Genomic DNA, 57671 nt, shown 5'->3' on the forward strand with positions numbered 1-57671 from the left:
ATAGATACTGAACCAAGAGAAATAATCGATGACGATGTCGAGCTTCTTCAAGAGTTAGCCTCGCTTGTAGAGCAAGAGTTCAAAGCAACGGCACTGAGTACCATTGACGAGCTTACTAATATCAGTAATCGACGCGGCTTCTTACAGTTAGCCCAACAGGCGCTGTCTCATTGTCGACGCGAGCAGCAAAACGCATGCTTACTGTATTTTGATTTAGATGGCTTTAAAGAGATCAATGACAATTTAGGGCACTCGTTTGGTGATAAGGTACTTAAAGCGTTTGCCCAAATACTTAGTCAGTCATTTAGAACTTCTGACGTTTTCGCTCGCCTTGGTGGTGATGAATTTGTGGTGCTATTAACCAACACGACAACGCAAGAAATGGACAGTGTTATTGCACGCTTGAAACACAATGTTGACGAATACAATGTTCAACATGACCACGCAATCAATTACAGCTGCGGCTCTACCACCTTCGCAGGTGAAGACTCTATCGAAGCTCTGCTGCATAAAGCGGATCAAGAAATGTATATTCACAAAGCCAACAAGCGCGAAAGTAGTAATAAGCTGGAAACATAACGCATTGTCTCTAGTTGGCGTCTCGGCATTGTTCGTTGGGGTATTCAACTTCTAAGGTTGTATGGGCAATATCGAAATCAGCTAATCGCTGAGCTAGCCGAGATTTTAATGCCATGACTTCATTCGCGTTCAGTTCCTTCAATAAACATAAATGCGCGCTAAGCACATGATGTTCGCCATCCAGTGACCAAAAGTGAACATGATGTACGCTACTCACTTCATCGGGTTCGAGTAATAATGAGGTTAATTTCTGCTGGGTATGACTATCAGGGGCTGCCTGCAAAAACAAACGCACAGTTTGGCTAAGATTACGCAGCACGTTGACGAGAATAAACAAAGTGAATGCAATAGAAAGAATAGGGTCAAGGATGGGCCAATCTACAAACATCAATACAATGGCTACCACGAGTACAGCAACCCAACCAAGCACATCTTCAAGTAGGTGCCAATTGAGTACTCGCTCATTCAAGGTTTTACCCTGACTGAGTTTTAGCGCCGCGTAGCCATTCACTGCAACACCCAAAATAGCAAGAAAAACCATCCCCTCAACTACCGGCATCACGGGTGCAAACAACCTCGGAACGGATATCACCAACACCCAAACAGAGCCGACCACCAGCACAATGGAGTTGATCAACGCGCCCAATAAACTTAAACGCTTATAGCCGTAGGTAAACGCTTGTGTAGCATCACGATTTCCTAACTTGTTTAACAGCCACGCACTGCCGATAGCGAGACTATCACCCAAATCATGTACCGCATCCGCCATAATCGCGGTGCTGTTCGTCAGCCAGCCACCAATAAACTCAATAATGGTGAAGCCAAGATTAAGGAAAAATGCCCAACCGATGCGCTCGGAGGCTATATCATGATGATGGTGATGATGATGGTTATGCCCCACAATGCAATTCTCGTGTAGTTGCCCCTCTAATGAACTGTGAATAATTGCGTAATAAAATGCAAATTAAGTGGCCTCTTCCGACGCAATAATTGATTCTTTTTTATCTATGTCGGTATGTTGGCAACAAATTCGCTGCGACTTGTTAGTACCAACACACTTTATGATTAGAGTTATTTTCAGTTTCATCTTGCTTAGCGTGATTGCGATTCAATCACTTACTAGCTCTGTGGCTGCACAACCTAATCATCAAGTTGATAGTCAGCACTTACTTTCTGAGCACTCACACCAACAGGATGCTCAGTTAGAATCAGATAATCTCACTGATGATGTCCACGATATTTCTGATTGCCATCATTGCGGCCACTGTGCCGGCTCGCATCTTACTTGGCTGATGAACCCAGTTACGGGTATCAACCTCGAGCAGGCCGCGAATAATCAATGGCAGGTCATGACACCGCCAGAGCAAAAACACCCCGAACCCAATTATCGCCCTCCGATAGCCTAACTTCACTTTCATTTCTACACAGCTACATCTGCATCACGCCTTCAATTCAGGCTGTGTGCGGTAGTTTCATACAAATTTGAAGTTAGGAACTAACCATGAATGTTCTACACCCAAATTCTGCGTCTCGAGCGCCGAAAGACTCGCCTATGGGCAACGCAAAAAATACAAAATTACAATGCATGACCTCTGTGTCACTACACCAAACATTATTGGCATGTGTACTGGCAATCGCGTCATTATCAAGTTTAGCGTCTGAGGAACATGACCACTCAGAAGAAACGGCTGTCACTGAACAGGCCAGCGTCCACCTAAGTGATACAAGCTTACAATTAGCGGGCGTGGAGGTGACACAACTGGTACCACAGCAACATAACTACGAGCTTGTTGCACCCGCGGAAATCAAAGCCAATGGCTACAACAGTTATGTTGTTTCTGTGCGCACTGAATCGGTGGTTATTGCTCGCCATGTGACACTCGGTGAGCATGTCAACGAGCAACAGCCCTTAGTGACACTGTTTAGTGAGCAAATGGCACAAGCTCAAGGTGATTATCTTGTCGCTGCAAGCGAATGGCAACGACTAAGCAAACTGGACTCATCAAGTATTAGTGCTGCCAATCGCGTCAAAGCGCAGAGCAATTACAACGCCAGCTATGGTCGTTTGTTGGCTATGGGTTTAACGGATGCAGCCATCGCTCAAATTAGCCAAGAGAATCGCGCTCGCTTTGGTCAATATCAACTCGTGGCACAGATCTCCGGGAGTGTTTTAAGTGATGACTTCATTCAAGGACAGCGAGTCCAACCCGGAGATACATTACTCACAATCGCCGATGAGCAAACCTTATGGGTTGAAGCCAAGTTATCTCCACAGTTAAGTAGCGAAATAACCCAAACTACGCCTGTGCATGTAACCACCGCGAATGGCACTTTCCCTGCTCGGGTTATTCAAGAAGCACATGTAATAGACCCACAAACACGCACGCGCATCATTCGCTTAGAAGTGCAAAATATCGGCCACGTACTGCATGCGGGTATGTTCGTTAGCGCCCAATTTACGCAAACGAGCAAACAAAGTATGTATGCGGTTCCTCAAGAAGCACTGACGCGTAACGCACAGGGGCAGTGGCAAATCTTCGTACAAGCGAATAACAACAAGTTTTTATCACGCGAAGTGCAGCTAGGCGCTCAATTTGGGGAGTTGCAGCAAATCTTGGGGGTGCATGAAAGCCTTCCAGTAGTCACCAAAAATGCGTTCTTTGTCGCATCAGAACTCGCCAAAAGCGGTTTTGATCCACATAACCATTAAGGGGCATACACGATGTTTGATTTTTTAATCGGCTGGGCCCTGAAACAACGCTCGGTCATTATCCTCCTGTTTGTGTGTCTGGTTAGTGGCGCCGTTTTGATGACGAGTAAACTGAATCTTGATGCTTTTCCTGATGTCACCAATGTACAAGTCAGTATAAACACCCCCGCGCCCGGACTCGGCGCGCAAGAGGTTGAGCAGTTAATCACTTACCCTATCGAAGCGGTCATGTACGCCTTGCCCAATGTCACTCAAGTGCGCTCAATCTCAAAAACAGGGCTCTCTGGTGTCACCGTGGTATTCAAAGAAAGCACTGACATCTATTTCGCCAGACAATTGGTGTTCGAGCGCTTACAAACAGCGAAAGAACTTATTCCTCAAAACGTTGGCACACCAGAAATGGGGCCGAATACGTCAGGGCTTGGACAGGTATACCAATACTTGCTATTGGCCGATGCCGATTCTGGTTACGACACCATGGCGCTGCGTTCACTGAATGATTGGCTTATCAAATTGCTGATTATGCCCATTGATGGTGTGACAGAAGTGCTCTCATTTGGTGGTTCAGTGAAACAATACCAAGTGGGCCTGAATCCCGACAAATTACTGGCTTATTCACTGTCTCAGCAAGACGTCATCAAAGCGTTAGAAGCCAGTAACGACAACGTAGGCGGTTGGTATTTAAACCGCGCCCAAGAACAACTGGTCGTAAGGGGCGTTGGTTGGTTTAGTGCTGGAACTGAAGGCATAAAGCAACTTAAGCAAGTGGCCATTAAAACGGTTGCTGGCACTGTGGTGACCGTTGGCGATGTCGCCACCGTTCAATTAGGCAGCGAAATACGTCAAGGAGCCGTAACATTTTCTCGCAAAGCACATAACGGTGAAATAAAAACCCATGGTGAAGTGGTAACAGGTGTCGTGCTTAAACGCATGGGCGCAAATACGAAACAAACCATCGATGGTATCAAAGACCGCATAGCGCTCATCGAACAAGCGCTGCCTGATGGCATCACCTTTGAGCCATTTTATGATCAAGCTGACCTTATCACTCAAGCAGTGAACACGGTGGTTACTGCATTGGCGCTTGCCTTTGTACTGATCATCGTCGTACTAGCGTTATTTTTAATGAATTTGCGCGCCACTGTTTTAGTGCTCATTTCCATTCCGATCGCCATCGTGATTGCTCTCGGTGTTATGGCTGGATTTGGCATGTCCGCAAATTTAATGTCCCTTGGCGGCATAGCCGTGGCAATAGGGATGTTGGTTGACGGTTCAGTGGTCATGGTAGAAAACATCGTTAAAAAGTTGCAACAGCACAGCAGTGCCCCCTCCTCTAACCTTGCGACGCTAGTTCAAAGCGCCGCTCAAGAAGTCGCTCGTCCTATCTTCTTTGCAACCTTAATGATTATTGTGGTGTTCGCGCCCTTGTTTAGCTTTGAAGGGGTCGAAGCAAAGCTCTTTGAACCCATGGCAATCAGCATTATATTAGCACTGTTCAGTGCCCTTTTTGTTGCCTTAATCTTGGTACCCGCGCTGGCGGTGATACTCTTTCGACAAGGGGTATCCACAGGGCGAAATCATATGTTAGAAGCGCTAAGTGGCCGCTACGCACAAACCCTTAGTACACTGATGCAGTTCAAAAAAACGGTGATTTTCTCAACCCTTAGTATGATTTTCCTAAGTGCGGGTATATTCACACAGCTTGGCAACGAGTTTGTACCGGAACTCGAAGAAGGCACCATTAATCTGCGCGTGACGCTCGCACCTTCAGCGAGTTTAGACACCGCACTCAGTGTCGCCCCCAAACTCGAGCAAACGTTACTCACCTTCCCTGAAGTAACTTATGCACTCAGCCGCATCGGTCGGGCAGAAATTGGCGGCGACCCAGAGCCGGTAAATAATATCGAAATCTACATTGGCCTAAAGCCCATTACTCAATGGCAAAGTGCCAATAATCGCCAAGAACTCCAACACTTAATGGAAGAGGAGCTAAGTCAATTTCCAGGTTTGCTGCTGAACTTCTCACAACCCATCGCTACGCGAGTAGACGAACTGCTTTCAGGCGTAAAAGCACAATTAGCTATAAAGTTATTTGGGCCCGATTCTTGATGTTCTCGCACGCAAGGGGGAAGAAATTGAAGAGCTAGTAAAAACCATCTCTGGCACGCAAGATGTCGCACTTGAGCAAATAACCGGTGAAGCGCAACTCATAGTCACACCTAAGCGCCAAGCGTTAGCACGCTATGGGCTGAAAGTTGCAGATGTGATGGCGCTTGTCAGTGAGGGGATTGGTGGTATCGAAGCAGGACAAATCATTAACGGCAATGAGCGCTATGATATTTATGTTCGTTTACAACAGTCCTATCGGGATAACATGGCCGCCATTAAAAACCTGTTATTACGTTCTCAATCGGGTGCGTGGGTTCGTCTTGAGGACGTTGCTACTGTGGCGATAGACTCTGGCCCGCCACAAATACGCCGTGACGATGTACAACGGCGCGTTGTTATCCAAGCCAATATACAAGGCCAAGATATGGGCAGTGTGGTGGCGCAAATTCAGCAGCAAATTGCCCAACAAGTATCACTACCCAGTGGCTACTCGGTGCAAATTGGCGGGCAATTTGAGAGCCAACAACGGGCGCAACAGCGCTTATCCTTGGTGATTCCACTGTCCTTGTGTGCTATCACCCTACTCCTTTATTTTACCTTTAATTCTCTGCGGCAAGCGGTGCTGATCCTCATCAATATTCCACTCGCTGTGGTCGGTGGGGTATGGGCGTTATACCTCAGTGATCAATATATTTCCGTCCCCGCATCAGTGGGCTTTATTACCCTATTTGGTGTTGCGGTACTCAATGGTGTGGTCATGGTTGAGCGCATTAATCAAAACCTCACCTCGGGGATGGATTTAACGATGGCAATACATACGGGAGCCGTTTCGCGATTGCGACCGGTTTTGATGACGGCACTCACCTCCGCGCTTGGACTTATTCCCATGCTGCTCTCCTCTGGTGTCGGCAGTGAAATTCAACGCCCTTTGGCGACCGTGATAGTGGGTGGATTAGTCAGCTCTACTTTGTTAACACTGATTGTTATTCCCACACTTTACAGCCGTTTTACTAAGCTTAGGGTCTGTTGACCAAATAGTGTAATAGCAGCAAGTCATTACGGGGAAACGGCTAAGGTGTATCGTTTCCCTGTCATAAAACAGGCTGTTAACCCAGCCCAATAAATCCGTTATAATGTTGGGCTATTTTAAAAAGTCCCGTTTATTTTGAGAGACATCATGAGCCAAGTTCGTGGTAATTTGTTTATTCTTTCCGCCCCTTCAGGTGCAGGAAAATCAAGCCTAATCAATGCATTGCTGCAAAAGCACGACAATATGCAAGTGTCGGTATCACACACCACGCGTGCGCCTCGTCCTGGTGAAGAAAATGGTGTGCATTATCACTTTGTTGACCAAGCAACTTTTAAAGAGCTGATTGCGAATGATGATTTCTTTGAGTGGGCACAAGTGTTCGACAATTACTACGGCACCTCTAAAGCGGCCATTGAGCAGCAGTTAGCGAATGGCATTGATGTGTTCCTTGATATTGACTGGCAAGGTGCGCGTCAAGTGCGTGAACTCGCACCTGAAGTCACCACCATTTTTATCTTGCCACCTTCGAAAGAAGAGCTGCAAAGTCGCCTTACTAATCGCGGCCAAGACTCCGAAGAAGTGATTGCTTCACGCATGGAAAAGGCGCAGTCGGAAAGCTCGCACTACGACGAATATGACTATGTGGTTGTGAACGATGATTTCGACACAGCGCTGGGTGAAATCGCCACGATTGTTGAAGCGACTCGTTTAAGCTTGCACACGCAAAAGCACAAACACAATGAATTAATCACTGAACTATTGAAATAAACCCCTCAAGGCTATTGGCCTTAAGCTGGTGTTGAAGTAAACTACGCGTTTACAGAATTAAATTTTGGAGTGAAGCATGGCTCGCGTAACTGTTGAAGATGCAGTAGATAAAATTGGCAACCGTTTTGACCTGATCCTTGTCGCGGCACGTCGTGCACGCCAGATCGCAGTAGGCGGTAAAGACCCTATGGTTGAGGCGGAAAACGATAAGCCAACGGTTATCGCTTTACGTGAAATCGAGCAAGGCCACATCACCGTTGATACATTAGACGCAATTGAGCGCCAAGAGCAGCAAAACCAAGAAGCTGCAGAAATGGCAGCTGTTGCGGCTATCGTAGGCGGTAACCAATAAGCGTATTTTAACGCTCTCTAAACGGCTGCTATTTCTCTGCAGCCGTTGGCTTTCCTCTCTTTTCATCGTATATTCATTTTAATTATTAAATATCGCCTCGTTGTGTTTGGAGCGTGAATGTACCTATTTGAAGGACTCAAGAAAAAAATCTCTGAATACCTAGCCCCCGATGACGTGGCGCTGGTTCAAAAAGCCTATGTAGTGGCCAGAGAAGCCCATGAGGGGCAGTTTCGCTCAAGTGGCGAACCTTATATCACCCATCCCGTTGAAGTAACGCAAATTCTCGCAAACATGAAGCTGGACCATGAAACCCTCATGGCTGCTCTCATGCATGATGTTATTGAAGACACAGACTTTTCCCAACAAGACTTGGCGGAAATTTTCGGTGAAACAGTCGCCGACTTAGTGGAAGGTGTCAGTAAACTCGACAAGCTCAGTTTTAAAGATAAAAAAGAATTCCAAGCGGAAAACTACCGCAAAATGATCATGGCGATGACGCAAGATATTCGTGTCATCCTCATCAAGCTTGCCGACAGAACACATAACATGCGTACGTTGGGTTCATTACGCCCTGAAAAACGCCGACGTATAGCCCGTGAAACTCTTGAGATCTTTGCCCCTATCGCCAACCGACTCGGTATTCATGACATCAAGAATGAGTTGGAAGATCTTGGTTTCCAAGCCCTTTACCCAATGCGTTATCGCGCGCTGAAATCAGAAGTAGCTAAAGCACGCGGTAACCGTAAAGAGGTGATCAGTAACATCCAAGGCGAAATTGAATCTCGCCTAAGAGAATCCGGTATTCAAGCGCAAGTGTCTGGTCGCGAAAAGCACTTGTACAGCATCTACCGTAAGATGCTAAATAAAGAGCTTATGTTCAATGAAGTGATGGACATCTACGCATTTCGCATTGTCGTCGACAGCATGGACACCTGCTACCGAGTACTCGGGGTGGCTCATAACCTCTACAAACCAATTGAAACGCGATTTAAAGATTACATAGCCGTACCAAAAACCAACGGCTATCAGTCGCTGCACACGTCACTCGTTGGCCCGCACGGTATCCCTGTTGAGATTCAAATCAGAACGCTCGATATGGATCACATGGCCGACAAAGGGGTTGCAGCGCACTGGATGTATAAGAAAGCCGGAGAGAATTCAGGTCATACTGCGCAGCAGCGTGCCCGCCAATGGATGCAATCGCTGCTTGAGTTACAACAAAGCGCTGGTTCTTCGTTTGAGTTCGTTGAGAACGTAAAAACTGACCTCTTCCCAGAAGAGATTTATGTCTTCACCCCGGATGGACGCATCATTGAATTACCTATGGGGGCAACGGCCGTTGACTTTGCCTATGCAGTTCACACCGACGTTGGTAACACCTGCGTGGGCGCGAGAGTAAACCGTAAACCACACCCATTGAGCAAAGCCTTAGACACAGGGCAAACAGTTGAAGTTATTACCAGCTCAGGGGCCCATCCAAATGCGACTTGGTTAAACTTCATCGTGACTGCCAAAGCGCGTTTGTGTGTGCGCAATTACCTTAAGAGCCAGCGCCATGAAGAGGCCTTGCAACTGGGGCGTCGTTTGTTAGATTCGTCACTTGGCGAGCACAAACTCGACGACATCAGCGATGAAAGCATTAGCCGCGTACTCGAAGAGCATCAAGTTAATACTGTGCTCGAATTACTTGTGGAAATCGGCTGTGGCAATATTATGAGCGTGTTAGTTGCAAAACGCCTGTTACAAGGTGATGCCGCCGATCTCGATAAGCTAACACAATCGACTAAAGCCGCTATCATCGGTACCGAAGGCATGTTGGTAAACTACTCTAAGTGCTGCCGACCTGTGCCTGGTGATGACATCGTCGCCTATGTAAGCCAAGGCAAAGGCCTAACCGTCCACCGTCATGAATGTAAAAACATTCGCGGTTGGCAAAACGAGTCATCAAAATACTTCGTCGTGAAGTGGGAAGATAACTCAGAGAAAGAATACATAGCTGCACTGCGTGTGGAAATTATTAACCACCAAGGTGCTCTTGCAAAACTAACGAGTTTAGTTGCCTCAACAGGGGCCAACATCGTTGAATTACAAACTGACGAAAAAGAAAGTAACCTTTACGTAATTGACCTGGGTATCACCGTGAAAGACAGAATTCACGTCGCTAATATTATGCGCCGCATACGAGTCATGCAGGATGTACAAAAGGTCTATCGTAAAAAATAAAGGAAGATCATGAACAAAATTATTATCTCTACCGATCAGGCTCCTTCAGCTATCGGTACGTATAACCAAGCTGTAAAAGTAGGTACTGCGGTATACCTTTCTGGCCAAATTCCACTCGTGCCGAGCACCATGGAAATGGTATCAGACGATTTTGCCGAGCAAACACATCAGGTATTCAAAAACCTCATTGCTGTTTGTGAAGCAGCCGGTGGTGAATTACAAGACATGGTAAAGGTAAATATTTTCCTTACTGACTTAAGTAATTTTACAACCGTAAATGAAATTATGAGCCAATACTTCAAAACCCCCTATCCAGCTCGCGCTGCTATCGGAGTAAAAGAACTACCAAAAGGCTCTCAAGTTGAGATTGACGGCATCATGGAATTGCCTTCAACCAACTAGCGTACCCAATAGGGGTAGTTTTAGCTACCCCACTCCCAAACACTTCCAATCTTCTTACAAATCTCATACAGTATTGCAACGCATATCTAAGTCGTGTGCTTGCAAGGAATTATTAGTGTTTAGATTAGCCCATAACGGCAACATACTGTTCAACATCACTCAAGACTCACCCGCTCCCCCAACAAAGGCGTTACTCTTAGAGGCTCTTCAAAACTCTGAGTTTGCAGGTTGCAAAGTCGATGACGAACAAATTGATAAATACTACAGTGGCAAGGAAACTGGCCCGACAATTGTTGTGGCTAAGAAAGTAGATGCAATTCTTGAAGTGACGGTGGCTGATGACAACATGTCAGCAGTCGGACGTTTAACCACAGCACAAGGCGGTAAAATGCTGAGCCTTCAAGATGGTAAAAAAGCCATCGTGGTTGCAGGTGTGCGTCGTGGATACCAGCAAGCACTCTTAGAAAAGTTACTCAAGCAGCAGCTTGAACTCCCACCTGGAAGTACAGTAAAAGGCACGCTCGCCAAAGGGCGATTACCAGTCGATGGCAAACCCAGCGAGCTGATTAAAGAAACACAGACGTTGCGAGACCGTGTAAACAAACCAACGCGTCGGGAAGACGGCACCGTCGATATGCGCGACTTTGGTAAGATGGCCAGCGTAAAACCCGGCGCTCTGCTAATGACGCAAAAACCCGCTACGCCTGGCATTGAAGGCTTTACCGTGACAGGCGATGTGCTCGAACCTAAAGCGGGTGAGCAAATAACATTGACCGCGGGTGAAGGCACGCAAATTAATCCTGAGAATCCATTGCAGCTCATAGCAACCGTAGTCGGTGTGCCAGTCGAAACAGGCAATGGCATGCGTGTTGACGATATTTTTACTATCGCCGAAGTGACCGTTAAAAGCGGACATATCGATTTCGATGGCTCAGTACTTATCACTCAAGGCGTCGCGCCCAACATGCGTGTGACAGCCAAAGGTGACATTAGCGTAATGGGCACGGTTGAATCAGCCATTTTGAACGCATCTGGCGATGTGGTCATTAAACAAGGGGCATTTGGTCACCCCAACCACCAAAATGAAAACCAAGATCTAACCTGTCAAATTACTGCAGGCGGGAACATTCATATTAGCCATGCGCAATACGCTTACCTTGAGGCGACCAATGTTTATGTTGACCGACAAGCAAGTCATTGCCAAATTAAAGCTATCGACAGTGTGATTGTCGGGCCACCCGATAAACCAAATGGCATTCTTTTCGGCGGAGAAATTGTTGATGCACTGCGTTTAGAAGCTGGCGAAATTGGCAGTGAATCGGGTGCCAAAATGAAAGTAAATCTTGTTTCTCGCGGTGCGGATATTACTGCCGACAATGACGAATGTGTCGCGCAACTATCGTATACCGATGAAAAACTACTGTCATTACAAGAAGCTCTCGAAAAAGCAGAAGCTGTGAAAGATGCTGAAAAGAAGAAACAGCTGATCGATAAAATCGGCCAGACGCAGCTAAGCCTCATTCAGCAAGCCGACGAATTGGAAACCAAACTCAGTTCATTGGAAAACACACTGAATAACCTTCTCTCTGGTGCAAATTTAGTTGCCCATAAGAAACTGAATCCTGGTGTTGAGATTAAAATCTTCGATAAATTACTGAAAACTGCTCGCCAATATCCACCTTGCACTGTGAAGTTAGAAAAGAGCAAGATTGAAGTGGAATTTAAAACCAGTTAACGCGTCTAAATAACCACAAAAAACGGCACCTTATCGGGTGCCGTTTGTGTTTAGGGAGTTTATAACAAGGCTTCTCGTTGTTTCACTTCGTGGGGCCACACTCCCACTTGTACCTGACCAATGTGCTTTTTCTGTAACAACAACATCGCTAATCGTGACTGCCCGATACCGCCACCGATGGTTTGTGGCAGCTCTTTGGCGAGCAATGCCTGATGCCATGGCATCTGTGCTTTGTGACTCTGGCTACTTAATTCTAATTGAGTCATAAGCGACTCAGGGCAGACTCTTATGCCCATTGATGAGATCTCAAACGCATCATCAAGTACCGAGTTCCATACTAAAATATCGCCATTCAAACCAGGCAAACCATCCTCACCTGTTGTCGACCAATCATCATAGTCTGGCGCACGCACATCATGACGTTGCCCATCAGCAAGTGCACCACCTATGCCGATTAAGAACACCGCCCCCAAACGTTTGCACACTTCGCGCTCTCGCTCTTTTGCACTTAACTCAGGATACGCTTGGCGCAACTTTTCAGCATGAATAAAGTGAATTTCTTGTGCAAGCCTTGGTTCAATACCAAATTGCTCACTCACGTAGGCTTCGGTGGCTTTAATTGCTCCATAAATTTGGCGAACCGTGTCTTTAAGCGATGCAAGGCTACGTTCGCTGCGCTCACAAATCACTTTTTCCCAATCCCACTGGTCAACATACACAGAGTGAATGGGGCTTAATCTGTCTTCATCTGGACGTAATGCTTTCATATTGGTGAATAAACCGCTGCCCACTTCAAAACCGTATTGCGCCAGTGTCTTACGTTTCCACTTCGCTAGTGAATGCACCACTTCATAGCGTTGATCTGGGATTGTTTTCACTTGCACTGAAACTGCTTTTTCATGGCCACTCAATTCATCCTGAGTACCGTCACCCACTTGTGCCAGTATCGGTGCTTGCACTTCAATTAAGTTCAATGCCTGTGACAATTGCTGTGAAAAAACCTGCTTAACGGCGCTTATCTGTCGCTGACTCTCAATATATTCTCTGCTCATGGCCCTCATTCCCATTGCTGCATTTGTTTTGTTGATAAAACAATACCTCACACGAGAAAACATTCAATACCATCTAACAGAAATAGCTTTACATAAAAATAAAAATCAATTTAACTTTAAAATATTAAATAAAATCTAATTTAATAAGGTTTTTGCCGTGACAAATTATCGATTCGACAATCTGGATAAATCCATACTTGGCGCCTTAATGGACAATGCCCGCACACCGTATGCGGAATTAGCAAAACAATTTGCTGTGAGTGCGGGAACGATTCATGTGCGCATTGAAAAAATGCGCCAAGCCGGTGTGATCACCGGCACCAAAGTCAGCGTAGACGCCAAGCGTTTGGGCTATGACGTCTGTTGTTTTATTGGGATAAACCTCAACAATGCGCGCGACTATCCACAAACATTGGAGTTACTGCGCGAATTAGATGAAGTCGTCGAGGCTTATTACACCACGGGCAACTACAGCATATTTATCAAGGTAATGGCACGCTCAATCGAGCACTTACAAGATGTACTTATCAATAAAATTCAGGCAATTGAAGCGATTCAGTCGACAGAAACACTGATCTCCTTACAAAACCCGATTAATCGGAGTGTGACCCCATAACAACATTCGCGTATAATCGCGGCACTTTTTTATTGCACTTTCCCATGGCCATGACTCAAAAGCGTTATCACCGAGTAAAACAGGTATTAGACAGACGACAGACAGATCTCACTGTGTGTCTTGATGAAGTACACAAGCACCATAATCTTTCCGCCATTGTGCGCACTGCTGATGCGGTGGGTTGTCATCATGTTCATGCTGTGTGGCCTAAAGAGCAGCGCCGTCTAACCAACAACACCTCGGGTGGCAGTAAAAACTGGGTTGATACGCATATGCATGATGACATCGACATTGCCGTCGCTGCAATCCGAGAGCAAATTCCTGGTGTGCAATTACTGGCAACCAATTTGTCTGATGAGGCCGTTGATTACCGCGACATCGACTACACCTTGCCAACGGCCTTTATCGTTGGTCAGGAACGTGAAGGGATCTCAGACAAAGCATTGGCACACGCAGATAAGCACATCGTTATTCCAATGCAGGGCATGGTTCAATCACTGAATGTATCCGTTGCAGCGGCTTTGATATTGTACGAAGCACAACGCCAACGTGAAGCCAAGGGCCTGTATGAGCGCAACATGCTAGATGAAGATGTTAAGCACACCCTCCTTTTTGAAGGGTGCCACCCAATTATTGCGCATCAATGCAAAGAAAAGGGCCTCGCTTACCCCGCACTCGATGACGAAGGTGAAATCATTGCTGATGAAGCATTTTGGGATGTATTGCGCTACAAACGCAAAAAGTAACCGTAACCGGTGAGTGCTGAGCAGGCAAACACACCCTAAACACTTGAAAGCAAACCCCTTCAATCAGTACACTTGAGTTAACACTGATTGAAGGATGCCACTGTTGCCGAGCCTGAACACATACCCTATCACCGACCTTAAAGGCGTTGGCCCGAAAATGGCTGAACGCTTGGCAAAGATTGGCATTAACACCGTTCAAGATATGCTGTTTCACCTACCTCTTCGCTACGAAGACAGAACGCGTATCGTCCCTATCAATGAATTGCTGCCCCACACCCACGTGTGTGTACAAGCAACCATAGAAAACGCTTCAATCACTTTCGGCCGCAAGCGCATGCTAATTTGTCAGCTCAATGACGGCAGTGGCAGAATTACCCTGCGCTTTTTCAACTTCTCTGCAGCACAAAAAAATGCCATGCAAACGGGCAAGATAATGCGCTGCTTTGGTGAAGTTCGCCGTGGCAAAGTCGGCTATGAAATGGCGCACCCTGAATACAGCATCAGTGATAGCTATGAAGAGCTGCCCGAGCAAAGTCATTTAAGTGCAATTTACCCAACCACCGAAGGGCTTAAGCAGCTCTCTATTCGTAATTTAGTGACCCAAGCGCTTGCCATTCTTAATCGCGCCCCTATAGAAGAACTCGTTCCCGATACTTACCGCCCCGCTGGTTGGGCACTCAATGACGCGATTCGCTTTATTCATGAGCCGCCTATTGACGCTGATATGGCCACACTTGAACTAGGTGAACATCCAGCCCAGCAACGTTTAGCTTTTGAGGAATTGTTAGCACATAACCTTAGCCTGTTAGCGCTGCGACAACGCGCACAGGATCACAACGCGGTGGCACTTGCCCCAACGCATGACATAGAGAGCGTTTTTCTTAACTCTTTAGGATTTAGCCCTACAAATGCCCAGCAACGCGTGGTCGCTGAGATTAAAACGGATATGCAGCAACCTTTGCCAATGATGCGCCTAGTGCAAGGCGATGTTGGCTCGGGTAAAACACTCGTCGCTGCGCTAAGTGCGCTGTGCGGTATTGCCGCCGGATACCAAGTTGCTTTGATGGCCCCGACCGAAATTCTCGCCGAGCAACATGCACTGAATTTCAGCCGCTGGTTTGAACCACTCGATATTAACGTAGTGATGCTTGGGGGAAAAACCAAAGGCAAAGCAAGAGAACAAGTGCTTGAGTCCATCGCCTGTGGTCAGGCGCAGATGATCATTGGCACCCATGCCCTATTCCAAGAACAAGTCGAATTTAAGAACCTTGTGCTTATCATCATCGATGAGCAGCATCGTTTTGGTGTGCACCAACGGCTGTCACTGCGAGAAAAAGGCCGTTTTGGCAATTGCTACCCGCATCAACTTGTTATGACGGCAACACCGATACCCCGTACCTTAGCCATGACTGCTTATGCCGATTTAGAAACCTCAGTGATTGATGAGCTTCCTCCGGGTCGTACTCCGGTCACCACCGTTGCTATCGCCGATACGCGCCGCGAGGAAGTTATCCAAAGAGTGTTCAATGCTGTTAAAGAGCAAGGCAGGCAGGTTTATTGGGTCTGTACTTTAATTGACGAGTCAGATGCGCTGCAATGCCAAGCGGCACAACTCACTTCAGAAGAGCTGGCCGAACGCTTACCTGAATTGCGCGTAGGGCTGGTCCACGGTCGTCTTAAAGCAGACGAAAAACAACAAGTAATGGAGCAATTCAAACAAGGAAATATTGATGTGTTGGTGGCCACCACTGTAATAGAAGTAGGTGTTGATGTGCCTAATGCCAGCCTCATTATTATCGAAAACCCTGAACGGCTCGGCCTAGCGCAATTGCATCAGCTGCGTGGTCGCGTTGGTCGCGGAGCCGCCGCCTCACATTGTGTATTACTTTACCACGCACCTCTGTCACATACCGCACAACTTAGGCTAGGTGTGCTGCGAGACAGTAACGATGGCTTTGTCATTGCCGAGCGCGACTTAGAAATTCGTGGCCCGGGTGAAGTATTGGGCACTAAACAAACTGGGATGGCAGATTTCAAGGTGGCTGATTTAGAAAGAGATAAAGCGATTATTGGTCAGCTTCGTCCAGTGGCAAAACGAATTCTAGTTGAACACCCACAACAAGCAAAAGCACTGTGTATTCGTTGGTTGGGCGACCGTTCCACCTACGCGCAGGCATAAAAAAAGCCCAACATTGTTGGGCTCCTTCATCACACGTATACAGTATTAGAACTTGTATTCGATACCTACACCTAGGTAGTCTTTATCGTCTTGTGCGTCATTGTCGAACTTAGTGTAGAAGCCAAACAGTTTAGTTGTTTTGCTGAACTTATAGTCTACACCAGCAGTGATGCCTGAACGGTCTTCACCACCGAAGTCCATTGTTTGGTACTGTGCTTTTAACACAGTTTTGTCGATAGCGTATGCAGCACTTACCATGAAGCCATCCGCATCTTCTCCACCTTCGGCTGGTTCTTGCGTTTGATACATTGCGCCTAACTTAACGCCAGCAAGTTTTGTTTGCACAGTTGCGCGAACGATGTCGTAGCCTTTCACGTCACTATCAGCAGCGATTGACGCAAATACTTTACTGTTTTTAAGACCAGAATCGCCGTATGTAAGCGCTACTGAATAACCGTCATCACCATCAACACTGTCTTCAGCGATGTATGTTGCAATCACTTGGAAGTCATTGAAGCTTTTTGATGAATAAGTAACTGTGTTACCTAGACGGTTTTCACCTTTGAAAATACTCTTAATATCACCTTCCAGGTCGCTGAATAAGTCAACTTTACCCTGAGATTGCTTTAGCGCTGTGTCGTTACGACCAACAACAACCTGACCAAAGTTACCTTTCAAACCAACATATTGGTTACGCGCAGTAATATTGTCACTGTCGCCTTTTGAATCAGCATCAGAAACATCTACTTGAAACTCAAGTTTGTAAACAACATCCAAGCTGTCAGTTAACTTCTCTGATCCTTTGAAGCCTAGACGAGAGGCGTTACTTTTGATTTCAGTGAATGAACCTTCACCTTCATCAGAAGACTGTGCAGTCACGTTTACTTTGCCATAGATGCTAGTGTCAGCAAGCGCGTTAAATGATAAGCCTGAAAGTACCGCTACTACTAAAGCAGAAGGAGCAAATTTCATAGTTGTTTCCTCAAAAAAATATCGCAACACATAATTTCAATGCGGGCAGTCTGCCAGCATTAAATTACAGAAATATGACAAGTGAAACTTAAAGTTCAATAAATCGTCATCTCACTGACAAGTAAGTGTCACACTAATGACTTATTCACTTTTATTTTCAGTCACTTCCTCGCCTAGCAATTGTAGCTGGTGTTGTAATTTTTCGATTAAATCTTTTTGCTCATTGTCTTTGTGAAAGGCAATAAATATGTCTCGAGAGGTCTGCGGGACCCCTTCAACTAAAAATAATTCACCTGAATCTAAGTATTGTTGTGCTTGAACACGCGGTACAAATGCACTGCCGCCACACTGTAAAATAAGCTCAAGTGCAATACGGCCTGTACTAGTACGAAAATACGGTGGCGCTGAGTTAGCAAAATTACGTGCATGCCATAACGAAAATGCGGTGCCCCAATCGACGAAAACATACTGGTTATTAAAGAAGGTTTCGGCCGTTGCATCTGGGTAGCTAGATAAGGGAATGATATCTAAGGTGCAAATAGGTTCAACACACAGCTCATCGACTTTAGGTAAATCAAACAAGACGGCCAGATCAAGTGTACGCTCTAACAGTAAGCGCGTACTTTCTTGCTGGTTTTTGACCTCAGCGACTAATGAGATACCGGGCATCGCTGACACCACATGGGCGATACCAAACTGTAAAAAGGCATCCCAAATATTCGCGGTCCCACACAACGCTAACTGTCGACGCATATTATCCGCTAGCGCCACATCAAGTTTGGCACGCTGCACGCCAGTCACTATTAGCTTAGCGTGAGGCAGTAAACGTTCACCTGGCGGTGTGAGCTGGATATTGTTTCGTTGCCTGAGAAACAGATTAACGCCTAAGCTTTGCTCCAATTGGCGAATACGAAAGCTCACTGCAGATTGCGTAATATATAAGTTCTCAGCAGCACGGCCAAAATGGCGAGTGCGAGCCACTTCGATAAAGGTTTTAAGTAAATCGATATCCACTCGTCTTTATCCTCACGATAAAAATTTTTTGTTTAATAAAACTAAGTTTCTGTACCATACTCCAGCCGAAATCTCTTGTAAAAAGGAGTCTGCTATGACGGCCAATCAACTTGTCGAGTTACGCAAAGCGTTCCCGTGTGATCATAAGTTCTACAACGATGAAAAATTCCCAAGAGGCTTTAGCCGCAGTGGAAGTTTCACACTCCAAGAGTCTGAAATTATCGAGAATCATGGTCGCTTACTCAAAGCGTTACAAGAACAAACAATCGAACCAATTAACGACACTCAATCACATTTTGTTGCCGCTACGACTGGGCAGTCTACACCGATTAACCCAATCGAAAAAGCGTGGATAAAGTACCTTAAATTAACAACGAGTAAAGCACGATTCTTTACTTTATTTGGACGCAAGCGCAGCTATGATGCACCGGAAGTCGAAGTTGAGATTGACACTGACGACTTAGATTAAGAAATAGTCATCATTGACGACTTGCTAAAAAGTTAAATTAAGGGGTAATCTAAAACTAACAGTTGCTAAGCGATGCTGAGCCTATGCCACGGCGTTTACTTTTAGTTGAAGATACCCCTACGATTGCAAAATTACAGACCTTAATAGCGCAGCGCGCTGGCTACACCGTTGATCTTGCCGAGTCTCTTGCGCAGGCAAAAGTATTCTGTCAACAGGCAAATTATTACTGTGCGGTGGTCGATTATATACTCCCTGACGCCAGCAACGGTGAAGCTATCGACTTCATCATCTCCCAACACATCCCTTGCATTGTCATGACCGCACAACTCAATGATGAAGTGCACAGTCGTATCAATGAAAAACCAATCGTAGAATACATCACTAAAGAAAACCGCCAATCCTATCATTACCTTGAGAAGCGATTAGCAAGTTTACCGCGTAACGAAGAAACCACCGTACTCGTTGTCGACGACTCTCGCACAACGCGTGAATACCTGTCTAATTTGTTGAAACGCCAACGCTATCAAGTTGAAACAGCAGAAGATGGCGTCGATGCACTCAAAAAACTAGAGCTTAACAGCGATATTAAAATTATTGTAACTGATAGCGAAATGCCCAACATGAATGGCAATGAGTTGTGTGCTCACATTCGCGAGCGCTTCACCCCTGAAGAGAAAGTGATTATCGGTGTTTCTAGCTCATCAAACTCTCACTTAAGTAGCCGCTTCCTAAAAAATGGTGCCAATGACTATCTCAACAAGCCTTTCAATGAAGAAGAGTTTTACTGCCGCATTAATCAAAATATGGATTTACTGGAACAATTTCAAAAAGTCCACCAACAAGCTAATCATGACGATCTCACTAACCTTGCTAACCGCCGCCACTTCTTCAGAAGCGGACAAAAGTTTCTTAAGCATTGTGCAAAACACAAACGTAATATCTGTGTTGCCATGTTAGACATCGACCATTTTAAAGACATAAACGATCGTTTTGGCCATGATGGTGGTGATGAAGCACTCAAGCATTTTTCAGTGTTATTAAAAAAGCACTTTAATGAGCACTTTACTGCAAGAATGGGCGGTGAAGAGTTTGCTTTGGTGTTCAAGCACGGACGATACCAAGACGCTTATAAAAGCTTAATGGCATTTCGTGATGAGCTGCGTACGCGTGCGGTTAACTATTTATCTAACACATTTTCAATCAGTGTTTCGGTCGGGTTGATCGAGGCACATTGCTACGACCTCGATCGCTTACTTACTGCTGCAGATAAAGCAATGTACCAAGCCAAATCTCAAGGCCGTGACCAAATAGTTATGCGTCAACTTGACGACGACTAAAGCGCCATGAATCCCAAGTAAATATAACCAACGCAGTCCAAATACACGCAAACGTGATCACGCGCTCCATATCAAACGCTTCACCATATAGAAGCACAGCAAGCAAGAACATTAAACTTGGCCCAATGTATTGAAAAATGCCTATGGTACTGTACTGCAGACGTTTCGCTGCTGCTGTAAAACACAATAAAGGCAAGGTAGTCACAATACCGGCACTGACCAACAGCAAATTTAATTGCCATGTATTATCGCTCATGTTCGAGCTCATCGTGGGCGCGGAGAAATACCAATACAGCAAAGCAGCTGGCAATAAAATAACAGCTTCTAATAACAAACCAGGAAGAGACTCCACCGGCATTTTTTTGCGAATTAAGCCGTAAATAGCAAACGAGCCAGCCAATGCGAATGCCACAGTTGGGAAAGAACCAAAGCTAATAACTTGAATCAATACACCGCTGGCCGCCAGCGCCACTGCAAACATCTGCCACTTACGTAAGCGCTCATGTAAGAATGTCACCCCTAAGAGCACATTTAATAGCGGATTGATGTAATACCCCAAACTGGCATCTAGCATATGGTCATTATTCACTGCCCAAATAAACAAGCCCCAGTTAAACCCAAGAATTGAAGCACTTAACACCAATAAAATAAGGTATTTAGGCTTTGCGAGAATAAACTGCACCTTATGCCACTGTTTTAATATACCCACTATTACGGCAAGGAAAAGCACAGACCAAATCACACGATGAGTAAGAATTTCCAGTGCAGGGACTTCTAAAAGTTGTTTGAAGTAAATAGGGGCGACACCCCACATAACAAACGCCATAGCGGCAAACAACATGCCCTTTTTGGCTTGCGGATCAGACGACATAGAAACTATCACTTAGAGATAAAAAGCTATTTTATACCCAAAGCGTATGAAGAAGCGAGGTGTACTAAAAACGAATAATAGATAGGCTAACCGACTAGGTAAGTTCCGGTTCCAAACGCGAGTTGCACGCCTTGTTCGTTATGCAATTCCATTCTACAAACACACACTTTATTCCCTGAGCGTATCAATACTGCACTGGCACTAAATCGCTCTCCTTTACCTGGGCGTAAATAATCTGTGCGCAGATCTATAGTCCCTAGTGTGGCTAGTCGAGATTGTAAGGTGTGCGCTTCATTATCGGAGACTTTATCAACCACCGAGGCGGCAGCAAGTAATCCACCAACGGTATCCAGTAACGTGGAAATCACTCCACCATGAAGTATGCGCTGCTGTGGATTGCCAATCAGTTGCTCTTGCCACGGCATAGAAATTTTCGCAGCTTCACTGTTAAGTTCAGAGATACTAATTCCCAGCAGTTGATTAAAAGGCATATTCGCAAAGACATGCGCTAATTGATTATATGCGAGTGTTTTATCCATAACATCACCTTAAACTGGTATGAGCAGTTAATCCTAACGCGAGTCTAGTTTTTAAGCAAAGGTTGTTGTTTGCTCTTTCAGGGGCAGACAAGGATATTAAAAGCCTCTAAAATAGCCCGCCATGAGCAGTGTATCCGCATTATTTAACGAGCAAACACCAGAGCAGATCCTTGAGGATGTCTTTGGATATAGCCAATTCAGAGAGGGACAACAGCAGGTTATAAATGCCGTGCTGGGAGCCCAAGATGCGCTCGTTTTGATGCCAACAGGTGGCGGTAAATCACTTTGTTATCAAGTGCCTGCAATGATATTCAGTGGCGTTACCTTGGTAATTTCCCCACTCATTTCCTTGATGCAAGACCAAGTAGCACAGCTTAATACCCAAGGCGTCAAAGCAGCGTATATCAATAACTCTCTATCACGCGAAGAGCAGCAACTGGTTTATCAACAGCTCCATGATGGCGCGCTCAAGCTTTTGTATGTAGCACCAGAAAAAGCACTGCAATATGAGTTTTTAGAGCGCCTAACCTATATTCAACTTAGTCTTATTGCCGTGGATGAAGCGCACTGCGTTTCGCATTGGGGTCATGACTTCCGTCCCCATTACTTTCGCTTAAGTGAACTAAAGCAGCGCTTTGCTCACGTACCTATGATGGCTCTCACGGCAACCGCTGACAGCGCTACTCGCGTCGATATCGTTAATCAACTAGGTTTGCGCTCTCCCTACGTGCATATTGGCAGCTTCGATAGACCAAATATCCGCTATACATTAGAGGAAAAATTCAAGCCGTTCGCTCAGTTACTGCGTTACTTGCGTGGTCAAAGTGGTCAAAGCGGGATTATTTACTGCACCAGTCGCAAGCGAGTGGATGATCTCGCGCAAAAGCTGAGTGAGTCAGGTTTCAACGTTGCTGGCTATCATGCAGGGATGAGCAATGAGTCACGGCATTTTGTGCACAATGCATTTGCTAAAGATGACATCCAAATTGTTGTGGCGACGGTTGCTTTCGGTATGGGCATTAATAAGCTCAATGTACGATTTGTTGTGCACTACGACATTCCCAAAAATATCGAGTCATATTACCAAGAAACGGGTCGTGCAGGCCGAGATGGCTTAGCGGCAGAAGCCATCATGTATTTTGATCCCGCAGATGTGCCCCGAGTACGACGCTTTTTTGAAGATATTGAAGACGAACAACGGCGACTTGTCGAAGAGCAACGTTTTAATGCCATGGCTAACTTTGCCCAAGCACAAACTTGCCGCCGCCAAATTCTGCTCAATTACTTTAGCGAATACCAGCGTGAAGCCTGTGGCAACTGCGATATCTGTTTGAATCCACCGCAACAATTCGATGGTACTACCGTGGCTCAGCAAGCGCTGTCTTGTGTCTATCGTGCAGGCCAGCGTTTTGGCTTGGGTTATATAGTGGAAGTACTACGAGGCGCCAATACCCAACGTATTCGTGATATGGACCATCACAATTTGAGTACCTACGGCATCGGCAAGGAGCACAGCAGTGAATTTTGGTTGAGTATTCTGCGCCAACTGGTGCACCAAGGGTTATTGCATCAAGATATTACACTTGGTTCAGTACTGCGTCTCACTGAAGCGGCGCGCCCAGTGTTAAAAGGTGAATACCAATTGCAGTTAGCCGAGCCACGCTTACAAGCAAAACATGTATACCAAGACAAGCTGGCGCAATTTAATTATGACAAAAAGCTGTTTGCAAAACTGCGGGCACTGCGCAAGCAATTAGCAGACGAAGATGATGTGCCACCCTACGTGGTGTTCAATGACAAAACCTTGGCTGAAATGGCACAATTGATGCCTACCAACGACACTGAGTTCTTAAAAGTCTCAGGTGTTGGATTCACAAAACTCAGTAAATACGGTGGTGCCTTTATGACACTCATTCGTAACTATTTATCTGCGGAATAGTCGGTAGCTTCTAATTCCTGCTCATGAGGCTCGCCATAATAATCGGCAAGCTGTTCGATTTGTTGCTCAGTAAGCGAAGAAGCAATCGCTGACATAATGGCATGACGGCGTTTGCGCGTTTTGTAGTCCTGCAACTGTTGCAATAAATAGGCGCGGTGTTGCCCTTTTAAGTTCGGTGTTTTTGCCGCACTGGCAATACCATCAAGCCCATGACACCCTTGGCAGCGTTTCACTAACTGCTCTGCTGCGGCACAAGGTAATGCCAATATCAAAACCATGAAGTAACTATATTTCATATACATAGAGAGAATTAATGTGACTACACTAAGTCTAGACCGAGAATTCCAAGTGATCATCATCAGCCCAGATATTGTCCCTGATGCCGATGAATTTGATTTTTGGGGTCACATTTTTTTGCACAAAGATGAAGTGACTATCGGCGAGTTTGAGCAAGGTGCGGATCGTCATCTACTCCGCTTCACTTACGAGCAGTGCCCATTTGAGCTGCACTTTGAGCATTATGGCGATAACATTTGGATAGCCCCGACTGGCGTGGAGTCGCAAAACCTTCTTGAAAAATTAACACACTATTTAAGCGCAAGTTAACTCATAGTACAGTAGACTTTAAGAAACAAAGCTAATTTAAATAGTGAGTTGAATGAAGCAATTGGTTGTAATTGTAGGCATTTTAACGGCTGCATGGGGGCAAGCTAACGCGACGGGTAGCGGTTGCATAAATGAGCCTGTCAATCTTACAAACCAATCTCTTTTATCACGCCAACTCGCCGATACACTCCCCTTACCTGAAGCCGACAGTCATAGTGTTGTGCGCTCTATTCACTTCGTTAAAAACAACATTTTTGATACTGAAAAGCCAGAAGAGAATAACTGGTTGTTCCGCCTTGCAAATGACATCCACATCACCACGCAAACAAGTGTGCTCGAAAATATTCTTCTATTCAAAGAGGGCGATACCTATTCACCCGAGCTCTTAAGGGAATCTGAGCGCATCCTACGTAATGAAGAATATTTGTACGATGTGCGCATCTACGCGCAAAAGTACTGTGATGGCAGTGTTGACGTTACGGTTGAAACAAAAGAACTTTGGACCTTATTACCCGAGGTGAGTTTTAGTCGCAGTGGCGGCGAAAACCGCTCCACCATCGGCTTTAGAGACAGTAATTTTCTTGGTTGGGGTAAACGTATCTCCATCGCCCGCACCAATGACGGTGAACGCAGCGGCTACGAGCTCATCTACGCCGATCCTAATGTTTTTGGTAGTCGTTATCAAAGCCGCATTGAATATGCTGATAACGATGATGGTAAACGCCATTGGGTGTCCCTACGTTATCCATTTTACTCTCTGGCCACTCCACACAGTTACGGAATAGCCAATGGCAGTAACCGTCGCAGTGAGAAGCTATACGCCAATGGTGAAGAGATCAGCGAGTTTTCTCAGCACACCTCAACAGGCGATATTTACTATGGCATGGCGAGTTCGCCGGCTAACAATTGGACTCAACGTATTTTATTTGGTTATCGCTATCACAAAGAGCGTTTCTACGAACGTTATGATACTTTTTTGCCATTGGCAGAAAATCGCACTCTCTCGTACCCTTATGTCAGCGTCAATTGGCTTCAGGATGAATATGTCAAAGTACACAATATAGATTCCATAACCCGCACAGAAGACCTTAACCTCGGCTGGCAAATAAACACCTTATTTGGCTACTCACCAGAATCTCTGAGTGACGATGAAAGCCGCTATGTACTCAAACTCAATGTTAACCGCAGTCATTACATCAGTCAGCAAAGTTTATGGCGTTGGTCGGTGGGTATTCAAGGCACGCTGATAGAAGATGGTATGAAGGCAGAAAACCTGTTTTTTCGCAGTCATGGCGAATATTTCTATAATAGTGATGATGCGCAATCTTGGTATGTCAAAATGCAATTTGATGCCGCGGAGGGATTAACGGCAGATCAGCAACTTACTTTGGGCGGCGAAACAGGTTTACGTGGCTACCCTCATCACTATCAACAAGGTGACCGCTTAGGATTATTTAGCGTTGAGAAGCGTTACTATTGGGAATATAACTTGTGGCAACTTTTTAGGGTGGGTGGCGCCGCATTTTATGATGCCGGTCAGGCGTGGCAACACAACAATAATACCAGTCACTTTAGCCATAATGTGGGGATTGGCTTGCGTTTAGCTCCAAGCCGTGCAAATGCAGGGACTGTAATTCACATTGATGTCGCCCGACCGTTAAATCGTCCTTATGACGTTGACCCATTACAATGGCTAGTAACCGTTAAAAAATCGTTCTGAACTAGTTGGTTGAGCGCTTTTTACATGGTATATAGCAACTTCTATTACAACTTATTTTGATACAGGAATATCGGTGTCACTACTGGATTTAGTTACACAAAATTATAAATGGGTGGTTACGCTCACAGTCATCCTTTTGTTTCCGCTGTTAGTGCGTTTACAAATTAAAATTTTTAATAAAACGGTTCGAGGTCGTGTTGATCCACACCGAAAACAACGTGCTCAGTTTCTTCTAAAAGTCTTACTCGCATTCGTTCTATTGTGCTTATTATTGGTATTTTGGGGCATTGAATTACGTGGCCTTTTGGTCATCGGTTCGAGTCTATTTGCTATGCTTGGCGTGGCGTTATTCGCGGGTTGGTCACTGCTTTCCAACTTAACTTCATTTTTACTGATGTTTGTGCAAAACGACTGCCGTGTGGGCTATTGGGTCAAGGTTATTGACGGTGCGAATTTTGTCGAAGGGCGTATCGTTGAGATGGGCTTCATGAATGTGGTACTGGAACACGTAGATGGTCACAAAGTACTCTACCCGAACAACTTGTTCGTGACTCGCCCAGTAATGGTTTTGAACAAACCACCAATGAAGGCGAAACCGATACGAAAAATTATCGGCCCAAAAAAATAAGCGCTTAATGCGCTTATTTTTTTATGTAAGATTACGGCTAGTTGTTGAGCTCAGCCGTTTTAACTTCATCTTCAATATCACTGATCTCTTCGATAAAGTTTCCGAGTTGTTGTTCCACTATCGAGTTCGCATGCGCAAAATACGCAAGGTGGAATACGGCATCCCCTTCATTAACCAAAGGCAATGTTTGCTGACCAATTACGATGCCGCTGCGCGGTGCAAGAATACTGCACTCTGTATCACCTAAAGGGCTATTGATGTAAGCCAATACCTGCCCTTTACTGACACGCTCACCCAAAGACACTTGTGCACGGATAATGCCATCTATATCAGCACGAATCCAACTCGTTGCCGATGCTATAACCGGCTCCGGCTGTTTACGCACTCGCTTACCACGCATCATACGCAACTTACGCATCACGTTCTCGACCCCTTGCACACCTGCAGCAATGGCGATTGGGTCAAAACGTAGCGCTTCACCCGCTTCATAGGTGATTACGGGAATACCATGCGCAGCCGCTTCAGAACGTAATGAACCATTGCGTAATGAGGCATTGATCACCGCTGGTGTGCCAAAGGCATTGGCCATTTTGGCCGTTTCATCGCTACTGAGGTCAGCGCGAATTTGCGGTAAATTAGTGCGGTGAATTGCCCCCGTGTGTAAATCAATAATGTGGCTACACAACACAGCAACTTCATTAAAGAAAGTGTGCGCCATACGTCCAGCGACAGAACCTCGCATTGAGCCAGGAAAACTACGATTCAAATCTCGTCTATCAGGTAGGTAGCGTGATTTATGAATAAAACCAAACACATTCACTACCGGCACAGCAATTAAGGTGCCACGCATTTTATTAGGATCAACCTTCGCGAGAGTTTGGCGTATGATTTCAACGCCGTTTAGTTCATCCCCATGAATTGCTGCGCACACCAGAAGGGTCGGTCCGGGTTCGATACCATTTACCACCTCCATATTAATTGTCAGTGGCGAATGGGTATAAAGCTTAGCCGCTTCTAATTCAAATGTACGTCTTTCTCCCGGAGCCACCTGCTCCGAGAGTATTGTAAAGGTATTCGTTTTCTTAGCCCTTGCCACGGGTGCGTGTCCTTTTGGCTTTAGCATTCTTCTCAATAAACTGAATAATCATACTGGCAATATCTTTGCCCGTTGCCACTTCAATCCCTTCTAAGCCTGGCGAAGAGTTTACTTCCATAACTAAAGGTCCACGCTCTGAGCGAAGTAAATCTACACCCGCTACATTGAGACCCATTGCTTTGGCTGCCGCCACAGCTGTTTTGCGCTCTTCTGGAGTAATACGAACAAGGCTCGCACTGCCACCACGGTGAAGGTTTGAACGGAACTCACCTTCCTGAGCTTGGCGTTTCATCGCTGCAATTACCTTGTCGCCAATTACGAAGCAACGAATATCCGCCCCGCCCGCTTCCTTGATGTATTCTTGCACCATGATGTTGGCCTTCAAGCCCATAAATGCTTCGATAACACTCTCTGCCGCTTTGCGCGTTTCTGCAAGTACCACACCTATGCCTTGTGTGCCTTCGAGTAGTTTAATAACTACCGGCGCACCACCTACCATTTCCAGTAAGTCTTTAACGTCATCCGGCTTAGATGCAAAACCTGTTACTGGCATGCCCACGCCTTTGCGAGAAAGCAGCTGTAATGAACGTAATTTATCGCGTGAACGTGTGATAGCTACAGATTCATTAACTGGGTATACACCCATCATCTCAAACTGACGCAGTACCGAACACCCATAAAAAGTAACAGAGGCGCCAATGCGCGGAATGATGGCGTTAAATTCTTCGAGCTTCTCACCCTTAAAGTGGATCTCTGGCTCCTCAGAATTAATATTCATGTAACAGCGTAACGCATCTAACACCTGAACTTCATGGCCGCGTTGCTCGGCGGCTTCAATTAGGCGGCGTGTCGAATATAAATTTCGGTTACGCGATAAAATACCAATTTTCATAGTTATCCTTTTAACTTTGTTTGGTGTGAGAGTTCAGGGTCTACGATAATACGCCCAGCCATTGCTGTGCGACCGAGCAACATCCTAAATTTCATGGTATCTCGATTAGTCAGTGTTGCTTCGATGGGCCACTGTTGACCATGGATAGTCAAGGTTGTCTCAATAACGTAGCGCATCTCACTGTGACCACCTGAATCTGTCACTGTACGCTCATCTTTTACTTTTGCAGTGCACTGGATCTCGGTTTCAACATCATCCTGATTTGGGTGTACCCAAAATCTTACCCACTTTTCGCCTTCTTGCATATAAGGTTCTACCTTAAATGCGTGAATACATGACGTTCTAGCACCTGTATCTACTTTCGCCTTGATTTGCTCAATGCCTAAATCAGGCAACGCGAGCCACTCACGCCAACCTACTAGTATTTTCTTGTCCATAACGGCTACCGGATCAGTGCTCCTAAGTGGAGCTGATTATTAAAAATCCGCTTTATACGGTAATTCACCCTAAAGAGAAGTGAATTAAATTTCTCGCGTCGATTAACATAATTGATTGATCTTCACGAACTTGTAGTCAAGGATAGAAGAAATTAGTGACAATAAAAAGTGATTACAGCAATGAGTGCATTAATCCATGCTTTGGTTTTAAACGGCCAAGGCGGAGTAACAAAAGAGTTAAACAGCCCTGAACAAATTCAGGCATGGAAAAAAGAAGATGGCCTATTGTGGTTACATCTCGATTATCAATTGGAGGATACCCAAGCCTATTTAAAAAGTGTTGCAATCAGTGACTTCGCATTTCAATCACTTACTGCGGATGAAACCCGCCCACGCGTGGTAGCTGATGGCGACTGCACCTTGATGTTTTTGCGCGGAGTGAATCTTAACCCAGAACAAACGCCTGATGACATGGTATCGATTCGCTTGTGCGTTCAAGAACATCTCATTGTTTCTACCCGCCATCGTAAATTGCTCTCTGTCAGCGCACTAGCTGAATCTTTGCGACACGGTAAAGGCCCCAAAGATGCATCGTCATTAATGTGCCAATTGACTGAGAATTTAACGTCACGTATGCAAGATGTGCTGGACAACCTTGAGGATCAACTGGATCAATTTGAAGAAGATGTTGATGCTCATGCCAGACGACATGACCACAACGCATTATCGCAAGTTCGTCGCCAAACCATCGGCCTAAAGCGTTACATTCGCCCACAAAAAGATGCGCTACGCACCCTGATTAGCGAACAGCCTTCATGGTTAAAAGATGAAGACAGCTCGCGCGTGCATGAAACTGTGAACCACTTAGTTCGCTACCTTGAAGAGTTGGATTTGAATATCGAGCGAGCACAAATCATTCAACAAGAAGTGGCGAGTTTAGTGTCAGACCAACTTAATAAACGCATGTATGTGATGTCGATTGTCGCAGCCTTGTTTTTACCACTTGGCTTTTTAACGGGGCTACTTGGCGTCAACATAGGCGGCATCCCTGGCACTGAATCAGACACTGCATTTACCTCATTTGTGATTTCCCTGTTGGTGTTAACAGGCGTGATCGGGGTATTTTTCAAAATGAAAAAATGGTTGTAACAGCACCATAAAAATCGAACAGAATGGGGGGCACTCAGACCTACGATTAGCCCTGCACCCAGCCCCCACTTTGTTCTGCTAAAAAATGTCTCCTAAACTTAGATTCATAGACAGCCCTGTTGCAACTAGGCTGTCTATTAAGAGACCGAAAAACAAAACCGTAATGTGGGATTATGCAGGCAACGTTGATGAATGCTTCCAGCTACAAACAGGGGATATGCGTACTTATAAGTGTATTGGCGTGCACTTCACTCCAAGCGAACGAGAACACTCATCGTCAAGGCATCAACATTGAAGTACTTGCCGTAGAATACCCCCCGTTTACCACTTTACAACACCCCTCTCATGGCGTTGCTTTTGAGCTACTCGACACCGCTCTTGCCAACTCACCGATGCACATAACCCCTTATATTGTGCCTCCAGCACGCGCACAAAAGTACGTCTCAGAAGGTAATTGGTGTGCCAGCTTCTATCCCCCAAGACAAGGGCCAACAAGCAACTCTTTCTTTGCCCTTGGAGAAACGATAGATGTGAGTATTCTCAATTTAACTGCCCATCCACCCTTTGACTTTGATGATGACACAAATCTTGATGGGCAGTCTGTGGCAGTACTTAGGCCTGCAAAAGAAGGTGAGCTCCACGATAAACTTACACAACGAGGGTTGGATTTAGTATTTGTGGAATCAGTATTTCAGGGAATGGAGTTACTACAAAAAGAACGCGTCAACTTTGCGATGGGCGATAAGTATAGCCTTGCCCAATTCAACGAAGAAAAGGAATCTAAACTCGTCGTTAATTATTCAAAAACACCTCTCGTCTCAACACCAATCGGCATATTCGTTAACGAACAATGTTCAATTTACCCTTTATTAAAGCAGTATCTTGTGGATTAAGGGCGAGCTCAACGCGGTAATAGAGAAGGTTTAAAGGAATGCGCCAATGGCGCTCTCGGCAGGGATCGAACCTGCAACTTAGCCTCCGGAGGGCCACGTGATATCCATTTCACCACGAGAGCAACTGATGTCTGCGTGCAGACAGACTGTATAGTAATAACATCACATGCTAAATACTAGCCCCACCCGATTGTATGGCGATTATTTCAACAGTAGCCAACTCCCTACTCCTACTTGAACGGTTTGTCATCCTACAAATCAGACAAAAGCCACAAAATTTATGCACAAAATTCGAACAAGCAATAGAATTAACCATAGAAACACAAAAACACTACACAAAATTAACCACGCACCTATAGATAATGAATTTAAATTCTATATAATTGCATCAAAATTCACTTAATAGTGTTTTGTGAAATATTTATTCACTCATAAAAACAAATCTTCTATTTCATTTTTCTAAACGAAAATCACCAATATGGGTAAACGAAATAGATGAAAAGAATGCTTTAATAAATTTCACCTATCTTTTTTTGCACGAAAATTCACTCTTTTTTCGCAAAAACAGCATAGAAAAGCAACGAAGATGCATATAAATTTCTCCGCCCAAATTAGGGGGGTTGTAAATAGTTTATTAACGTGATTCTTTAATAAAACACAACTTTGCTACAACTGAATACAGGGTCATCTAAACATGCATAAATTCAAGCCAACATTACTGGCAGCAGCTGTTGCTAGTAGCTTGTTCAATTACGCCGCTGCAGAAGAAGCGGCGCCAGAGGTTAAAAAAGAAAAATCTCTCGAGGTCATTCAGATTACTGCGACTCGCCGCAGGGGTTCGGCACAAGAGGCACCGCTTAACATCACAGCGATGGACTCTGACGTGATGAAGGACCAAAACATTGCACAGCTTGAAGATGTTGCTCGTTGGGTACCCGGTTTAACCATTACAGATCAAGGTGGTCGTGAAGGTTCACCAATTATTGTACGTGGTCTTAACACCAACTCATCTGAGCGCGCATCAGACAGTGGTACTGTTGCAACCTATCTCGGTGAAATTCCGCTAAACATCAATCTACGTCTTACAGACGTTGAGCGTGTTGAGGTGTTGATTGGTCCACAAGGCACACTGTACGGAGCAGGTACACTCGGTGGCGCAATTCGCTATATGCTTAATGCTCCTGAGCTAGACATCACCGAAGGACAAATCACTGGCGACCTATTCTCACTGTCCGAAAGTGACAGCATGGGTGGTGAAGCCGGTTTTGTATTTAACACCCCGCTTATTGAAGATGTATTAGCACTGCGTACAAGTGTGAACTACTACCACAACCCTGGCTACATGGATTACAACTTTGTTGTGCGTGAGCCAGGTGTATCGTTACCAGACCCTGATTGGTCGAATGCAGATGACGTTGCGGCTAATTTGAAACAAGTGAAAGACGCCAACGATGAAGATATCACCACTGCGCGTTTATCACTGCGTTGGGCTCCAAGCGACACTTTCGAAGGTACGCTTAACTACTTCTACCAAAAGCAAGAGCACGGCGGTAACTCTATCACTCAATACGGCAGTATCAGTGAAGAAAACCCAATCCATGGCTTAGTTGGTAAATACGACTCAGCCTATCGCGTAGAAGAGCCTAACGAGCAAGTTGATGAACTACTGAGCCTTGAGCTAAAAGCAGACCTCGGTTTTGCAGAATTGGTTTCGGCATCAGGTTGGTCTAACTACGAGCAAGAAGGTCAACGTGACCAAACCGATTTGCTGTATGATATTTGGAGTGGCTACGCGAGCTTCCCTTCATTCGTTGGTTTTACCAAAGACACCAGCGACCAAGACAGCTTCACTCAAGAACTGCGTTTAGTATCTAGCCATGACGGCCCATGGAACTGGATTGTAGGTGGTTACTACAATAAGTTTGATAGCAAATCAGACGACCGTGAGTACGCGCCAGGTTTTGATAACTTTGATTACGGCAGCGATATCCCAAATATTGAGCCAGACCTTGAGTACATCGCAATCGCAGAGTCTGAAACGACAGAAATGGCGTTATTTGGTGAAGTGGGATACGCCTTTACCGATCAGTTTAATGTCACTGTGGGCGCACGTTTTTATGAATATGAAATCGACTCGTTATCAGGTTCAGCAACACCGCTATACGATGTTTATGACGACATACTCTACTCTTCACGAAACGATGTTGCGCTAGAGAGTACCTCAGCTGAAGACGACGGCAGTCTGTTTAAGTTGAATGCAAATTATACCTTCGACAATGGAATGGTGAGCTACTTCACCATCAGTGAAGGTTTCCGTATCGGTGGCAGTAACGGTTTAGAGTCATGCCCAGAGGTATTGCCTGACCAACAAATTGTGTGTGCGTTACCGAACGAGCTCGCTTACACCCCAGATACAACAACCAACTATGAGTTGGGTATTAAATCAACCTGGTTTGGTAATAAGTTACACCTCAATGCGGCGTTATTTAGCGTAGATTGGGATGATGCACAGATTCAATCTACGACGGTGAATGGCCAAGAAATCATTACCTCGAATGCAGGCTCTGCACGCTCTCAAGGTATTGAGCTGTCAACGCGTGCAATTTTGGGCGACAACTGGACAATGTACGCGACTTACTCGTATGCAAAGGCAGAGCTCACAGAAGATGCGCCGGCACTGTTTGATGTATTCACAGAAGATGACGGCTATAGCCCTGAAGAAATTGCACAAATGCAACCTTACTACAGCGGCGCTGATGGCGACCGTCTTCCTGGTTCACCTGAACATCAAGCATCAATGGGTATTGGCTACGAAAGTGAAATCTTTGGTGATAAATACCTGAATGTAAACTACGGTATAACAGCACAGAGCGATGTATACACCAAAGTAGGCTTAAAGGCTGACGGTGAAGTATTGCCAGGTTATGCGCTTAGCAACCTATCAGCAAAAGTCTCTGGTGATATGTGGTCTGCAACCGTGTACGTAAACAACTTATTCGATAAGTACGCGTTTACTTCAACACGTCGCGATCAATCTTGGGCTGGCAATGCCCGCTTTGATGACCAAAACCGTGCGCTGCCAGAACTCCAACGAGTATATGGTCACTTCATTACCACACCACGTACTGTGGGTGTGAAATTTACCTATAATTTTGAACTCTAATCCCAGTTCAAACCGATAAAGGGCAGCACTCGCTGCCCTTTTTGTCGCCTGCAATTAGGCTTAAAAACCGATATGATTGAATCATTCACAGAGCACAAACCGCAATTCTATGAGCGCTTCGACACTTGCACAGCACATCACTCAACTACTGACTAACAATCAGGTTCAGCAAGCCCATGCACTGCTTGTCACTGAGTTACAGAAAAACCCAGCTCACCATCAAGCCTGGTATTTGTTAGCACAAGTAAATGCGCAGGTAGGCGACTTAAGCAAAGCACTCAAACTGGTAGATAAAGCACTAAACGAGCAGTACAACAGTGAATACTTGTTAGCAAAAGCGAAGTATTTATACCTCATAGGCAGTGTCGCCGACTGCGCGCACCTACTTGATGACTTAGAATGTATGCCGCTCTCAAATGCCACACAGCTCGACACCGTGGCAAATCTCTATGCGCGCTTAGGTCATTATGAAAAAGCACATCAATATCATCTCCGAGCAGTGTCACAAGCACCTGATAATGCTGACATTAATGTTAATGCGGCGATTAGTTACGCGATTATGGCAAAGCCTCAGCAAGCTATGTCGTTATTGCAACACGCTATTGAAGTTGCGCCTCAACATCATCGCGCCCATTTTATCTATGCAGAGCATGCAAATGTGGAGCAAGCCAGTGCGCACTGCCAGCAACTGAGCAATTTACTCGCAACTGAAAAGCAGCCAATCGCAAGGCAACATCTGTATCATGCACAGGCATTAGAGCTAGAGAAACTATCACGCTTCGACGACGCCTTTGATGCCTTTAGCAAAAGTAAACACGCTGTTGAACAGCACATTCAGTTTAACCCTCAAATGCATCGAGACTTTTGCCAACAGGTAAAAGCTCTGCCGCCTATAGTGCCAAGTAATAACGAGGCAAACCCTGTTTTTATCGCAGGCATGCCGCGCTCCGGCACCACGTTGATGGATAAAATGCTCTGCCAAAGTAAGGAGTTAGTATCTCTTGGTGAGCTCAATGACATCGCTCAGAACGTCAAACATATCAGCGAAGTACAGACCTCGGCGGTGCTCACTCCTGAGATTATCAAAGGTGCTTCATTGGCGCCTGCTACAACGCTAAGTGAGGGTTATCAAGCGCGTTATCAAACTCTAAAATTGAGCGAGCCAAGAGGTTGTGACAAGCAGCCATTCAATTTTTACTATATCGACTTTATTGTCAGCGCGTTTCCCAAGGCCAAAATAATTTTAATGGTGCGCGAGAAAGAAGATTGCTGCATTGCCAACATGCGCCAACTCTATCAAGCACAAAGCCCATTCCATCACTATGGATTTAAGCTCGAGCATATCGCTGCTTTTTATGATGACTATCTCGACCTCGCTGAGCACTTTGCGGCGAAATATCCCATCAATGTGACCCTGCAGTCTTATGAACAGCTGGTCACAGAGGGAGAGCAAACGATGCGACGTGTGTATGCGTTTTGCGATTTACCTTATGCTGATGATTGCTTGTCTTTTTACACTGCAGCAAGTGCTTGTGCCACCGCTAGTAAATTACAAATTCGCCAACCATTAAATAGTCGTTCGATAGGATTTTGGCGCCATTACGAGCAAAAATATCATGCTATTATTACACCTAATGGATAGTCAAATCCGCTGTAACTCTATTGAAAACAGATAATTGTAAAAACATTCTTTTGTATTATTTGTGACAATCTGGCTATGATGGGCTTTAATTAAATTCTTAACTCTGAGTGGAGCCCCTCAATGGATCTAATGACCTCTGAACAAGTTGCTGACTATTTGGACGTAAAAGTTGAGCGCGTAAAGCGCCTAGCGAGAGAGCACTTATTGATTGCGCGTAGCAAAGACGACAACGGCGATCCTATGTTTGAAAAAGGTGATGTCGAAAAATACAAAGAACTCGCCCAGCGCTTGGGTGGCATTTAGCCTAATAGCGCATCTAATTGGGCCTTGGCATCATCAACACGTTGGTGAACGCCTTGGCGCTGATACCAAAAGTAATTCAATGCCGCCACCAGCTTTTGCATGGCAATAAACTTATGCCAATCTCCCGCTAACTCCATTTCTTTAAAGTAATGTTCAAACAGCAATTGCTGCTGTTGATCATTTAACTTAAAACTCAATGTCAGCATAGCCAAATCAAAATAACGATCGCCCACTTGGGCATACTCAAAATCAATACAGCACCACTGCCCGCGATAAGCAATGATATTTTCTTTGATTAAATCATTGTGGCAAAAACACCAATCTTGCGATTGTGCTTGAGTGTGTGCCACAACGCGTTGTAGTTGCTCAGCATAGGGACGATAAAACACGTCTTTTTCATAACTCGCTAGTTCTGCATGCAAATCAAGTCGACTCCCCGAGCGCGTAAAAGTGTGTATTTGTGCGAGTTTTTGCACCGCTTGTCGGTGGTCGAACTCAGTTGGAATAGAACCTGGCAAGTAAGCAAAAATAGCGCAGCGGTGAGCTCCATCAACATGCACAGGTTCGGGGCATACCCCTAATGCTGCCAAAGTGCGCTGAGCGGCAATGGCATTGCTCGGCAGAGGCTTGGCGTATAACTTCACTAACCAAGTGTTATCTGGCGTATCAACACGGTAGTTTTCGTTGCTCACACCCTGTGGCAAGAAGGTGATTTGTTCAATCTGAATATCAGGGTCGAATGCATGCACTATCTCCCTAATACGACCTACCGACTCAGGCATATGCCTCACTTCCATGCATTTTTTGCTGATACTGTTGACGCCAACGCACATAACCTGCAACTGCCATAATGGTGTAGAACACAAATAACACCACTGTTGGGTAATAGCCTTTTTCTACATACAAATAGATTGAGGCAGCATCAATAACCACCCAATACAGCCAATTCTCGAGTACTTTTTGGGCGACTAAGTAAGTTGTAACTATCGCAAAGCAGGTTGTAAAACTATCCAAGTAAGCAAAGTCTGCGTGGGTGTAATTATCCATAACATACCCGATTGCTATTGATACTAACGCAGTAACACAAATTAAAATCCCGTGGGTATTCAATGTGTAGCTGGTAATACCCTGCTCTTCAACTCGTTGTTTCCCATAACGCCATGCCCACCAGCCATACACCGCCATACCCATATAGTAGAAATGCAACAAGGACTCCATTAGGAGCGCGCCATTCCAATACATTACGGTGTAGATGAAGGTGCTAATAAATGCCGCAGGCCAGCACCAGAGGTTTTCCTTCATCGCCAATAGCAAATAGGCCATCGACAAAGCAACCGCCAGATATTCCCATATCGACATAGCTGAAAAGCCGGATAATACCGAATTAAGGGCTTCCATTAACCACTCTCTATGCTAGTTAGTCTTGAGGCGACAAGTCACCGTGTAAAAACTTACACACAAAAATCGCTTTGCCAAATTGTTCATAAGAGCGTTTCATTTCAGCACTGAGTATCGCCATAACCTCATCATAATCACCAAAGATTTGCGTTGATAAAGTGTTGGCTGATCACTTTTAGCGACGCATGTTCGTTTAAGCGGTCGATGAAGTCTTTAATGAAAGGAATGTAATCTTGGTGCAACGGATACTTACTAATTTCGACTGACAGTTTCATAGTTTACGCAACTTAAGGCATTGATTTGCCCGTATTGTAACCTGAACAGGAGCGATGCCAAACCGTACATGTTTTATTTGTTTGTTGTGGGTATAAAAAAGCCCCGAAAACGGGGCTTCATAAATGGCTCGGTTTAGCGTTTCATGTGCTTAAGCACGTGAGCGACGAACCTGCATCAGACCTAGTAAACCAAGCAACATGAAGATGCCTGTACTACCGCTTGATGATTTCTCAACTTCAGGCTCTGGTGTTACTGTCACCGGATATTGGCAGCTACCATCATCCGTGTTTGCATTGGCATCATAGTTCGTTGCCGTTGCATCAGTACAACCATATTCAATACCGTCAGATGCTACGCTTAGCAAGAAGGTTTGCGACACGCTATCCGACCTATAAGCCTTATCACGCACTGTCACAGTTACTTCAGTGTCACCGTGGAAGTGTGCATTCGGAATAAGGTTAAAACTCATTCCATCAATTTCAGCGGTGATATTCTCACCACTTACAATCAACTCATTTGGAGATTGGTCAGCATCCAAAACAGCGACTTCGATGCCATCGATACGACCATTCTCATCCACTTCCATGTCTGCAATATCAGACATTTTCAGGTTAGAGTTTACCGCAATTGTATGAGTCATCGTCGCGGCTTCGCCACCGAGACTGTAGTTCATAGTGATTGCTTTATCAGTACCAGCAGACTCAGGGTTTACAGTTGCTTTAAATGATAAAGACACTTCGCTTTGCTCTGGACCAACATAATCAAAACAAATTACGAGGTCGTCACGTAGCACTTTACCTAAGTCATTATAGCCAACAACATTTGAAAGCGTACCATTTTTGAAACCAGCCATAGATGAGAAAGTACTGTCGCCACCTTCAACAAAAATGGTGCCTTCGTCCACATTTGCACCTAGGTTGTCATAGGCAAAAATCATCTCATACATATTCTCGTGATCATCAATGCCACTGCGTAAGATCACTTCGTAGTCGAATGTCTCACCCGTGTTCTTATCTTTAACATTGTCAAATTCCAAGAACAATAGATCGCCTAAGTCTGGGCGCTCTTCAGCGTACTGAGAAGCAATTGTTAGACCTTTAGGATCAGAAGGGTGACGCAAATATTCTACTTCAAATGAACCACGCCAGAATGGCGCGAGTGCTTCAGTTAGGAAGCCTGGCCCACGGTGAGCGTCCATCATCCACCATTGAGGTGTGAATTGCATCGCACCTACAGGATGCATGCGAACTTCGTTGTTATTTGGCTGGTTGTAAACCTCGAACTTCGCACCTTCTTTGTAGAATAGCCAATCAATTGGCACATCGAAGTAGTCACGGTGACCGCCTACATACCATGTTGCTAATGGCTGTAATCGGAATTCACCTTGAAGATTGATATACCCACCTGTTGAATATTCATCAATCATAGGTGTGCGGCAGCTTGCATCAGTGATGTTGTTAGTCACCACATAGTCACGCATTACGTTGCGAGTAGCATCCTGCGTGCCTGCGATAGTTAAAGTATTTCCTTCTACTTGAATAAGTTGTGCAACTTGTTCGTTGTTCGAAGTCATTGTTTCTGACCACAACTGCATACCTTGTGGTAGGGCAAGCTCAATGTTGTAATCACGCGCTTTACTTTCGTAGTTAGCTTTGAGTTTCACATTAACGTCGATCACGTCCATTGCACGTGCCGAGTCCTGACTTACTTCTAACGCAATCGCTTCAGCATCTCGAGTTAAGTTAAGTGACGTAAAACCAAGCGTGCCTTCAGCGCCGGCAGCGTTACCTAGCGCAAACCCACCATAATACACGTCACCAGGTTGTGATTCAGGCATATCCCAGTTCACAGCAATTTCATAGTTACCATTACCACTGTGCTGTTGCGGTGCAGATACAGAAAACGAACCATCGAACTGATTACCGACCACTGCGTAATGCGTCACTGTTTGGTATTGTTCATCGCGTAAACCCGCCATCGCTGCAGTTGCAAACCAGTATTGACCTGGCTCGGGATCAATAATGTTACAGTAGTTGTCTTCTACCGAAGAAGATGAATAGCACACCATTTCTTCACGAAGTGCTTTTATAAGGGCTTGTGGATCTTCTGCAATTTCCTCATCTGAAACCATAAAAGAACCACTTTCGTTATAGTCATAACCCACTATTAAGTGAGCTTTTTTGATCTGCCAACGTGGCTCAACGATACCTTCTAGACCAGTTATTTGCTCTGTAGATGCAACCTTCACCATTAAGCGCTTCGTGCCTTCAGGTACAGTTATAGACTGAATATCCCAGCCTTTTTCTACACGGTCTTTAGTAACGTAAGGTGTCACACCAAGAATGTCAGCAGTCACTTCCGTCGGTTTAACCACCCCGTAGTATGTTGGCGTGAACTCGCTGTAGCTATCTGTGTTTACAATCATTGATTCAGATGCTTTAGCACGCGCCATATCTATGTTCATTGAGATAGGCAATTCATCAATGCTATTTTTAGCAACCATTGTAAAGTGCGCATCCGGAGAATTTCCGTCTGTGTTTTTAAATACAACTTTACCGTTAAACCATGCGTCCTTGTTTAACACATTACTCCAAGGTGCATCCGGCTCTGTTGGGTCAACATTGTGCTCAATGACATTCGGCAACTTCATCGTGACCATCACGTCTTGCGTTTCACCTGCTGCAAGTGTGAAGTTTGAAGGGGTTACAATGATTTCAACACCTTTGTCTAATGCTTCACCTTCATGACCCCAGCCGTAGCCTGACACTGACCAAGAACCATCTTTGGTCGCTTTCACCGTACGCATCCAAGAACACTCGAGTTCGCAGTCTTGGTTCACCAAACTTGGTAGGTTTAGCCATTCAACTAAGCCACCATTACGTGGGTTCGCTTGCTCATAGTTTTCAATGGTTTCATCCATCACCAAACCCGCATTAGCAGCTTGCGCAACATTGATTGCCCCGCTACCTGCCATAAAGTTGTAGTAAGGGTCGATCATGACTACGCCATTAAAGATCTGCACTTTGTTTGCAGTCATCATAAGCGCTGACTGAATCTCTGCCGGACTCCAATCGGGATGCATCTGCATTAACAGTGTCATAGCGCCTGTTACATGAGGTGTCGCCATTGACGTACCACTCATCATGGTCCAATCAGATGCAGTTGGATTTTGCGTAAATGGTTGGTCGTCCGCATTTGCAGCGTAAATATCAACACCAGGTGCAGTTATATCTGGCACTAGATTGTTGATATAGCGGCTTGGCCCCATTGAACTAAAGATAGCAAGCTCATTACCCAATTCTGGGTTGAGTTCATATGTGTTTACGGCTTCGCCGATCGTCGCTATTGCTTCACCAACAGGGTTTGCGTTAACCCAGTTGCGGATGTTAAAACGCGCACTTGCGGGCAAGTGGATACCTGGAATCACATAGTCATCAGCAACTAGATTATCGCTGTAGCTGATGTTTTGTAATATAAAGCCACCTGCGCCACCAGCAGCTACGTTTTTCGCTTTATCTACACGAGCAATGTCACCACGTTCACAAACAACGATTTGATCAGCGGTAAATGTGCCCGCTGGGAACGGTACGTTACAGCTTGCAGCTGTGAATTCATCGTCTTGATTAGGGTCGTCATAATTTTCTGCAAGAACAACTGCACCTGTGATGCCGCCAGAAAAACTCTTACCTGAATACTCGCCTGCATAAGGAGCACGCGCCCCCTGGAAGTTGTTAATGGTTTTATCACCCAATGACATTTCACGGTCATGGGTTGACGCCCCGACTGTAGTTACCCAAGGTGATGTGTGGTCTGCACTCATATAGTAAGGACCTGAGTTACCCGCAGCGGCTGCCACTGAAATACCCGCTTTACGCGCGCTTAAAAATGCCAGCTCCATTGGATCTTCCCAAGGGAAAGACTCACCGCCACCGATTGAGAAGTTGATTGCATCAACACCATCAGCAATGGCATCTTCAAATGCAGAAAGAATCGCTGATTCAGGACAACCAGAATACAAGTCACCGCCGTTGCCCGGCCAACAAACTTGATATGAAATAATGTGGGCGCGCGGAGCGACACCGCTGGTCTGGTCAAAACTGAATGGTAAATCAATACCATCACTTGTCGCTTCACCTGACATCGTTTGTAACGGTGTATTCGCTAAGGTATTACCCGCCGTCGTGCTCGCTGTATGAGAACCGTGACCGTTATAGTCTTCACCGTTTCTCGCACGGCGATTTTTATAACCAAATCGATAGTCGATATTTGCAGCGGTAATTTCAGGGTAAGAACGTACACCTATTAGCTTGTCGTTACATAAGGTCGGCTCTTCAACACAGTCACCTACAAATACGCCTGGACCGAATGGGTTTTTCTTGGTGTATTCGTCGTCACTTGCAAAGGCAATGTGATCGGTGTTGATACCGGTATCGATGATACCCACGACCATTCCTTCACCCTTTACATTCATTGCCGCAGCAGATGCAGGTGCTGGCACTTGACCGTTCCACAACGTGTCTGCGCCAATAAATTCAGGACCACGGTCTGTGCGTAACTCGAAGATACGGTTTTCAGTGATACGCTTAACACCGCTTTGCTTAGCAAGGATCATTGCGTCTTGTTGCGTCATTTCAACAATCATGGCGTTGTTAGCAAGTGTCAGCTGCTGCTTCATTTGAATGTTCGCACCATGCGCTTGTGCCTGACCAACAACTTGTACTTGTTGATTTTGTAGGTAGCGACGATAGTGCTGTACTTCGGACGTATTGACGTTGAGCGGTGAACGACCGACCATCGTTCTCGGTGTTTTCACCGCAGTGGGTGCATAACCCTGCACACCACCTTGATAATTCACTACCGCAGCGTCATCGAATTGCACGATATACACTTGCTTACCTGTATTATTGGAGTTCGGCGTGAACACGTCTTTTGGTAGTTGCGACTGATAATGACCATTAAGCTTTTCAACAGAGCCAAACAATGGCGTCGATTTAGACTCTTTATAGTTCTGTAAATCTTCAGCTGTAAACGTTGGGGTATAAAATGGACTATCCGGTGCTTTTTCAAAGCCCGGTTGTGCAGATGCGGCTCCCCCAGCCACATACATAGCGGTTAAAATAGCAATGGAGCTCTTACGGCCTACGCTATTTAGTTTCTTCTTGTTAGACATTGTTTTCCCTTGGATAGATTTTGGCAAAAATTTTGCCGCCCAAGAGGGTAATGCCACGAGCCAATTGTAAACAAGATGCAAACAACAGGTACACCATGTAAACGCCTAATTTGTTTCATCCTCCTTCCTTGAAAAGCCCGTGGATACTGACACCAGAGAAAGTGTATTAAACTGTACATTAGTGTCGCATTGTGTATTTCTGTAATTCATCGCAGCACAGCCATTAACTAAGAACTGTGGCATGCATGTAATTATGATCAATTATGGCAATTGCAATGTCATTCATCACAAGGCCACTAAATTTCGCTATAGTGTGAACAAATTGACTTTGTAATCGATGAAATGAAACGAATTGCCATCATAGAAGATGAAACAGCCATCCGCGAAAATTATGTTGAGATGCTGCAAAATCAAGGATATGACGTCCAAGGATTTGCTGACAGGGCCAGTGCTGAAAAAGCGCTGAGTGAGCGTTTACCAGACCTAGCAATTGTTGATATTGGTTTAGGTCATGAAATTGATGGTGGCTTTATGCTATGTCAAAGCTTGCGTGCCCGCTCGCAAACACTTCCTATCATCTTTTTAACAGCCAGAGACAGTGAAATTGATACTGTGTGTGGATTGCGCATGGGCGCTGATGATTACCTTACAAAAGATATTAGCATGGCCCACTTGGCGGCTCGTATTGGCGCTTTGTTCCGCCGTGTAGAAGCGCAAACCGCAGAAAGTGAACATGACGATGACATTATCGAGCAAGACAAACTTGAGCTTAATCTCAACCGTTTGCGCGCCAGTTGGCAAGGACAAGCAGTAGATTTAACCGTCACTGAGTTTTGGATGGTGCATTCACTCGCTAAGCGCCCAGGGCATGTAAAGAGTCGCGATGAATTAATGAGCGACGCAAAAATCTACGTTGATGACAGTACCATCACCTCGCATGTGAAGCGAATTCGCCGTAAATTCCAAGCAATTGATAGTGACTTTGATTGTATCAATACTGTGTATGGCATGGGCTACCGATGGGAAGTCAAATAGATGTCGCGATTTGGGCTGGGGTTGCGCAGCAAGGTTATTTTACTTTCATGTTTTTTGTTCGTGTTGCCTTGGTTGGGTTATGAATACGTGTGGGAGATGGAGAAGTACTTGCGAGCAGGTCAGGAGAAAACCTTAGTTGGCACTACCCGAGCCCTTGCAACCGCGTTACATGAGCGCCCTGCACTATTTGAAAACGCCAGTGAGTTCACAGATAAGATTGAAAAAGGTCGTGATCTGTACGCCTATAACATCAACAACGCCATCCGCCTTGATGGTGAATTAGGTGACTGGCAGCCCTATGAAAACCTGATGTGGCAATATCACGGCGCCTATTTGCACACCCCAACTTCAGAGCACTCTCTGGACGATTTATCCTTTAAACACATGGTTGGTAAATACGGCCAACATCTTTACGCGGTATTTGCGGTGAAGGACGATGTATTGCGTCTGCGCCCCAAGAACGCACTCAGCGTCGATAGAAATGACCACCTAAAAATTGCCATTAAAACCTCTGATGGCGAACTTAAAAATTACATTATCGCGACGCGCCAAGAAGGCTGGGTAAACGCCTTTGCTTTACCTGAACTCTCGCCTTACACAGATATCCAAGGTTACTTTAAACCCACAATTGATGGCTATAACATCGAGTTGCGTATGCCTCTGAGCATGCTCGGCAACAAACTTGGGTTCGCAATCAGTGATTGGGATGATACCCAGCAACAACATCATATAATGGCGACTTCTAACGTAGAAGATGCTAATGCCCTTGGCACCGTCCTTCTTCCCTCGCCAGAAATTAAGCGAATTATCAAAGGTATGGGTCACAGTGGCAGTCGCATTTGGGTGGTCGATAAACATCATCGCGTGTTAGCACAATCAGGCACGATTCAACATGCCGATGGGGTGTGGGCTAGCTCTCTCAGAGAAGCTGAATCTCAAGGTGTTTGGCAACGCTTTGAAGAACGATTCTTACACCCTCTTTATTATCAAGTTCTGACCAAGCCGCCGAGTGAATTTCTCGATATTCTTCATGATGTAGCAGCACTCCAAGGCAATCATATCGCCAGCGCCTTACGAGGAGAGCCGGCATCAAATTGGCGCATCACCCCCGACAATAAAGCGGTGATTCTTTCTGCTGCCTACCCTATTTGGGGAAACGATCAAGTCCTCGGTGCGGTGATCGCAGAAGAAACCACGAATGGCGTACGTACCCTCAGAAACAAGGCACTTGAGAAGTTATTTAATGTGATCATTGCGGTGATGTTGATTGGCACCATTTCATTGTTCTTCTTCGCGTCGCGGATCTCTTCACGCATCCGTCGCCTTCGCGACAGTGCCGAACAAGCCATTGATGATCAAGGCCGTGTGCGTTCCCAACTGAGTATCAGTGACGACAGCGATGAAATTGGCGACTTATCCCGAAGTTTTGCCAACATAGTAAATAGATTGGGTGGGTATACCCACTATCTGGAAAACATGTCTTCGCGTTTATCACACGAATTACGCACCCCCGTGACTGTCGTGAGAAGCTCCCTAGAGAACTTGCAACTCATCGCCACAGAGCCACAGCAACAAAAGTACCTCACTCGTGCGCAAGAAGGGGTTGCCCGCTTAAATAAACTGATCACCACCATGAGCGAGGCAACACGTTTAGAACAAAGCATCAGTACCGCTGCGCGAGAAAACTACGATTTAACCCATGTCGTCCAAGGCTGTATGCAAGGCTACGCCATCGCCTATCCAGACGCGAGTTTTGACGTAAAGATTGACGATACTTCCATGACAGTTGACGGTTCTGCGGATTTCTTCGCGCAATTATTGGATAAACTCATCAGCAATGCACTTGAGTTTACGAAGCAAGATACGCCCATCTCAGTGTCGTTGACGGAGCATCAAGGCAATGCGGTATTTACCATAAGTAACCATGGGCCAGTACTGCCTCAAGAAATTGGCGATCACATCTTTGATTCAATGGTATCCGTGCGAGGACAAGACAAACAACAACAACCTCACCTAGGTCTAGGATTGTACATTGCTCGCCTTATTGTCGACTTCCATCGTGGTAAAATTAGAGCACAAAATTTAGAAACAGCTGATGGTGTATGTATCACGGTTTCCATACCGATTACCTAGGGTCTGTTGACCTTTGAAGTATGAATTTCTTTCAAATCAACGGCTTTCAATGCAAGGAATGGGTTAAGTTGCATAGTGAGCTATGTTAATAGCCTATGACAGCGTAGTGTGAGCCTTTGGTTGAACCCTTCGGGCAGCGCCATTGAGGTATTTTTTCGGCGTTATCACCTGACTTACAAAGAATGACTATGCGACGCAGGCTCTGCCTTGCCAAAACCCTCAATGACTGCTGAAAAAACACACAGCAGCGGTCAACAGACCCTAGTTCATGCTCTATTAACCTTGATTTACTTATTATCAGCCGTAAGTTAGTCATTACTTACGGAGAGTGCATGCATACCGATATATTGCAGCCTGAAGAACTCGAGTTCATTTTCTTGATGTTTCAAGAAGGTGAGAATACGCAACGCGAGACACAGCCCCTAGAACAAGAGCCTTTGGTTAAAGAAGAAGCTGCATGATGGTAGCGAAATCAATATAATAGTGCATATTGTTATTTATCGATGCTACCTGTGAAAAAACATCAAGCCAAAAAAAGAGCTCGCTCTACTCCCCATTTTATTCATTGCTATTGCCCTTTGCGTGGGCGGACATTTTGTCTTACAGCCGAATTACCAAGACAGTCACATTGTCGAATATGCCCTAGCGGCACTGCCCTTTGCGTTATTTGCATTAGTCATAGTGGCAATTCGAATAGCGATTAAGCAAGAGCGCCAAGACGACGCATAAGTAGCCAAAGGCCTACTGCATCAAAATGAAGACCTGCCAACTGAATTATAATACGTGGTAACCAAACCAATCTGGACGCATACTCTGCGAACGACCACTTGGGGTCAGATGAATGTGATACTGACTGTCCAACAAGTCTAACGCAAAACAGTCATCCACTTCATGAAGATCATCTTTGTGTTGATGGCTCATACCTGCTAGAAAACGCTGTTTAACTTGTTGTTTTGCTTGCTCAGCACTGTGTGCAACGGTCAGTGTGAAAGCGTGTTGTTCTGCGAGTTTATCTTCCTCGTAAGCACCGAGGTTAACAAAATAGAGTCTTTCAGGGCGATTCTGAGGGGTATCGCTGATAGACACCGAAAAGCCATCAATGTCATGCACAGCCATGTAACTGTCCATGTGCACGTTATTTTTACTGCCGACCCATTGCGCCTTTAACTTAGAATAGGTCTGCTCGATAGACTCACCGACAACAAAACGCACATCATGCATTTCGATGTGGCAACCTTCTACACGACCACCTAAGTACACTAAAAACAGTTGCATGACTCACTCCCATTGATTTGCAATGCCAATGAGTATACGTCTTATGCACCTAAAAAGTTAATAAAATTAGATACTAGCAAGTCAATGAATAGCTAAAGGACAGCGAATTGTTCAACATCGATTTCATGTTTCTTAATCAATTTATAGAAATCACTGCGGTTACGTTTTGCTAGACTTGCTGCCTGTGCCACGTTGCCTTCCACCATTTTTAGCACGTTGATTAAGTACTGGCGTTCAAACTGCTTTTTCGCCTCATTCAGGGCGATAGGTGAGCTGGCCTCAAGCTCACACTGTAATGCCATTGCCACCTGCTGCGCACTGATCAACGAACCCGGGCTCAATGCTACGACCTGCTCGACCACATTCTGCAACTGTCGAATATTCCCAGGCCAGTCGTGGCGCAGCAATAAATCCATCGCGTCATCACTAAAGCGCTTTACTCCTTGGCCCTGACGTTGTGCAATTTGCTCGCAAAAGTGAGGAGCCAACAAAGAGATATCTTCACGTCTTTCATTTAACGACGGCAAACGTAAATTCACGACATTCAAGCGGTAATACAAATCTTCTCGGAAGGTGTTATCAGCAATCGCCGCAGGTAAGTTCTTATGGGTTGCGGATACGACCCGAACATGCACAGGGATCTCTTCGCTGTGCCCCACTGGGCGTATGGTTTTTTCCTGCAAAACGCGAAGTAACTTAACTTGTAAATTCAGAGGCATATCGCCTATTTCATCAAGAAACAGGGTGCCGTTTTGCGCTTGTGAGAATAAGCCAACATGATCAGACGTTGCGCCGGTAAATGCGCCTTTTTTATGACCAAAGAGTTGCGACTCCAATAGCTCAGCAGGCACGGCCCCACAGTTGATTGCCACAAACGGCCCATCGCTGACATTACTGCTTTTATGAATTGCTTTTGCTAGCAATTCTTTACCGGTACCACTGGCCCCAGATATCAACACGTTAACATCTGTCGCACCGACCATGCGAACTTGCTCTAATAAATGATGCATAGTCGCACTACGAGTTACAATATCGTGATGATTACTGGCTTGAGCGCCGTTATTGCCATGCATACGCACTGCCTTTGCCAGCGTATCGATAAGTTCATCTTTATCAATGGGCTTGGTTAAAAAGGCAAATACACCTTGCTTGGTCGCTTTAACCGCATCGGGAATAGAACCGTGAGCGGTCATCATCACCACCGGCAAACTCGGATAATGAATATGAATTTGCTCGGCCAACTGCATGCCATCGATGTCATCCATGCGCAAATCGGTCAGTACAACATCAAATTGCAGTTGCTGTAATTCACTTAATGCTTGGCTAGCACTGCTGGCCGTTGTTACCTCGTAGCTATTAGCCATCAAGCGAATAGTCAGCAGCTTTAAGAGACTTTCATCATCATCAACGAGTAGAATCTTCGCTTTAGAATTCATCATTATTCTCCTGTGGCAGTGAAGCACGCTGTAGTAACTGTTGTTCGATGGCAGCGAGCGATGACAGTGTCTGCTGCATTTTTTCCTGCATTTGCTTTTGCTCATTTTGCTGTACGGCAAGACGTTGTTGCAGTTGAACATTCGCTTGGAGCTGTTGTTTGAGTAACCAAAAATATCGTGCACTGGACTCTGGCCAGTAATATTGCTACCACTGATCACATCCAATTCAGCCAATAACTCTTGCGGGTTTGTTTGCCCGCGTAAACACAATCGTGCGAAAAATTGTTTCAATCTCGGCGCGCCCACAAATTCCTGTGTCTCTTTTACTGAAGTAAAGCCGCCACACTGCTGCGCATGCCACTGCACCAGATCAGTTGCAGTTGGATATAACGGCTCGATTTTAGGGCGAGGTTTAGGGTTGGGAGCGGTTTTAACAGGTTCGCTATAAGCGTTGCCATCGCCTACCCCAGACGTAAGCTGGCAACCATTCATTGCAATAACCGCCAGAGCTATGACAACCATTTTTATATATTTGTACATACTAGGTTCCAATACCTACCGAGCTAAAATGAAGACTAAAACAACTGCCCTTAGGTGAAGCTGAACGAATACCAATCTCTCCACCAAGCTGATTCACACACTCTCTGACAATGGATAACCCAAGGCCACTGCCTGCCACCGAACTTAATTTACCCGCTTGGCCCTGATAGAACGCATCAAACAAGCGCGCTTGTTCTGCAGGCGATACACCTGGGCCTTTATCGTGCACTTCGATGCGCACACCTTGCTTATCTTCAACCATGTGAATTTGGATTTGTTCACCTGGAGCTGAGAACTTAATCGCATTGGAGATTAACTGCACAAGCGTCATTTGAATTAATTCTTCATCCAAAGGAAGCGTCTCTAGATTGTCAGGATTCAGCCATTGCAATTGCTGTTGTGCGAGCTGCAAACGCTGAGCAAAGTGCTCTTGTATATGTAATTGCAACATTGACACCTTGCACGATTGACCGTTTGATTTACGTGCTGAAATAGCATTGTAATTGAGCAAGTTTTGAATCATCACATGCAATCGCTCAGTGCTTTGACTGATTAATGCCAACACATCTTGTTGCTGCTCATTCATCGGCCCAACCACTTGCTCGTGAAGCAAATCACACCCTTCCACCATTGAGGCCAGTGGGGTCTTTAGTTCATGTGTTACGTGCCTTAAAAAGGTGTCTTTTTGCTGCTCTAGGCTTTGCAACTGGTGCTGCATCCAACGCAGCTTTTGGCCTAAATCGCGTAACTCTTTGGCTCCAGTAAGTTTGATCTCCACATCCCAATCACCGCGTCCTAACTGACTGATCACTTTAGATAAGTAACCTAATCGACGACTCAAACGCCAAAGGTACCCACCACCAAAAAGCAGTACGATAGGAACCAATGCCATGAGCCAGTGAATAAAGCTTTGTTGTAAATTGACGAGCGATTGCTGTGCCTGCTCTATTTGGCTTTTAGTGTGACTGTGGAGCCAGGCACCGTGTTCATTTATTTGACTTCGCAAGGGCCTAAATAATTCTGCATTGGCTTGCTGTGTGACGTTAAGTTCATCTCGGGTTGCTGCGAAAGTCGCACGCAGCTCTTGCCAGCGGACCAATTCACTGTACTGACTTGCAGCGCGAGTTTGCTCACTTAGAAGCGAGTCAGCTGTTGACCATTGCTGCTCCACCGCCTTACTTAACCGCTCACTTTTGAGTACCCAATTTTGCATCGTAGCGCGCTCAAGTGACTGAAATAATTGTTTAAATTCATTAAACTCTTCACTCTTTTGATAGCTACTTAGCACCATCTGCTGGGTATCAGCCATATGCTTATCAAGTGCTTGTAAAAACACGACAACCACCAAAGCTAATGGGACCAGTAAGATGGCGACGCCGATGAAAAACTGTGCGAAGAGGCTAGGACGCCAATGCAATAATCGCGCTATCACTTGAACCTCTCGTTGCTAAGTTGCGACATTTAAAAACAAATGCAAATCATAAGGTTACAAACTAAGAAAGGGAGTGCGTTGCAAAAAGGCAACAAGTATTCGCCATGATACATTAGCTCATCCGAGTAACTCACTGATATTTATAACCTTTAAAGATTGGCACTAAATTTGTTAAGGAGACCCCTTTACGGTCTAAAGACCTATCTTTGTACTTATAACTGAGTTTTAATTAAGCCAGAATGAATTGGAGACCTTGTGCACCACTACGTAGTATTGCTCCCCATCTGAAATTGCCGTTTAGGTTGGTTGTTAAACGGCATTACTCACAAAGCAGCTCAAGAGTTGGATGTAAAACTAGTTGCGCGGTTAATCTCCCGTTAAGATAAGTCACACGCTGTGGCGCTTGCAGAACACAACAAACCAAGTTGTCTCACCATTTTGGTGATTAATCTTATTCTGTTTGGTGGTTATTAGAAGATTGGTTACGCTTTGAATATAGAATGCGTGATTATGCGCTAGGAAATGAAATGAATAAAATTGCAGTACTCTCTTTATGCCTAATGTTGATTGGTGTATTTGCGCCAAGCGCTTACGCCTCAAGTATCGAGACACGTTTTAAAGAGTTAGACAGAAACAGAGATGGCGCTATTAGCAAATCAGAAGCCGCACAAGAGCCTGCATTGTGGTCTCGCTTCAGTAGTTATGATCAAGACAAAGACGGTAAATTGTCTCTGCGAGAGTTTGCTAATTACGCGCGCCAATAATTTGATTGCTTGAACCACACAAAAAAAGCGCCAAAGGCGCTTTTTTTAGCTCTGTACATTTAAGCTTGCTCTGCGCGCAAAAACACGGGCTCATTGGCTTTAAGTGTTGCCTTTTCACTAAAGTAGTAACCAGCGCAATCAAATTTCTTTAGATTATCCAAAGTCTGCACGCCATTTTCAACAATATAACGAGCCATCATGCCACGCGCCTTTTTAGCGTAGAAGCTTATCACCTTAAACTGGCCGTTTTTGCAGTCCTTAAATATTGGCGTAATTATTTGCGCATTGAGTGCTTTTTTATCAACGGCTTTAAAGTACTCGTTTGAAGCAAGGTTCACTAATTCTTTAGCGCCGCTTTGCGCAAGTGCCTCATTTAACTTTTGGGCGATGATGCTGCCCCAGAATTGATACAAGTTAGCGCCGCGTTGGTTTGTTAATTTAGTGCCCATTTCAAGACGGTACGCTTGCATCAAGTCCAACGGTTTAAGCACACCATAAAGGCCTGACAGAATACGTAAATGTTGCTGCGCGTACTCAATTGATGAATCATCTAATGTGCTTGCATCCAAGCCTGTGTAAACGTCGCCATTGAAAGCAAAAATAGCCTGCTTAGCATTCTCACAAGTGAATGGTTGCGCCCACTCACTGAATCGTGCAGCATTTAATCCAGCTAACTTATCACTAATCTTCATCAGGCTACCTATCTGTTGTGGAGATAGGTTACGGCACACCTCTATTAACTCTTCACTGTGCGCTAACAACTCAGGCTGAGTGTGGCTTTGAATAGGTGCAGGGGTTTCATAATCGAGGTTTTTTGCTGGTGAAATTACAGTAATCATATTTGCTGTTGACTTGACTCTTCAATAGTGTCAATTTCAACATTAAATAAAGCAAAGATCACGCTTTATTCAAAAATCAGTACCATCGATAAAATTGATGAGACGACAAAGACATAAGCGCTCAACGTCCGTCAATTTGGAATCGTAACCGCGCGCTTAAGACGCATCACTGATTCACTATTTCTGCCACATTTGTGGCTAGTACATCTTTGCACGGACAATTGACCTCCCCTTAATTGTCACTAAGGTGCAACACTAACAATCTAATCTAACGGTGTTGTCCACCAGCCTACTGCGCAGTGAGATAAACCTAATAGACGCACATGCTTGGAATGAGGAAAGCAAATGAGCACAGCACTACAGCAGTTGAAACAGCATTCAACTATTGTTGCCGATACCGGCGATATCGACGCGATACGTAAGCATCAACCGCAAGATGCGACAACGAATCCATCACTGTTACTTAAAGCCAGTGAAATTGAGGCGTATAAACCGTATCTAGACAAAGCATGGAGCTACGCAAAGTCACAAAGTGATGATGCAGGCGTGCAACTTGAATTAGCCTGTGACTATTTTGCTGTGTTGATTGGTAAAGAGATTTCTGACATCGTTCCGGGCTACATCTCGACAGAAGTAGATGCCCGTTTATCGTTTGACACCCAAGCAACGATTGCTAAAGCCAAGCAACTACTCGCGTTATACGACCTAGAAGGTGTTAGCCGTGACAAGATCCTTATCAAGATTGCGTCAACATGGGAAGGCATCAAAGCGGCTGAGCAATTAGAGCAAGAAGGTATTCGCTGTAACTTGACCTTGTTATTTAGTGAAGCTCAAGCACGCGCCTGTGCAGACGCGAATGTATACCTTATCTCTCCGTTCGTTGGTCGTATTCTGGATTGGCATGTTGCCAATGGTATGGCAAAGCCGACCGACCCATTAGCAGACCCTGGCGTTCAGTCAGTGCGCAGCATTTATGACTTCTACAAGAGCCATGGTTACAACACGATTGTAATGGGCGCGAGCTTTAGAAACGTGGGTGAAATTCTTGCGTTGACTGGCTGTGATCGTTTAACGATCAGTCCAGCTCTATTAGAAGAGTTGGAGCAATTGCCAGCGAATACTGACTATTTACTAGCTCAACCAAGCAGTGTATCTGCAAAGCCAGCAGCGCTAAGCGAAAGCGAGTTCCGTTGGTTACATAACCAAGACGCGATGGCAACAGAGAAACTCGCTGAAGGCATTCGCTCTTTTGCCCAAGCACAACTCGATTTGGAAGCCCGCTTCAAAGCACTATAAAACGCCCTCTTTCATACCCAAAATAAACACGCCAGCACTACGCTGGCGCGTTTGTAATAAAAACATCACTTTCTTGTAACCTTGTATAAACAATTTCGTTTTACTTTTGCACTTTCTATGGTATAGATTCATTGCGTTAGTTATACAGGAGAGTGTCATGGATAGTCTGAACGAACTAATAAAAATAATAGATGGTCATGAAGACCGTAAGACGTCCGGTTGTAATAAAAAACGTAAATGGCGCGAAATTGAAGCACTCAAAGACAAGCAACGTCTTCGTAAAGAACTACAAGAACTAGATCTTTTCAGCGACGACATTAGCTTAGAAGAACTCGATTTCTAGCATATAAAAGGAGCAACCTCGTTGCTCCTTTTTTTACGTCTACAGATTACATATTTGTCGCAACAGTTCGCTGCGCTTGATGGACGCTATTACACTTGCTCAGGTAGCAACCAGTTAATCGGTTCCTTACCTTGGCGAGCGAGCGCTTCATTCGCTTTTGAAAAGTGCTTACAGCCAAAAAAGCCACGATGGGCTGATAGTGGTGATGGGTGAGGTCCGCTTAAAACGATGTGTTTATCGGTATCTATGTGTTTACCCTTTTTCTGGGCATGCGCCCCCCACAACAAAAAGACAATCCCGTCTCCAAGTTCATTGAGCTTCGCAATAACGACATCAGTAAAACGCTCCCAACCTAGATGTTTATGGGAATGTGCCTGCCCTTCTTCAACCGTGAGTACCGTGTTCAACAACAGCACACCTTGTTGTGCCCATGATTGTAAATAGCCATGACTAGGAATGGTAAAACCATCGATGTCTTGCGCTAACTCTTTGTACATATTTGCAAGTGAAGGAGGTGGTTTGACCCCAGGCAACACCGAAAAGCACAAACCGTGTGCTTGGTTAGGCCCATGATACGGGTCTTGGCCAAGTATCACGACCTTCACCTCGTCAAATACAGTTGCTCTAAACGCTTCGAATACCAACTCTTGCGGAGGGTATATATTCACACCTTCATCGCGACGTTGCTGTACGTAGTTGAGCGTATCTTGAAAGTAAGCGTGTTGTTTTTGTTCAGCGAGTAAATCTGTCCACGAAGTCATTAACGTCTCTCATCCATTAAAAAACGGCCATAAAGACCGTTTTTGTATTGAGTCACAAGCTTATCAAACTAGCCTAATTTCGCCAGCATCGCTTCACGTAATTGTTGATACTCTGTGGACATAGACTCTGCTAAACACGGCTTAGCCAAGGCATCAGCTAATGCTTTTGGCATCGCAATATCCAGCTCAAGAATGCTGTCTACACTGTCTTTGAATTTTGCTGGGTGTGCTGTTGCAAGGAATATTCCCTGATTATTGGCCGCTAAATCCGCTTTCAACCCTTCATACGCAATCGCAGTGTGTGGCTCAGCAACATACCCCATCGCTTGCAATTCTTTCATCGCAGCAGCGGTTGTAGCTTCGTCAACGCCATGTGAATAAAAGTCGTCATAGCTAAAATCGCCATTGTCCAACATGGTTTGCACACGTGGCCAGTTGTTAGGGCGACTTACATCCATCGCGTTTGATAGCGACTCTAAGGTGTCATTAGGTTGCCACTGCTTGGAGTCAAGGTAACGTGGCACCGTGTCATTTTGATTTGTCGTTGCTGACAGTTTAGCGACAGGCAATCCTATCACCGCTGCGATCATCGCTGCACAGACATTACCGAAGTTACCACTTGGAACCGAGATATGAGCCTGCGCTCTTTGCTCTTTTGGTAACTGCGCCACCGCTTCAAAGTAATAACATACTTGTGCTAATAAACGACTGATATTAATAGAGTTAGCTGAGTTTAAACCCAGTTTTGATTTTAACTCTTCATCTAAAAATGCGTCTTTAACCATTGCTTGGCAATCATCAAATGAACCGTTGACACTGTAGCAGTGCACGTTACCGCCTAGGGTAGTAAATAGTTTTTGCTGCGCTTGTGAAATCTTGCCTTCCGGGTACAGAATCACCACATCGATGTTTTCTTTGCCATAAAATGCATGCGCTACGGCCGCACCGGTATCACCACTTGTCGCGGTTAAAATTGTTACTTTTTCGCCCTGGCTGAATTGCGCCAAACATTGCGCCATGAAGCGCCCGCCGAAATCTTTGAACGCTAAAGTAGGACCATGAAATAGCTCTAAACAATGAAGGTTATCTGCCACTTTCACCAAAGGTGCTGGGAAAGTAAATGCCCCTTCAACCATGTGTGCAATCGTTTCGTCGCTGAGTTCATCACCGAGTAAATGACGCAGCACTTTTGCGCTGCGGGTAACAAAATCCAACTCCAATAATGCGTCTACATCTTTCAGTGGTGTTAGGTTTTGTGGAAAGAACACGCCTTGGTTGCGACCGAGACCGGTTTTGACAGCTTCGACAAACGATACCTTTTGGTCATGATCCTTTAAATTATATAACTGCATTACTTTTGTTCCTCATTCATTTGGCGTGTGCCCGCCCAGTCAAGTTGGCAAACGTGACTAAAACCGTGTTCATTAATGTAATGTGCTTTGAGCCACTCATCGCATTGTTGCGCTGTGTGTAGGTTGTCGCACAAGGCAAACAGAGTCGGTCCAGCGCCAGATATACTCACTGCTTTTGCGCCTATTGCTAGCAGCGACTTTTGCGCTCCACTGAAGCCTTCAATCAACGCCGCGCGATGCGGCTCTGCCACTGTATCTATCATAATTGATAGCGCTTGCTCTGATTTGTTTTGTAGCATTAAGGTGCAAAACGCACTGAGCCTTTGCGCAAATTCAACGCTGTGATGCATGTCGAGTTGCTTAGGCAACACCGCGCGCGCTTTCGCTGTATTTAATGTAAACCCTGGAAACGCAACAACGGGATACCAATTTTCAGGTGTCGCAATCGCCAAAGACTTACCGGGAATAAGCTCCGCTGTCAGTTGCAATCCACCCAAAAAGCATGGGGTGATGTTGTCATAGTGGCGCCCGCCACTGACTTTCGCTTCAAAGTCAGCCATCAACTCAATAAGGGCTTCATCTGACAGCTGCGTTTGCGCAAACTTATCCAAAGCGGCAATGGTCGCTACGACGGAACATGCACTTGAACCTAAGCCAGAACCAATGGGTAGGTTCTTAACTAATTCAAGGCGGACGGGAGGCATTGATGGTGCCACAGTTTCTTTAAAATGCGCCAAACACATGTAAGCAAGGTTTTCTTCTGGGTTGCTAGGCAGTTTATGAGCATATTCACCACTGCAAACAAACTCTGTTTGCTCACTGGCGCTCACTTTCACCACATCCCCCAGTAACGAACCATCAATTGGCGCTATTGCCGCGCCAAGTGCATCAAAACCTACAGCGAAATTTCCAATTGAGGCAGGAGCATATACTTCTATCATATCTCTCTCCTATCGAGGCAGTGTTTTGAGAACATCAGCAAATACACCCGCCGCCGTAACTTCAGCACCAGCACCGTAGCCACGGATAACAAATGGTTTAGGTTGATAGTACGCGCTCAGAATCGCTAATGCATTCTCACCATCACGGATATCATATAAAGCATGCTCGTTATCAACTGCTTCAATACCGACTCGGCATTTACCATTATCTATGGTACCCACGTAGCGAAGTACTTTTCCTTGTGCCTTCGCCGAAGAGACTTTGTCAGCAAAGTCATCATCCAACTGTGGCAGCTTTGCCATAAACTCATCTACGCCTAACCCTTGTGCAAAGCCCTCAGGTAACACTGATTCAACCTCGATATCATCTAGTTCCAACTCCAGACCTGATTCGCGAGCAATAATTAATAGTTTGCGCGCTACGTCTGTGCCCGATAGGTCATCACGAGGATCTGGCTCAGTGAAACCATTTGCTTTGGCTTTTTGCGTCGCCTCTGACAGTGATAAGC

Annotated in this window: 50 protein-coding genes, 1 tRNA gene and 2 pseudogenes (2 of these 53 cut by a window edge); 30 read left to right on the forward strand and 23 right to left on the reverse strand. The window is 45.3% G+C overall.

The features are described 5' to 3' along the window. Positions 1 to 579, forward strand: partial view of a sensor domain-containing diguanylate cyclase gene (locus ACH19P_RS14445; protein ID WP_462159222.1) — the 3' portion only. The gene continues 393 nt to the left of window position 1, outside the view; 579 of the gene's 972 nt are visible here — the last part of the coding sequence; the start codon falls outside the window, past its left edge; its stop codon occupies positions 577 to 579. A gap of 10 nt (positions 580 to 589) precedes the next feature. On the opposite strand, the gene ACH19P_RS14450 is transcribed toward ACH19P_RS14445, so the two are convergent. Beyond that, entirely contained in the window at positions 590 to 1480 is an 891-nt protein-coding gene (locus ACH19P_RS14450) for a cation diffusion facilitator family transporter (protein ID WP_462159223.1), read from the reverse strand. Between the two features lie 160 nt (positions 1481 to 1640). Here ACH19P_RS14450 and ACH19P_RS14455 point away from each other — a divergent pair, with 160 nt between their 5' ends. The 8 genes and pseudogenes from ACH19P_RS14455 to ACH19P_RS14490 all read left to right on the forward strand — a co-directional run bounded on the left by ACH19P_RS14455 (position 1641) and on the right by ACH19P_RS14490 (position 11908). Beyond that, complete coding sequence (locus tag ACH19P_RS14455; protein ID WP_462159224.1) at positions 1641 to 1985, forward strand: hypothetical protein; 345 nt, start codon at positions 1641 to 1643, stop codon at positions 1983 to 1985. A gap of 95 nt (positions 1986 to 2080) precedes the next feature. Continuing rightward, on the forward strand, positions 2081 to 3289 hold the full coding sequence (locus tag ACH19P_RS14460; RefSeq protein WP_462159225.1) for an efflux RND transporter periplasmic adaptor subunit: 1209 nt from the start codon (positions 2081 to 2083) through the stop codon (positions 3287 to 3289). Positions 3290 to 3301: 12 nt separating this feature from the next. After that, positions 3302 to 6428, forward strand: a pseudogene (locus tag ACH19P_RS14465) (efflux RND transporter permease subunit). A 147-nt stretch (positions 6429 to 6575) separates the two neighbouring features. Then, positions 6576 to 7196: a guanylate kinase gene (gene gmk, locus ACH19P_RS14470; protein ID WP_462159226.1), complete on the forward strand. Its 621-nt coding sequence runs from the start codon at positions 6576 to 6578 to the stop codon at positions 7194 to 7196. Between the two features lie 76 nt (positions 7197 to 7272). Further along, positions 7273 to 7548, forward strand: coding sequence for a DNA-directed RNA polymerase subunit omega (gene rpoZ / locus ACH19P_RS14475; protein ID WP_347392021.1), 276 nt, complete (start codon positions 7273 to 7275; stop codon positions 7546 to 7548). Positions 7549 to 7665: 117 nt separating this feature from the next. Then, positions 7666 to 9771, forward strand: coding sequence for a bifunctional GTP diphosphokinase/guanosine-3',5'-bis pyrophosphate 3'-pyrophosphohydrolase (gene spoT / locus ACH19P_RS14480; protein ID WP_462159227.1), 2106 nt, complete (start codon positions 7666 to 7668; stop codon positions 9769 to 9771). A 9-nt stretch (positions 9772 to 9780) separates the two neighbouring features. Continuing rightward, positions 9781 to 10173 carry a RidA family protein gene (locus tag ACH19P_RS14485; RefSeq protein ID WP_462159228.1) on the forward strand — a complete coding sequence of 131 codons (393 nt, stop codon included), beginning with the start codon at positions 9781 to 9783 and terminating at the stop codon, positions 10171 to 10173. 115 nt (positions 10174 to 10288) lie between these two features. Further along, the gene (locus tag ACH19P_RS14490; RefSeq protein WP_462159229.1) at positions 10289 to 11908 is read left to right on the forward strand and encodes a DUF342 domain-containing protein; all 1620 of its coding nucleotides are present in this window, start codon (positions 10289 to 10291) and stop codon (positions 11906 to 11908) included. A gap of 59 nt (positions 11909 to 11967) precedes the next feature. On the opposite strand, the gene asnA is transcribed toward ACH19P_RS14490, so the two are convergent. Continuing rightward, a complete protein-coding gene (asnA, locus tag ACH19P_RS14495) occupies positions 11968 to 12960 on the reverse strand; it encodes an aspartate--ammonia ligase (RefSeq protein WP_462159230.1) in 993 nt (330 codons plus the stop codon). Positions 12961 to 13117: 157 nt separating this feature from the next. Here asnA and asnC point away from each other — a divergent pair, with 157 nt between their 5' ends. The 3 genes from asnC (at position 13118) to recG (ending at position 16501) form a co-directional block, all read left to right on the forward strand. After that, positions 13118 to 13576 carry a transcriptional regulator AsnC gene (gene asnC / locus ACH19P_RS14500; RefSeq protein WP_462159231.1) on the forward strand — a complete coding sequence of 153 codons (459 nt, stop codon included), beginning with the start codon at positions 13118 to 13120 and terminating at the stop codon, positions 13574 to 13576. Positions 13577 to 13626: 50 nt separating this feature from the next. Beyond that, positions 13627 to 14322 carry a tRNA (guanosine(18)-2'-O)-methyltransferase TrmH gene (trmH, locus tag ACH19P_RS14505; RefSeq protein WP_462159368.1) on the forward strand — a complete coding sequence of 232 codons (696 nt, stop codon included), beginning with the start codon at positions 13627 to 13629 and terminating at the stop codon, positions 14320 to 14322. Positions 14323 to 14416: 94 nt separating this feature from the next. Continuing rightward, positions 14417 to 16501, forward strand: a complete 2085-nt coding sequence (gene recG, locus ACH19P_RS14510; RefSeq protein ID WP_462159232.1) for an ATP-dependent DNA helicase RecG — start codon at positions 14417 to 14419, stop codon at positions 16499 to 16501. A 45-nt stretch (positions 16502 to 16546) separates the two neighbouring features. Here the strand turns inward: recG and ACH19P_RS14515 are convergent, their stop codons facing one another. Together ACH19P_RS14515 and ACH19P_RS14520 are read right to left on the reverse strand one after the other, a co-directional pair. Further along, positions 16547 to 17473: a porin gene (locus tag ACH19P_RS14515; protein ID WP_462159233.1), complete on the reverse strand. Its 927-nt coding sequence runs from the start codon at positions 17471 to 17473 to the stop codon at positions 16547 to 16549. 141 nt (positions 17474 to 17614) lie between these two features. After that, positions 17615 to 18487, reverse strand: a complete 873-nt coding sequence (locus ACH19P_RS14520) for a LysR family transcriptional regulator (RefSeq protein ID WP_462159234.1) — start codon at positions 18485 to 18487, stop codon at positions 17615 to 17617. Between the two features lie 94 nt (positions 18488 to 18581). Here ACH19P_RS14520 and ACH19P_RS14525 point away from each other — a divergent pair, with 94 nt between their 5' ends. Together ACH19P_RS14525 and ACH19P_RS14530 are read left to right on the forward strand one after the other, a co-directional pair. Next, the gene (locus ACH19P_RS14525) at positions 18582 to 18956 is read left to right on the forward strand and encodes a MaoP family protein (RefSeq protein ID WP_462159235.1); all 375 of its coding nucleotides are present in this window, start codon (positions 18582 to 18584) and stop codon (positions 18954 to 18956) included. A gap of 83 nt (positions 18957 to 19039) precedes the next feature. Next, positions 19040 to 20293, forward strand: coding sequence for a GGDEF domain-containing response regulator (locus ACH19P_RS14530; protein WP_462159236.1), 1254 nt, complete (start codon positions 19040 to 19042; stop codon positions 20291 to 20293). Here the strand turns inward: ACH19P_RS14530 and rarD are convergent. Together rarD and ACH19P_RS14540 are read right to left on the reverse strand one after the other, a co-directional pair. Then, a complete protein-coding gene (rarD, locus tag ACH19P_RS14535; protein ID WP_462159237.1) occupies positions 20268 to 21164 on the reverse strand; it encodes an EamA family transporter RarD in 897 nt (298 codons plus the stop codon). The two genes, ACH19P_RS14530 and rarD, sit on opposite strands and share 26 nt — an antisense overlap. An 86-nt stretch (positions 21165 to 21250) precedes the next feature. Next, complete coding sequence (locus ACH19P_RS14540) at positions 21251 to 21703, reverse strand: thioesterase family protein (RefSeq protein ID WP_462159238.1); 453 nt, start codon at positions 21701 to 21703, stop codon at positions 21251 to 21253. Positions 21704 to 21824: 121 nt separating this feature from the next. On the opposite strand from ACH19P_RS14540, the gene recQ reads away from it, so the two are divergent. Beyond that, positions 21825 to 23642: a DNA helicase RecQ gene (gene recQ, locus ACH19P_RS14545; protein ID WP_462159239.1), complete on the forward strand. Its 1818-nt coding sequence runs from the start codon at positions 21825 to 21827 to the stop codon at positions 23640 to 23642. Here recQ and ACH19P_RS14550 read toward each other — a convergent pair. After that, complete coding sequence (locus ACH19P_RS14550; RefSeq protein ID WP_462159240.1) at positions 23624 to 23920, reverse strand: c-type cytochrome; 297 nt, start codon at positions 23918 to 23920, stop codon at positions 23624 to 23626. The genes recQ and ACH19P_RS14550 overlap by 19 nt on opposite strands. A 37-nt stretch (positions 23921 to 23957) precedes the next feature. Between ACH19P_RS14550 and ACH19P_RS14555 the strand changes: the two genes are divergently transcribed. The 3 genes from ACH19P_RS14555 (at position 23958) to ACH19P_RS14565 (ending at position 26596) form a co-directional block, all read left to right on the forward strand. Further along, on the forward strand, positions 23958 to 24248 hold the full coding sequence (locus tag ACH19P_RS14555) for a DUF3630 family protein (RefSeq protein ID WP_462159242.1): 291 nt from the start codon (positions 23958 to 23960) through the stop codon (positions 24246 to 24248). Between the two features lie 52 nt (positions 24249 to 24300). Then, the gene (locus ACH19P_RS14560; protein WP_462159243.1) at positions 24301 to 25968 is read left to right on the forward strand and encodes a POTRA domain-containing protein; all 1668 of its coding nucleotides are present in this window, start codon (positions 24301 to 24303) and stop codon (positions 25966 to 25968) included. A 73-nt stretch (positions 25969 to 26041) separates the two neighbouring features. Next, entirely contained in the window at positions 26042 to 26596 is a 555-nt protein-coding gene (locus ACH19P_RS14565) for a mechanosensitive ion channel domain-containing protein (protein ID WP_462159244.1), read from the forward strand. Positions 26597 to 26633: 37 nt separating this feature from the next. Here the strand turns inward: ACH19P_RS14565 and ACH19P_RS14570 are convergent, their stop codons facing one another. Genes ACH19P_RS14570 through ACH19P_RS14580 form a run of 3 tightly spaced genes read right to left on the reverse strand, consistent with a single transcriptional unit; the run spans position 26634 to position 29021 of the window. Continuing rightward, complete coding sequence (locus ACH19P_RS14570) at positions 26634 to 27719, reverse strand: succinylglutamate desuccinylase/aspartoacylase family protein (RefSeq protein ID WP_462159245.1); 1086 nt, start codon at positions 27717 to 27719, stop codon at positions 26634 to 26636. Then, positions 27679 to 28584 (reverse strand): 30S ribosomal protein S6--L-glutamate ligase, encoded by a 906-nt coding sequence (rimK, locus tag ACH19P_RS14575; RefSeq protein WP_462159246.1) that lies wholly within the window; start codon positions 28582 to 28584, stop codon positions 27679 to 27681. Before rimK ends, ACH19P_RS14570 begins: the two co-directional genes overlap by 41 nt. A 2-nt stretch (positions 28585 to 28586) precedes the next feature. Further along, positions 28587 to 29021 (reverse strand): ATP-dependent zinc protease family protein, encoded by a 435-nt coding sequence (locus ACH19P_RS14580; protein WP_462159247.1) that lies wholly within the window; start codon positions 29019 to 29021, stop codon positions 28587 to 28589. Between the two features lie 180 nt (positions 29022 to 29201). Between ACH19P_RS14580 and ACH19P_RS14585 the strand changes: the two genes are divergently transcribed. After that, positions 29202 to 30170, forward strand: coding sequence for a zinc transporter ZntB (locus tag ACH19P_RS14585; protein ID WP_462159248.1), 969 nt, complete (start codon positions 29202 to 29204; stop codon positions 30168 to 30170). 188 nt (positions 30171 to 30358) lie between these two features. Further along, positions 30359 to 31063 (forward strand): hypothetical protein, encoded by a 705-nt coding sequence (locus ACH19P_RS14590; protein WP_462159249.1) that lies wholly within the window; start codon positions 30359 to 30361, stop codon positions 31061 to 31063. A gap of 47 nt (positions 31064 to 31110) precedes the next feature. On the opposite strand, the gene ACH19P_RS14595 is transcribed toward ACH19P_RS14590, so the two are convergent. Continuing rightward, a tRNA-Arg gene (locus ACH19P_RS14595) sits at positions 31111 to 31185 on the reverse strand. Positions 31186 to 31757: 572 nt separating this feature from the next. On the opposite strand from ACH19P_RS14595, the gene ACH19P_RS14600 reads away from it, so the two are divergent. The 3 genes from ACH19P_RS14600 to ACH19P_RS14610 all read left to right on the forward strand — a co-directional run bounded on the left by ACH19P_RS14600 (position 31758) and on the right by ACH19P_RS14610 (position 36171). Continuing rightward, positions 31758 to 34226: a TonB-dependent receptor gene (locus ACH19P_RS14600; protein ID WP_462159250.1), complete on the forward strand. Its 2469-nt coding sequence runs from the start codon at positions 31758 to 31760 to the stop codon at positions 34224 to 34226. A 109-nt stretch (positions 34227 to 34335) separates the two neighbouring features. Beyond that, positions 34336 to 35868 (forward strand): tetratricopeptide repeat-containing sulfotransferase family protein, encoded by a 1533-nt coding sequence (locus ACH19P_RS14605; RefSeq protein ID WP_462159251.1) that lies wholly within the window; start codon positions 34336 to 34338, stop codon positions 35866 to 35868. Between the two features lie 120 nt (positions 35869 to 35988). After that, on the forward strand, positions 35989 to 36171 hold the full coding sequence (locus tag ACH19P_RS14610) for a helix-turn-helix domain-containing protein (RefSeq protein ID WP_347391552.1): 183 nt from the start codon (positions 35989 to 35991) through the stop codon (positions 36169 to 36171). Here the strand turns inward: ACH19P_RS14610 and ACH19P_RS14615 are convergent. From ACH19P_RS14615 to ACH19P_RS14630, 4 genes and pseudogenes are all read right to left on the reverse strand, one after another. Further along, positions 36168 to 36953 carry a phosphotransferase gene (locus ACH19P_RS14615; RefSeq protein WP_462159252.1) on the reverse strand — a complete coding sequence of 262 codons (786 nt, stop codon included), beginning with the start codon at positions 36951 to 36953 and terminating at the stop codon, positions 36168 to 36170. The two genes, ACH19P_RS14610 and ACH19P_RS14615, sit on opposite strands and share 4 nt — an antisense overlap. Then, on the reverse strand, positions 36946 to 37569 hold the full coding sequence (pnuC, locus tag ACH19P_RS14620; RefSeq protein ID WP_462159253.1) for a nicotinamide riboside transporter PnuC: 624 nt from the start codon (positions 37567 to 37569) through the stop codon (positions 36946 to 36948). The genes ACH19P_RS14615 and pnuC overlap by 8 nt, the downstream gene beginning before the upstream one ends. Before the next feature lie 19 nt (positions 37570 to 37588). Beyond that, positions 37589 to 37844, reverse strand: a pseudogene (locus ACH19P_RS14625) (YkoF family thiamine/hydroxymethylpyrimidine-binding protein). Between the two features lie 149 nt (positions 37845 to 37993). Beyond that, the gene (locus tag ACH19P_RS14630) at positions 37994 to 43015 is read right to left on the reverse strand and encodes a S8 family serine peptidase (protein ID WP_462159254.1); all 5022 of its coding nucleotides are present in this window, start codon (positions 43013 to 43015) and stop codon (positions 37994 to 37996) included. A gap of 342 nt (positions 43016 to 43357) precedes the next feature. On the opposite strand from ACH19P_RS14630, the gene pdsR reads away from it, so the two are divergent. The 4 genes from pdsR (at position 43358) to ACH19P_RS14650 (ending at position 46912) form a co-directional block, all read left to right on the forward strand. Continuing rightward, positions 43358 to 44050 carry a proteobacterial dedicated sortase system response regulator gene (pdsR, locus tag ACH19P_RS14635; protein WP_462159255.1) on the forward strand — a complete coding sequence of 231 codons (693 nt, stop codon included), beginning with the start codon at positions 43358 to 43360 and terminating at the stop codon, positions 44048 to 44050. Beyond that, the gene (gene pdsS, locus ACH19P_RS14640) at positions 44051 to 46183 is read left to right on the forward strand and encodes a proteobacterial dedicated sortase system histidine kinase (protein WP_462159256.1); all 2133 of its coding nucleotides are present in this window, start codon (positions 44051 to 44053) and stop codon (positions 46181 to 46183) included. A 332-nt stretch (positions 46184 to 46515) separates the two neighbouring features. Beyond that, positions 46516 to 46644, forward strand: coding sequence for a hypothetical protein (locus tag ACH19P_RS14645; RefSeq protein WP_462159257.1), 129 nt, complete (start codon positions 46516 to 46518; stop codon positions 46642 to 46644). A gap of 61 nt (positions 46645 to 46705) precedes the next feature. After that, complete coding sequence (locus tag ACH19P_RS14650) at positions 46706 to 46912, forward strand: hypothetical protein (protein ID WP_462159369.1); 207 nt, start codon at positions 46706 to 46708, stop codon at positions 46910 to 46912. Between the two features lie 45 nt (positions 46913 to 46957). Here ACH19P_RS14650 and ACH19P_RS14655 read toward each other — a convergent pair whose 3' ends face one another. From ACH19P_RS14655 to ACH19P_RS14665, 3 genes are all read right to left on the reverse strand, one after another. Further along, positions 46958 to 47458 (reverse strand): DUF1543 domain-containing protein, encoded by a 501-nt coding sequence (locus ACH19P_RS14655; RefSeq protein ID WP_462159258.1) that lies wholly within the window; start codon positions 47456 to 47458, stop codon positions 46958 to 46960. 92 nt (positions 47459 to 47550) lie between these two features. Continuing rightward, entirely contained in the window at positions 47551 to 48897 is a 1347-nt protein-coding gene (locus ACH19P_RS14660; protein WP_462159370.1) for a sigma-54-dependent transcriptional regulator, read from the reverse strand. 538 nt (positions 48898 to 49435) lie between these two features. Beyond that, positions 49436 to 50866: a HAMP domain-containing sensor histidine kinase gene (locus tag ACH19P_RS14665; RefSeq protein ID WP_462159259.1), complete on the reverse strand. Its 1431-nt coding sequence runs from the start codon at positions 50864 to 50866 to the stop codon at positions 49436 to 49438. A 527-nt stretch (positions 50867 to 51393) separates the two neighbouring features. Here ACH19P_RS14665 and ACH19P_RS14670 point away from each other — a divergent pair. After that, positions 51394 to 51630, forward strand: coding sequence for an EF-hand domain-containing protein (locus tag ACH19P_RS14670; RefSeq protein WP_462159260.1), 237 nt, complete (start codon positions 51394 to 51396; stop codon positions 51628 to 51630). Positions 51631 to 51689: 59 nt separating this feature from the next. Here ACH19P_RS14670 and yaaA read toward each other — a convergent pair whose 3' ends face one another. Next, complete coding sequence (gene yaaA / locus ACH19P_RS14675; RefSeq protein WP_462159261.1) at positions 51690 to 52469, reverse strand: peroxide stress protein YaaA; 780 nt, start codon at positions 52467 to 52469, stop codon at positions 51690 to 51692. Between the two features lie 345 nt (positions 52470 to 52814). On the opposite strand from yaaA, the gene tal reads away from it, so the two are divergent. Then, positions 52815 to 53765 (forward strand): transaldolase, encoded by a 951-nt coding sequence (tal, locus tag ACH19P_RS14680; protein ID WP_462159262.1) that lies wholly within the window; start codon positions 52815 to 52817, stop codon positions 53763 to 53765. 157 nt (positions 53766 to 53922) lie between these two features. Next, positions 53923 to 54108 (forward strand): DUF3545 family protein, encoded by a 186-nt coding sequence (locus ACH19P_RS14685; protein ID WP_462159263.1) that lies wholly within the window; start codon positions 53923 to 53925, stop codon positions 54106 to 54108. 89 nt (positions 54109 to 54197) lie between these two features. On the opposite strand, the gene ung is transcribed toward ACH19P_RS14685, so the two are convergent. From ung to thrA, 4 genes are all read right to left on the reverse strand, one after another. Then, on the reverse strand, positions 54198 to 54869 hold the full coding sequence (ung, locus tag ACH19P_RS14690; protein WP_462159264.1) for a uracil-DNA glycosylase: 672 nt from the start codon (positions 54867 to 54869) through the stop codon (positions 54198 to 54200). Positions 54870 to 54937: 68 nt separating this feature from the next. After that, on the reverse strand, positions 54938 to 56221 hold the full coding sequence (gene thrC / locus ACH19P_RS14695; protein ID WP_462159266.1) for a threonine synthase: 1284 nt from the start codon (positions 56219 to 56221) through the stop codon (positions 54938 to 54940). Beyond that, positions 56221 to 57162, reverse strand: a complete 942-nt coding sequence (thrB, locus tag ACH19P_RS14700) for a homoserine kinase (RefSeq protein WP_462159267.1) — start codon at positions 57160 to 57162, stop codon at positions 56221 to 56223. Before thrB ends, thrC begins: the two co-directional genes overlap by 1 nt. Positions 57163 to 57171: 9 nt before the next feature. Next, positions 57172 to 57671, reverse strand: partial view of a bifunctional aspartate kinase/homoserine dehydrogenase I gene (thrA, locus tag ACH19P_RS14705; protein ID WP_462159268.1) — the 3' portion only. 1918 nt of this gene lie beyond the right edge of the window; 500 of the gene's 2418 nt are visible here — the last part of the coding sequence; the start codon falls outside the window, past its right edge — the gene reads right to left on this strand; it ends in the stop codon at positions 57172 to 57174.

The organism is Pseudoalteromonas sp. GB56 (assembly GCF_054923835.1).

Bases quoted from the DNA above. Each gene is read 5' to 3' on its own strand.
- trmH (WP_462159368.1), top strand. From the start codon at position 13,627: ATGACTCAAAAGCGTTATCACCGAGTAAAACAGGTATTAGACAGACGA.
- ACH19P_RS14580 (WP_462159247.1), bottom strand. From the start codon at position 29,021: ATGGACAAGAAAATACTAGTAGGTTGGCGTGAGTGGCTCGCGTTGCCT.
- rarD (WP_462159237.1), bottom strand. From the start codon at position 21,164: ATGTCGTCTGATCCGCAAGCCAAAAAGGGCATGTTGTTTGCCGCTATG.
- gmk (WP_462159226.1), top strand. From the start codon at position 6,576: ATGAGCCAAGTTCGTGGTAATTTGTTTATTCTTTCCGCCCCTTCAGGT.
- ACH19P_RS14525 (WP_462159235.1), top strand. From the start codon at position 18,582: ATGACGGCCAATCAACTTGTCGAGTTACGCAAAGCGTTCCCGTGTGAT.
- ung (WP_462159264.1), bottom strand. From the start codon at position 54,869: ATGACTTCGTGGACAGATTTACTCGCTGAACAAAAACAACACGCTTAC.
- ACH19P_RS14485 (WP_462159228.1), top strand. From the start codon at position 9,781: ATGAACAAAATTATTATCTCTACCGATCAGGCTCCTTCAGCTATCGGT.
- recQ (WP_462159239.1), top strand. From the start codon at position 21,825: ATGAGCAGTGTATCCGCATTATTTAACGAGCAAACACCAGAGCAGATC.
- ACH19P_RS14455 (WP_462159224.1), top strand. From the start codon at position 1,641: ATGATTAGAGTTATTTTCAGTTTCATCTTGCTTAGCGTGATTGCGATT.
- yaaA (WP_462159261.1), bottom strand. From the start codon at position 52,469: ATGATTACTGTAATTTCACCAGCAAAAAACCTCGATTATGAAACCCCT.
- ACH19P_RS14600 (WP_462159250.1), top strand. From the start codon at position 31,758: ATGCATAAATTCAAGCCAACATTACTGGCAGCAGCTGTTGCTAGTAGC.
- ACH19P_RS14530 (WP_462159236.1), top strand. From the start codon at position 19,040: ATGCCACGGCGTTTACTTTTAGTTGAAGATACCCCTACGATTGCAAAA.
- pnuC (WP_462159253.1), bottom strand. From the start codon at position 37,569: ATGGAAGCCCTTAATTCGGTATTATCCGGCTTTTCAGCTATGTCGATA.
- ACH19P_RS14515 (WP_462159233.1), bottom strand. From the start codon at position 17,473: ATGAAATTTGCTCCTTCTGCTTTAGTAGTAGCGGTACTTTCAGGCTTA.
- asnA (WP_462159230.1), bottom strand. From the start codon at position 12,960: ATGAGCAGAGAATATATTGAGAGTCAGCGACAGATAAGCGCCGTTAAG.
- recG (WP_462159232.1), top strand. From the start codon at position 14,417: ATGCCACTGTTGCCGAGCCTGAACACATACCCTATCACCGACCTTAAA.
- rpoZ (WP_347392021.1), top strand. From the start codon at position 7,273: ATGGCTCGCGTAACTGTTGAAGATGCAGTAGATAAAATTGGCAACCGT.
- ACH19P_RS14685 (WP_462159263.1), top strand. From the start codon at position 53,923: ATGGATAGTCTGAACGAACTAATAAAAATAATAGATGGTCATGAAGAC.
- ACH19P_RS14670 (WP_462159260.1), top strand. From the start codon at position 51,394: ATGAATAAAATTGCAGTACTCTCTTTATGCCTAATGTTGATTGGTGTA.
- ACH19P_RS14655 (WP_462159258.1), bottom strand. From the start codon at position 47,458: ATGCAACTGTTTTTAGTGTACTTAGGTGGTCGTGTAGAAGGTTGCCAC.
- ACH19P_RS14605 (WP_462159251.1), top strand. From the start codon at position 34,336: ATGAGCGCTTCGACACTTGCACAGCACATCACTCAACTACTGACTAAC.
- ACH19P_RS14615 (WP_462159252.1), bottom strand. From the start codon at position 36,953: ATGCCTGAGTCGGTAGGTCGTATTAGGGAGATAGTGCATGCATTCGAC.
- spoT (WP_462159227.1), top strand. From the start codon at position 7,666: ATGTACCTATTTGAAGGACTCAAGAAAAAAATCTCTGAATACCTAGCC.
- ACH19P_RS14645 (WP_462159257.1), top strand. From the start codon at position 46,516: ATGCATACCGATATATTGCAGCCTGAAGAACTCGAGTTCATTTTCTTG.
- tal (WP_462159262.1), top strand. From the start codon at position 52,815: ATGAGCACAGCACTACAGCAGTTGAAACAGCATTCAACTATTGTTGCC.
- ACH19P_RS14610 (WP_347391552.1), top strand. From the start codon at position 35,989: ATGGATCTAATGACCTCTGAACAAGTTGCTGACTATTTGGACGTAAAA.
- ACH19P_RS14585 (WP_462159248.1), top strand. From the start codon at position 29,202: ATGAGTGCATTAATCCATGCTTTGGTTTTAAACGGCCAAGGCGGAGTA.
- pdsS (WP_462159256.1), top strand. From the start codon at position 44,051: ATGTCGCGATTTGGGCTGGGGTTGCGCAGCAAGGTTATTTTACTTTCA.
- pdsR (WP_462159255.1), top strand. From the start codon at position 43,358: ATGAAACGAATTGCCATCATAGAAGATGAAACAGCCATCCGCGAAAAT.
- ACH19P_RS14630 (WP_462159254.1), bottom strand. From the start codon at position 43,015: ATGTCTAACAAGAAGAAACTAAATAGCGTAGGCCGTAAGAGCTCCATT.
- rimK (WP_462159246.1), bottom strand. From the start codon at position 28,584: ATGAAAATTGGTATTTTATCGCGTAACCGAAATTTATATTCGACACGC.
- ACH19P_RS14550 (WP_462159240.1), bottom strand. From the start codon at position 23,920: ATGGTTTTGATATTGGCATTACCTTGTGCCGCAGCAGAGCAGTTAGTG.
- ACH19P_RS14560 (WP_462159243.1), top strand. From the start codon at position 24,301: ATGAAGCAATTGGTTGTAATTGTAGGCATTTTAACGGCTGCATGGGGG.
- ACH19P_RS14540 (WP_462159238.1), bottom strand. From the start codon at position 21,703: ATGGATAAAACACTCGCATATAATCAATTAGCGCATGTCTTTGCGAAT.
- ACH19P_RS14460 (WP_462159225.1), top strand. From the start codon at position 2,081: ATGAATGTTCTACACCCAAATTCTGCGTCTCGAGCGCCGAAAGACTCG.
- ACH19P_RS14590 (WP_462159249.1), top strand. From the start codon at position 30,359: ATGAATGCTTCCAGCTACAAACAGGGGATATGCGTACTTATAAGTGTA.
- thrC (WP_462159266.1), bottom strand. From the start codon at position 56,221: ATGCAGTTATATAATTTAAAGGATCATGACCAAAAGGTATCGTTTGTC.
- ACH19P_RS14660 (WP_462159370.1), bottom strand. From the start codon at position 48,897: ATGATGAATTCTAAAGCGAAGATTCTACTCGTTGATGATGATGAAAGT.
- thrB (WP_462159267.1), bottom strand. From the start codon at position 57,162: ATGATAGAAGTATATGCTCCTGCCTCAATTGGAAATTTCGCTGTAGGT.
- ACH19P_RS14570 (WP_462159245.1), bottom strand. From the start codon at position 27,719: ATGCTAAAGCCAAAAGGACACGCACCCGTGGCAAGGGCTAAGAAAACG.